The organism is Agrobacterium sp. 719_389 (genome assembly GCF_900188475.1).
Taxonomy (GTDB): Bacteria; Pseudomonadota; Alphaproteobacteria; order Rhizobiales; family Rhizobiaceae; genus Agrobacterium; species Agrobacterium radiobacter.
In genome coordinates, this window is the sequence record NZ_FYEM01000005.1 from 1 (window position 1) to 55,773 (window position 55,773).

A 55,773-nucleotide genomic window follows, 5' to 3' on the forward strand; every position below is an offset into this window, starting at 1 on the left:
CATGGACTGGGCCTCGTTCCTCAGGCACCACAATCTGGTTCACTCGATGAGCCGACGCGGCAACTGCCATGACAATGCGGTGGCCGAGAGCTTCTTCAATCTTCTGAAGCGAGAGCGGATACGGCGCAAAGTCTACCGTTCACGCGATGAAGCACGCCAGGACGTGTTCGACTACATCGAAATGTTCTACAACCCGAAACGCAAACACGTCAGGAACGGGATGCTGTCGCCCGTCGAGTTCGAGAAGCAGCAGAAAATCTAACCCGAGGGTGTCTACGAAACTCGGGGCTATTCAGAAGTCGCCAGGATGCGGGGTGGCGGTGGCGTAGGCATAGGCAAGCCCATTTCGTGCCAAAGCGCTTGCGCGACCTTTTGCCCATGGATGTCTAGCGCGAGCCGCAGGAGATCAATCTTGAAGGTGTCAGCGCCGAATTGTGTAGGGAATGACCAACCCATCTGGTCACCTGTCTCTTGAGGCGAATCGCCTTCTGATACAGAAGGTTGATTTGTATTCCCCCGGACCCCACGCGCAGCGTCAGAAACGCCAGCTTCAGTGAACATGTCCAGCGTGTCCACCGAAGGTTTGGAAGGAAAAAGGCTCACTTTATCGTTTTCGGGAAGCTCCTGAAGGTTTGACAAATCCTCGCTAAGTGCTTGACTTTCGATGCCGGGTTTGACAGTTTTTTTCCGGTAAGCCTTTGTTTTCGGCTTTTCACGCGGGGATTGAAAATCCGCGTGTCGGTGGTTCAAATCCGCCTCCGGGCACCATTTCTCTCAAATCAATTATCTAGTGAATTGGTTATGTGGTGGCTTGCCCCATTCACAAGGCGGGGCCTTCCGGCCCATCGGCTCTTCCTATCATATGCTTTTTGACAGTTCCGATGTAGCCATCTGCCGAGCTTGTTTATTTCAAGTCGTTGGAGGGCGCACGCAAATGAACCATGTCGGTGCATCCCCTTTGCCGCCCGGCGTCGTGTATTTCGACGCCTTCGTCTCCCCGACGAGATGGCTGGACCCATGAAATTCCGGCTCGCAAATCGGATATCGTGAATGGAGTTAGGACAGACCGAAGCAGAAGAATTTCCCTCACTTTTCGCAAGGTCATCGCTCCGAAACGGTCTTGATCTGGGCGAATTACAAATGCTCCCGATTGTCCGTATTCTGCTCCGCCCGATCCCGATAAAGTGCCGCCCGGCCGAGCAGCATCAGGGAAACCGGGGTCGTCACCGTCATGAAAATGCCGATGAAGATTTCGTGGAAGGCGAAGCGGTCGCCGGACACGGAGAAATAGATGATCGATGCCATGACGATGCCGCCGGTGCCCCAGCTGGTGCCGAGGGTTGGCGCGTGCAGGCGCTCATAGAAGCTGTTGAGCCTGGCAAAGCCGATGGTGCCGATCAGCGTCAGCGAGGCGCCGAGCAGCACGAAAAAGGCTACGGCAATGGCGGCCCAGAGCGGAAATTCGTGTACCTCGTTCATTCGATCACCTCGCCGCGCATCAGGAATTTGGAAAGGGCGACGGTGGAGACGAAGCCCAGAATGGCGATCAGCAGCGATGCCTCGAAATAGATGTCGTTGCCGGTGCGCAGGCCGAAGGTCAGGAGAAGCAGCATGGCGTTGACATAAAGCGTATCCACGCCCAGCACGCGGTCCTGCGCACGCGGGCCGATGGCGATGCGATAGACTGATATCGTCATTGCTATGGCGAGCATGAACTGTGCCAGCGAAAAGGACCAGAAAAGGATAATCGAACTCATTCGAATATCTCCATCAGCAGTTTTTCATAACGGTTCTTGATGAGGCTTATCCAGGCAGCCTCATCCACATCATCGAGAACGTGAATCAGAAGCGTGCCCTGACTGGAATTATATTCGAGCCATGCGCTTCCCGGCGTCGAGGTCAGGATCGTCGCGAGAACGGCCAGCGCCATGGGGTCGCGAATATCGAGCGGCACCGCGAGGAAGCCGGATTTGCGGTTCTTTTCGCGCTCGAACAGGATGATCCTCACGACCGAGAGATTGGACCTGACGATATCATAAAGCACGATGAAGATCAGCTGCACCAGCCTGTGCCAGTTGCGGATGCGCGGCTTGGCTGGCCTCAGCGACGCCATCGCCCAGGAGGCGATAAGCGCGACACAGGTGCCAAGCAGCAGGTGCCCCGGCGAAAAGCTGTTGATCGTCATCCAGAAGAAGATCAGCGAGATCGTCAGCAGCGGATAAGGCAGGATACGGCTCATCATGGTTCCGCCTCCGGGTTCGTTCCCGCTCTCGGGGCGGAAATGACGCCCTGAATATAGCTTGCCGGCAGATCGAGAATACGCGCGGTCTCCTGCATGTAACGCATCACCGGTCCTGCCTGCACGGTCATGGCAAGCGTCAGGCCGAGCAGCAGCATGATCGGCGCGATTTCGATGACGAGCACGCGCGGCACGGTTCCTTCGATGGAGGCCCAGAAGGTGCGGATGCCGGCGCGCGTCATCGAGATCAGCGAGGCGAAACCGGCAAAGACGATCAGGAAGACAAGCCACCAGGAAAGCGTGGAAACGCTGTCATTGGCGCCAAGCCCGGAAGGGTTGAGAATGGCGGTCAGCATCGAGAATTTGGCGATGAAGCCAGAAAGCGGCGGCAGGCCGGCGAGAAGAATGCCGCAGGCGGCAAAACAGGCGCCGAGCACTGCCATGGTGGCGGGCATGGTCACGCCGACTTCTTCCTCCTCATCCTCGTCTTCGCCCTCGCCATAGGCCTCCATGGTCACGGCAAGAACGTTCGCGCCCGCATCCTGCCCGCGTTCCACCAGCTCGATCAGCATGAAGAAGGCGCTGATGGTGAGCGTGGAACTGACCATGTAATAGAGCGCCCCGGCCGCAACTGTCGGATTACCGGTGCCCATGGCGGCAAGAAGCGTTCCGGACGATACCAGAACCGAAAAGCCGGCGAGCCGCCCGAGCGCCTGTGACGCCAGAACGCCGATGGCCCCGAAGATGATGGTGGCGATGCCGCCGACAAGCAGGGCATCATGGCCGAAACCGGCGGATTCGCCGGCCGTCTGCCCGAAAAGAAGGAAGGACAGGCGGGCGATGACATAAATGCCCACCTTGCTCATGATCGCAAACAGCCCGCCGACCGGGGCCGACGCCGCGCCATAGGCGGAAGGCAGCCAGAAATTCAGCGGCCACATGCCGGCCTTGACCAGGAACGCGACGCCCAGAACCGCCGCTCCGGTTTCCAGCAGCATACGCTGGTCGGGGTTGAGGCCTTCGATACGATGGGCGAGGTCACCCATGTTCAGCGTGCCGGTCACACCATAGATGAGGCTGACGCCGATCAGGAAGAACAGTGCCGCAACGAGGTTGATGGCGATGTAATGCAGCCCCGCCTTGACGCGCTGCTGGCCGGAACCGTGCAGCAACAACCCATAGGAGGCCGCCAGCATCACTTCGAAGAAAACGAAGAGATTGAAGAGGTCGCCGGTCAGGAACGCGCCGTTGACGCCCATCAGCATCATCTGGAACAGCGAATGGAAATGCGCGCCGGACTTGTGCCACTTGGCCATGGAATAGATCAAAGACGGAATGGCAAGCAGCGCCGTCAACAGCACCATCAGGCCTGAAAGACGGTCGGCGACGAGCACGATGCCGAAGGGGGCCGGCCAGTTGCCGAGCAGGTAGACGCCGCTCGAAACCACCGCGGCGATCTCGGTATTGACGGTCGAGTTCACCTCGCGGAACAGCAGGATGGCGACCACCAGCAACAGCACGGTGGAGGTGAGGCTGATGGCGGCTTTCGCCACGCGCTGGCGCTCGTCGAAGAACAGCAGCAGGGCTGCGGTGATCAGCGGCACCAGAATGGGGGCGATGACGATGTGGAAGGGGAACGACATCATTTCGACTCCCTCCCGTCCACATGGTCGGTGCCGGTGAGGCCGCGGGCGGCAAGCAGCACGACGAGGAACAATGCGGTGGTGGCAAAGCCGATGACGATTGCCGTCAGCACCAGCGCCTGCGGCACGGGGTCGGCCAGCGTTGAGCTGTCAACGCCGTTCACCAGCACCGGCGGCGCATTGGTCTTGATGCCGCCGACGCCGAAGATGAAGAGATTGACGGCATAGGACAGCAGCGAGAGCCCGACGATGACCTGGTAGGTTCGTGGGCGCAGCACTAGCCAGACGCCGGAGCCGGTCATGATGCCGATGCCGATTGCAAGAATGAGTTCCATTACACGTCCTCCGCTTTTGCGGCTTCAGGCGTGCGAACGCGGTAGTTACGCAACGATTGGTGTGCCAGTGCTATCAGGATAAGAACGGTGGAGCCGACGACCAGCGAGAAGACGCCGAGGTCGAACAGCAAGGCCGAAGCTGTCGGCATTTTGCCGATATAGGGGATCTCCGTATATTGGAAATAGGAGGTCAGGAACGGGTAGCCGAAATACCACGAGCCGATACCCGTCGCCGCCGCCATCAGAAGGCCGAAGCCCATCCAGCGCAACGGCAGGATGCGGATGCGGTCTTCCGCCCAGCGCGCGCCGCCAGCGAGATATTGCAGCAGGAAGCCAATCGCCATGGTGATGCCGGCCGCAAAGCCGCCGCCCGGCATATCGTGGCCGCGCATGAACAGGAAGATCGAGAAGGTGATGATGACAGGGAACATCCACTGCATCACGATTGATGGCACGTAGAGATAGTCGCGAACCGTGTCCCCATTGCTGCGGTCGGGTCTTTCCGCATCGAAGGCGTTCTGCATCTGCTGCTGTTCCGGCACCCCGATGCTTTCATGCGCCGGGCGGAAACGGCGAAGCAGCGCAAAGACGGTAAGCGCCACGATCGCCAGAACAGCGATTTCGCCGAATGTATCGAAGCCGCGGAAGTCGACAAGGATGACGTTGACGACATTGGTGCCGCCGCCTTCGGTATAGGCGCGCTCCAGGAAATAGGTCGCAATCGCGTTCGGTACTGGCAGGGTCATCACGGCATAGGCGATGACGGACATGCCGATACCGCTTGCGGCCGCCAGCAGGAAGTCACGGGCGCGGCGGAGCTGCGCCGGGAATTCATTGCTGCTGTCGACCTTCTCGAAGCGTTTCGGCAGCCATCTGAGGCCAAGCAGGATGAGAACCGTGGTGACGATTTCCACCAGTAGCTGGGTGATGGCGAGATCCGGTGCGGAAAGCCAGACGAAGGTAAGGCAGGTGACGAGCCCCGAGACGCCAAGCATCACGAGGGCGGCGAGGCGGTGATATTTCGCCTGCCAGGCAGCCCCCATCGCGGCGATCATGCCGATCAGCCAGAGGATGGCGAAGATCGGATCGAAGGTCGTCACGCGCGGTAGCGATAGGGAGAATTCCGAGAGGAAGAGCGGCGAGAAACCGGCAAGAAGCGCGACAAGGATCAGAAGCCTCAGCTGCGGCTGCAGACGCCGCGTGCCGAGCGTGCTTTCCAGCCACCGCGCCCATTTCCAGGACACGGTGACGAGAATGCGCTCGAAGATGCGCTGTCCCCGCAAATGCCGGAAGACCGGCGGGCCGTCGTCGCAGCGCGAGAAATAACCGCCAAGCAGGACATAGATGGTAACGCCACCGATCAGCGCCGCAATACTCATGATGAGCGGCAGGTTGAAACCGTGCCAGATCGACAGGCTGTAGACGGGTGTCTGCGGACCGAGAACGGAAAGCACGGCCGAATGCAGGAACGGGCCGATGGACAGGCTCGGAACGATGCCGACGATCAGGCAGGCGAAAACCAGGAACTCGATCGGGAAACGCATCCAGCGCGGCGGTTCGTGTGGATTGGGGTTCGGCAGATCGACGGGTTTGGGGCCGAAGAAGACCGTGTGGATGAAGCGCAGCGAATAGGCGACGGCGAATGCGCCGGAAAGCGTCGCGACATAGGGCAGCGCGCGGTCGAGCAGCGAGTCGGCATGGGTTTCGACGGCCTCGGCAAAGAACATTTCCTTGGAGAGGAAGCCGTTGAACAGCGGCACGCCGGCCATGGCCGCGCTCGCCGCCATGGCGAGCGTCGCGGTCGCGGGCATATAGGTATAAAGCCCGCTCAGCCGCCGCATGTCGCGGGTGCCGGTTTCATGGTCGATAATGCCGGCGGCCATGAAAAGCGAAGCCTTGAAGGTGGCGTGGTTGACCATGTGGAAGATGGCCGCAACCGCCGCAAGCGGGCTGCCGAGGCTGAGCAGCGTGGTGATGAGGCCGAGGTGGCTGATGGTGGAATAGGCCAGCAGCCCCTTCAGATCCTGCTGGAACATGGCGAAATAAGCGCCAAGCAGCAGCGTGATGATGCCGGCCGCACCCACCAGCCAGAACCATTCCGGCGTGCCTGCCAGTACCGGCCAGAACCGTGCGAGCAGAAATACCCCTGCTTTCACCATGGTGGCGGAGTGCAGATAGGCGGAAACGGGTGTGGGCGCCGCCATGGCGTTGGGCAGCCAGAAATGGAACGGAAACTGCGCGCTCTTGGTCAGCGCGCCGCCGAGAATGAGGATAAGCGCCGGCAAATAGAGGGAATGGGCGCGAATGGCGGCACCAGCCTCGATGATCTTGTCGAGATCGTAGCTTCCCGCCATATGGCCGAGGATCAGCAGCCCAGCCAGAAGGCTGAAGCCGCCGATGCCGGTCACGGTCAGCGCCATGCGCGCACCGTCGCGAGCGCCGGCATTCTGGTGCCAGTAGCCGATCAGCAGGAACGAGAAGATACTCGTCATTTCCCAGAAGATCGACAGCAGGATGACGTTGCCAGAGAGGACCACGCCGAGCATTGAGCCCATGAAGGCGAGGAAGAAGGCGAAAAAACGCGGGATCGGATCTTCAGCCGACATGTAGTAACGGGCGTACAGCACCACCAGCAGGCCGATGCCGGTAATCAGCATTGAGAAAATCCAGGCGAACCCGTCCAGCCGCAGGGTAAAGTTCAGGCCGAGCTGGGGCAGCCATTCCACATCATATTTAAGAACCGCGCCGCCACTGACGCTCGTATAAAGAAAGATGCTGCTGACCAGCCCGAAAAGGGCGACTGCGCCCGCGACGGAGGCGGGGGCTGCGGCTACACCCTCGCGCGGCATGAAAGCCGTCAGGAGCGCGCCAACGAAGGGCAATGCGACAATAAATGGGAGAATGATTGCAAGTGTCATATGCGGCGGCGGTTTTCTCTCTGGAATGGGAGCCTACGGCGGGTTTCCGACGCCTCCGATCCCTCAAGGTTCGCAATGAACCCGATGATGATGACCGCCGGAATGACTAATACATAATATGCGGAGGCGCGCGTGGAACCACGCTGGCAAAGTCTCGGGAAGTTTGTGGCACGATGGCAACAGCAGCGAGCGAGGCTTCGGCGTGATCCCTGATGTTCAGGGTGAATGAAGCGAACTCGCTATAACGAAGGCCCGAACCGGCGTCGCCGGTCCTGCAGCCGACATCGTTGCCGCTATCGCAAGCTTTTTCGCGAAGAGAAACCGAACGGCCCGGATCGACGCTCTGCAATCGCTCAAGGCGGCTGGTTTTGGAAAGGGGCTTGATGCCGGAGGGCGCCTGAAAGCCGATCATGACGAGCAGGCTCGCGACCACGAGACCGATCAGCACTTGCGGATGGCGCCTTGAACTGCGGCCTTTCTCCATCCATGGCAAGTTGGCATCTCCTTGATCGTAAAGGTCTCTTTAAAGCATCACCGTTGAGCGAATATCCTGTTGATTTGTTTTAGGGGAAGCCGGACATGCTTGTCCAGCGCGCAGGCGGGAAAAACCGCCCGCAGCGTCCGATTCCTTTTCGTTTTTGCCCGTTTGCGGCAAAGTGAGGGCGGCCTTGGCTAAAAGCTTTTACAAATTTTACCGTTTGACGCCGCCGCCTGTGTTTCTTAACTTTCAAGCAAGGAATTAACCATAAAGATTGATGGTATTTCCACGGCGGAATGGGGTCTCTCCCCTTCCAGGCATGACGCCGCACTGCCGTACCGGTGCCGATCCGGTATTTTCGTTTCTTGGTTCAAGAAGGTCAGGCAAGCGTCGATGCCGCATCGTCCGCGATGGGTATGTTCGTTCAAAAATCCCCTTAAGGGTGCTGGCGTTCTGAACCTTGGCCAATTTGGCCGGGTTTTACCGGCCGTCATGTTATTGGGGACGTCGGTTGGGGCAGGATTTGCCATCAGATCAAGCGCGCAGGTCGGCAGGCGGAAGCCTGGCGGGACGGTTGCGTTTTGCCGGCCTCGATGAGACGCAATCCGATTTCCTGCGCAGCTATCGCAGCATGCTGGAGCCTTACGTCAAGGCCGGCCTGCGGGACGTGATGACCCGTTTCCAGTCCATGCCGGACTGTTCCCCGTCCTTCGAAAGTGAAAACCAGCTCGACCGCCTCCATGATCTGCAATCCTCGCATTGGAGCGTTTTGACGGATGCGCGTTTCGATGCGCTTTATGCCGAGCGGGTGAAGGTCCTCTCCGACAATTCCAGCCGCATGGGGCTTGATCCGCGCTGGCAGATCGCCAGCCACGCGGTGGTTCTGGAACATCTTGTCGGCGGGCTTGTGGCCGAACACGCGCCGCGCTCCTTCCTGCCCGGCAACCGCAAGAAAACCCGTGAACTGGCGGAAGCCGTGAAGAACGTCGTCCGTCTGGTGATGGTCGACACCGAAATCGCGGTCTCGCTGCGTTTTAATGAATTGCGCCTGCGCCATGGCCGGGAGCTGGCCGAGCAGCGTGACAGTGACCGTTCGGAAGCGGCGACGTTGCTGGGCACCGCATTGACGGCCTTTGCTGCGGGCGATTTGCAGGCCCGCATCGGCGGCGATGTACCTGAAGCCTATCGCGACGTTGCGGTTTCCTTCAATACGGCTCTGGAAACGATCGGCTCATCGTTGATCGCGGCGCAAAACAACATCGGCGAGGCTGAGGCGCTCGGCGCGCGGTTTGCCGATATGGGCCGCTCCATCGCGGAGCGTTCCCGCCAGCAGGCCGAAGCCCTTGCGGAGACCTCCCGTGCGATCCAGGCGATGATCGGGAACATTGCCGAAAACGGCGTCCGCATAGCGGCGACGGAAAAGGCGGTTTCCAGTGCCCGCGAGGCGGCGGTCGAAAGCGGCCGGGCGATCGGCGAGGCGATCGACGCCATGTCGGACATCGAACAATCCGCCGAGCAGATCGGCAGGATCATCGGTACGATTGACGAGATTGCTTTTCAGACCAACCTTCTCGCCCTCAATGCCGGCATCGAGGCGGCGCGTGCGGGTGATAGCGGACGTGGTTTCGCGGTCGTCGCGCAGGAAGTCCGGGCGCTCGCCCAGCGGTCTGCAGATGCCGCAAGAGAGATCAAGAGCCTCGTCGGGACCACGAAAACGCAGGTTGAGGGCGGCGTGCGCATGGTAAACCGCACGCAGGACGCAATCGGCGGCGTCGTCCGGCAGGTTTCAGGCATCAACGACATGATCGCGGAAGTCTCCCGGCATACGGCCGAGCAGGCCGGCGAACTGCAATCGGTTGCCGCCGATATTGGCGGGCAGCAAAAGCAGGCGGACCGGAACGCCGTCGATATCAGTGCGAGCGCCTCCGAAGCCGACGCGCTTCAAACCGTCATTCTGGAACTCGGCCGCACTATTCGCGAATTCCGCATTGCCCGTCAGGGGCAGGCGAAGGCGGCGTCGGATGCGGACCGGCAGGGCACTTCATTTATGGCCCGTGCGGATAACCGCACGGATTACGGCCAGGATTACCAACAATTCAGACGCCAAGGAGTCATGTAATGGCAGCCAGAAAAGCAGCTGAGGCGACGCTGAAACTGTCACCGGTGCTGGATCTCAACGAAGCATCGGCCCTGCACGGCAAGCTGATGACGCTGAGAGGAGCACCGTTGTCGGTCGACGCGTCCGAGGTGGAGCGTATCGGTGCACTTTGTGCCCAGGTCCTCATGGCCGGCGCGAAGTCCTGGGAGGAGGATGGCAAGCCCTTCGGTTTTGCCAGGGTGTCCGATGCGTTCGACAAGACCATGAAACTGATAGGCGTCGATATTGACCATTTGCTCCCCAAGGAGATGCAAAAGTGAAGAAAAAAGTTCTTACCGTGGATGATTCCCGGACGATCAGGAACATGCTCCTGGTCACGCTCAACAATGCCGGTTTCGAAACCATTCAGGCCGAAGACGGCATCGAGGGCCTCGAAGTGCTCGAGCAGAGCAACCCCGATGTCATCGTGACTGACATCAACATGCCCCGCCTCGACGGTTTCGGCTTCATCGAGGGTGTGCGTCGCAACGAAAAATACCGGGCGATCCCGATCCTCGTTCTGACGACCGAAAGCGATGCAGAAAAGAAGAACCGCGCCCGTCAGGCCGGTGCGACCGGCTGGATCGTCAAGCCGTTCGACCCTGCAAAACTCATCGATGCCATTGAACGCGTAACCGCCTGATACGGGACATTTCACGATGGATATGAACGAAATCAAGGAAATCTTTTTCCAGGAATGCGAGGAGCAGCTCGCCGAACTGGAATCGGGGCTTCTTAAATTGAATGACGGCGACCGTGATCCGGAAACCGTCAACGCCGTTTTCCGTGCCGTTCATTCCATCAAGGGCGGGGCTGGTGCCTTCGGTCTCGATGATCTCGTGGCTTTCGCCCACGTTTTTGAAACGACCCTCGACTGCGTGCGCTCCAACAAGCTGGAGCCGACACAGGACGTCCTGAAAGTCATGCTGCGTTCCGCCGACGTGCTGGCGGACTTGACCAATGCGGCCAGAGACGGCGGCAGCGTCGATGAAAGCCGCACCCGTGGCCTCGTCAAGGAACTGGAAGCGCTGGCAAACGGCGAAGCCGTTCCGGCATCCGCGCCGGCTCCCGTCACTGTAAAGGCGCCGGAACCCGTGAAGGCCAAGCCGACGGATGAGAGCGGCTTCGAGCCGATCCCGTTCTCCTTTACGGACTTTGCCGACGAAACCACGCCGCTGATGGAAGCGCCGTCCTTCCAGATCACCTTCAAGCCGCATGCATCGCTTTATTCGAAGGGCAACGAGGCGGCACTTCTGCTGCGCGATCTCTCGCGCATCGGCGAGATGAGCATCAATTGCGACATGTCGGAGCTGCCTTCGCTCGACAAGCTCGATCCTGAAGCATCCTATCTCTCCTGGACGGTTTCGATCGCGACCGACAAGGGCGAAGAGGGTATCCGCAGCGTCTTCGAATTCGCCGAATGGGATTGCGATCTGGAAATCGCGCCGGTTGTTTCGGATGCCGCAGACGATGCGGAAGAGCTTCCGATGATCCCGGTGCCGTTCGATCTTTCGGCCCTCGATAGCGGACCGGAAGAGCAGCCCGCTGTTGAAATCGCCACGGTGGAAGCGTCTTATGTTGCGGCAGCCGTCGAAACGGCCGTTGCAACGACGCAGATCGCCCAGAGCGTCAATGCCGCCATCGAAAAGCGTGAAGCGGCGGCAGCGCCTGCCGCAGCGCAGGCGAACGCCAACGCAGCGGCCAACGCCAGCGCCGGCCAGACCATCCGCGTCGACCTCGACCGTGTCGACCGCCTGATCAACCTTGTCGGCGAGCTCGTCATCAATCAGGCGATGCTGTCGCAGAGTGTCATCGAAAACGACGCAAGTGGCACGTCGGCCGTCAATATGGGCCTCGACGAGCTGCAGCAGCTGACGCGCGAAATCCAGGACAGCGTCATGGCGATCCGCGCGCAGCCGGTAAAGCCGGTGTTCCAGCGCATGTCGCGTATCGTCCGCGAAGTCGCCGATATGATCGGCAAGCAGATCCGCCTCATCACCGAAGGTGAAAACACCGAAGTCGACAAGACGGTCATCGACAAGCTGGCCGAACCTCTGACGCACATGATCCGCAATGCCGTTGACCACGGCATCGAAACGCCGGAAAAGCGCGAGGCTGCGGGCAAGAACCCGGAAGGCACCATCAAGCTTTCGGCCAAGCACCGTTCGGGTCGCATCCTGATCGAACTGCAGGACGACGGCGCCGGCATCAACCGCGAGCGCGTTCGCCAGAAGGCGATCGACAACGATCTGATCGCCGCCGATGCGAATCTGACCGACGAGGAGATCGACAATCTGATCTTCGCGCCGGGCTTCTCCACGGCCGACAAGATTTCCGACATTTCCGGCCGCGGCGTCGGCATGGATGTGGTCAAGCGCTCCATTCAGGCGCTTGGCGGCCGCATCAGCATCTCCTCGCGCCCGGGCCATGGCTCCACTTTCACCATGAGCCTGCCGCTGACGCTTGCCGTTCTTGACGGCATGGTGGTGACCGTTGCCGGCCAGACGCTGGTGGTGCCGTTGACGGCGATCGTCGAAACCCTGCAGCCGGAAGCGAAAAACATTCACTCCTTCGGCGCGAACCAGCGGCTGATCTCCATCCGCAACTCCTTCTGCCCGCTGGTGGATGTCGGTCGCGTGCTGAATTTCCGTCCCACCCAGGCCGATCCGGTCGAAGGTGTCGCCCTTCTGGTGGAATCGGAAGGCGGCGGCCAGCGCGCCCTGATGGTCGATGCGATCCAGGGTCAGCGCCAGGTCGTCATCAAATCGTTGGAGGCGAACTATACCCATGTTCAGGGCATTGCCGCCGCCACTATCCTCGGTGACGGGCGCGTCGCGCTCATTCTGGATGTCGATGCCATCGTCAGCGCTTCGCGCGGACAGCCACTGAAGCAGGAAATGTCGCTTGCGGCGACAGGTTGAAAGCGGATCATCCATGGCAGCACTTAATTTCAGCGACCAGCGCCAGTCTCCCGACGACGTTCTTGCCAGCGGTGAATATCCGCTGACGAGGCGCGACCTGTCGGAAATCGCGGCGATGATCTATGCCGATGCGGGTATCTATCTCAACGACACCAAGGCGTCGCTGGTCTATTCCCGCCTGTCGAAGCATATTCGCAATCTCGGCCTGTCAGGTTTCCGCGAATATTGCGCCCTGGTATCTTCGCCGGAGGGTGCGCCGGCGCGGCGCGAAATGCTGTCGCACCTGACGACGAATTTCACCCGCTTCTTCCGCGAAAACCATCATTTCGAACATCTGCGTGATGACGTCCTGCCGGGTCTCATCGCCCGGGCGAAATCCGGTGGGCGCGTCCGCATTTGGTCGGCGGCCTGTTCCGACGGGCAGGAGCCCTATTCGATTGCGCTCACCGTGCTCGCCATGTTTCCGAATGCGGCGGATTACGATTTCAAGATCCTCGCGACGGATATCGACCCGAAGATTTTGGCGCAGGCCCGCGCCGGGGTCTATGACGACAACGCGCTCGAAACCGTGTCTCCCGCCATGCGCAAGCAATGGTTCACGGAAGTCGATGCCGGCGGTCGCCGCAAGTTCCGCATTGACGACAAGGTCAAGCGCCTCATCACGTTCAACGAATTGAACCTGATGACGCAATGGCCCTTCAAGGGCAATTTCGACGTCATTTTCTGCCGCAACGTCGTCATTTATTTCGACGAGCCGACGCAGACGCGTATCTGGTCGCGTTTCGCGGGGCTGCTGCCGGAAGGCGGTCATCTTTATATCGGCCATTCCGAACGTGTGTCTGGTGACGCCAAGAACCTGTTCGACAATACAGGCATCACCACATACCGCTTCATTGGTCACGCTTCGGGGAGGAAGGCATGAGCGCGCTCGCAAGGGTTCTTGTCGTTGATGATTCTCCGACGATGCGCGGCCTGATTTCGGCCGTCCTCAAGGCCGATCCCGAGGTTGAGGTGGTCGGTCAGGCCGGTAACGCCATGGAGGCGCGCGCCGCCATCAAGCAGCTCAATCCCGATGTCGTGACGCTCGACATCGAGATGCCGGAAATGAACGGGCTGGAATTTCTCGAAAAGATCATGCGTCTGCGGCCCATGCCGGTCATCATGGTCTCGTCGCTCACCCATCGCGGTGCGGACGCTTCGCTGGCCGCGCTTGAAATCGGCGCCTTCGACTGTGTCGGCAAACCGGCGCCGGGCGATGCACGCCCCTTCGGCGATCTCGCCGACAAGGTGAAGGCCGCTGCCCGCTCACAGCATACCGCTTACCGCGCTGCGCGCCCGGAAGCCGCAGCCGCGTCGCAGCCGGTCCCGGTCAGCGAATATCGGGCCGGTCGCAAGGTCGTCGCCATCGGTTCCTCCACGGGCGGTGTCGAAGCGTTGATCGCCGTGCTGCAGAAATTCCCGGCCAATTGCCCGCCGACCGTCATCACCCAACACATGCCGCCGACCTTCACCAAGAGTTTCGCCGAACGGCTGAACCGTATCTGTGCGCCCGTGGTGGAAGAGGCAACGGACGGTGCGCGTCTGCAGACCGGCAAGATCTATCTTGCGCCGGGCGGCGAGCGCCACTTGCAGATCGCCAACCGGTCCGCACCCTGCTGCCGGCTTGTCGAACGCGATCCCGTCAACGGCCACCGACCCTCCGTCGATGTGCTGTTCGATTCCGTGGCCGAGCTTGCCGGACGCAACGCCGTCGGCGTCATCTTGACCGGCATGGGCCGCGATGGCGCGGCCGGGCTTCTGAAAATGCGTCATGCCGGTGCGCGCACCGTCGGCCAGAACGAAAAAACATGTGTCGTCTATGGCATGCCCCGCGTGGCCTATGAGTTGGGCGCGGTGGAACAGCAATTGCCGTTGGCCTCCATCGGCGAAGAAATCCTGAAACTAACCACTGCCCGCAAAGAAGGTGCTGACTAATGTCTCTCGCAGAAAAGATCAAAGTTCTGATCGTCGACGATCAGGTGACCAGCCGGCTGCTCCTCAGCGATGCGCTGACACAGCTCGGCTTCAAGCAGATCACCGCCGCCGGCGACGGCGAGCAGGGAATGAAGATCATGGAGCAGCAGCCCCATCATCTCGTCATCTCCGATTTCAACATGCCGAAGATGGATGGTCTTGGTTTCCTGCACGCCGTCAGGGCCAACCCCACCACCAAGAAGGCCGCCTTCATCATCCTCACCGCGCAGGGTGACCGCGCGCTGGTGCAGAAGGCAGCACAGCTCGGCGCCAACAACGTGCTGGCCAAGCCCTTCACGATTGACAAGATGCGCGCTGCCATCGAGGCGGTTTTCGGATCGCTGAAATGATTGAAGCTGCGGCCAAGCGCGTACATATCATTCAGGGCGAGTACAAGGTCGTCAGCGATCCCGACGTGGTCATGACGACGATACTCGGTTCGTGCGTGGCCGCCTGTCTGAGAGATCCCGTTGCCGGCCTCGGAGGCATGAACCACTTCCTGCTGCCGGGAACGGGCAATGTGACCGGCGGAGATGCGACGCGTTACGGCGTGCATCTCATGGAGCTCCTGATCAACGGCCTCCTGAAGCAGGGCGCGCGGCGTGACCGGCTGGAAGCCAAGGTTTTCGGCGGTGCAAAGACGATCGCCAGCTTTTCCAATGTCGGCGAACAGAACGCCATCTTCGCCATGCAGTTTCTGAAGGATGAAGGTATTCCGGTCATAAGCTCCTCCACGGGCGGGGAACACGGCCGCAAGATCGAATTCTGGCCGGTCTCTGGTCGTGCACGTCAGCATCCGCTCAGCGGCGCGGAAACCCAGAAGACGGTTGCCTTGGAAACGCGTCCGGTGCCGGCCCCCAAGCCCGTCGCCAACGACATCGAATTTTTCTAGTCACGGAGTTTCCAATGCAGCTTGCAGAGCACACCGCCGCCACTCCGTTCGAAGAAGCCCTGCCGGATGTTCTGATGCGCGTGGTATCGGAACTGCACGATGTCGCCTACCTTATAGAGCGCATCGAACCGCAATTGCTTGAAGTGACCAGCGGTCAACTGTCGAACGACGGCGTCAAGCTGTTGCAGGGCATCGACCTTGCCGTCCAGAAAACCCGGGGCCTTGCCGAATTCATCGATACCATCACCGGTTCCATCCCCGGAGACTGGATCGTGGATGTCTCCACCGCGCTCAGCCTCGTCAAGCTTGCCGAAATGCAGAAGGCGCTCGGCGCGGCCTTCCGCCACGGCCATTCCCAGCCGCTCGACAAGGCCTCAGGCGACTTCGACCTCTTCTAGCGCCATTTCCGCCGTTGCCTGCCTCTTCGCGGAATGCGTAGAAAGGCAACGCTCGCGCAAGCTTCGCACCCTATTGTCATTACGGGGCCAAAAGGTCTCGGACTCTATGAATGACGGTGCGGAACAGAATGAATCTGTTAAATCAAATCCCTCAGGTCTTGAAGAATGTCGCTGCGCTGGGGCAGACACGGCTTTTGATGCTGGGCGGCGTGGGCGTTTTGTCCATGGCCATTATCCTTGCAGCAGCGCTTTACGTGAACCGTCCTGCTTATGAGACCCTCTATGTGGGGCTTGAAAAAAGCGACCTCAACAAGATCAGCATTGCGCTCGCCGAATCGGGTCTGGACTTTCAGGTAGGGACCGATGGTTCCAGCCTTCAGGTTCCCGTCGGGCTCACTTCCAAGGCGCGGCTGCTTCTGGCTGAACGCGGCCTGCCTGACAGCGCCAATGCCGGTTATGAGCTTTTCGACAATGTCGGTTCTCTCGGCCTGACCTCCTTCATGCAGGAAGTGACGCGCGTTCGCGCCCTTGAGGGCGAGATCAGCCGCTCCATCCAGCAGATTGACGGCATTGCCGCCGCACGCGTCCATATCGTCATGCCTGACGTCGGCAATTTCCGCCGTGGCGAACAGAAGCCCACCGCATCGGTCATGATCCGCGCCAGCGCCACCGCAGGGCGCAAGGCATCGGCTTCCATCCGTCACCTCGTCGCCTCGGCCGTTCCCGGCCTTGAGGTCGATGACGTGACACTCCTCGATTCGACCGGCCAGCTTCTGGCCTCCGGCGACGACGTCACCAACGCCGCCATGAACCGCTCGCTGACGCTGGCGCAGAATGTTCAGCAGGAAATCACGACCAATATCGACAAGGCGCTGGCGCCTTTCCTCGGCATGGACAATTTCCGCTCCAGCGTGACGGCACAGCTCAATACAGACAGCCGTCAGATCCAGGAAACCGTCTACGATCCGGAATCACGCGTCGAGCGCTCCATCCGCACGGTAAAGGAAGACCAGAAATCCCAGGAAACGCAGCCGGATACGGCCGCGACCGTGGAGCAGAACGTACCGCAGGCGGCGCCTCAGGGCGGCGGCGGCGGCCCGCAGTCTTCCGACCAGTCGGCCAAGAAGGAAGAGCAGACGAACTACGAGATCAATTCCAAGACGGTCGCTACGGTCAAGAACGGCTACACCGTCGAGAAGATTTCGGTTGCCGTGGTCGTCAACAAGGGTCGCATCGCCAAGATGGTCGGCGAACCCGCCGATCAGGCCAAGATCGACGCCTATCTCGCTGAAATGCAGAAGATCGTCACCTCGGCGGCCGGCATTTCTGCCGATCGCGGCGATATGGTTACGCTGACGGCCATGGACTTCCTCGAAACGCAGCTGCTTGACGAAGCCGTAAGCGGGCCGGGCATCATGGAAGTGCTGAGCCGCAATTCGGCCGGCATCATCAATTCGCTCGCATTCGTCGCCGTCGCCTTCCTCGTCATCTGGCTCGGTGTGCGTCCTCTGGTCCGCACGGTTACCGCCAACGGTGCGGCAGCGGGTCAGCTCAGCCAGGAGACAGCCGGTCTGGAACTACCGGACTTCTCTCCCGGCATGGATGCCGGCGCAGGCGGCCTCATGGAAGGTTTCGGGGCGGATTTCGGCTTCGACAGCACCGACGATCTTCTGGCAGGCGGCGATGGCGAGGGCACATTCAACCGCCGGGTTCGCGAAGGGCCCGAACGCAGGCTCTCCCGCATGGTGGAAATCAGCGAGGAACGAGCCGCCAAGATCCTGCGCAAATGGGCGGTTGAAAAAGCAGCATAATATCAAAAAGGCCGGTTTTACCCGGCCTTTTTTCTGTTTTCGGGCTTTTTGCTATCCTTGGCGGGCGCATCGTGGCAATCTCGTTTTAGGACAGTGTTTACAAAAAATTCAGCAACGATACAGTTTGCTGGGAATTGGCTGAGAATGCCGTTTATGGATTGAACAGCTTTTCAGTATGTTTTTTTAGCAATAGACGAACGGTGAAATACGTGGAAAGGCTGGTGTCAGGTAATGGCAAATCCCAGTCCGTTCCATAAAATGAAGTGATTCGGTCTCCGGGGGGCTTGCCGTCCCATTTTGGTAAGCGTCTCGAATGGAATGATTCCATCCCGAGGTATAATCTCCCACTGGGAGCAAGAGGGCGTAGGCGATTGAAAGTCGATGTTGATATCCGCAGGCTGTCTGCCAAGCCTATGGAGGGCATGGGTAAGCCCTTGCCACGCGATCAGCTTGCTAAAAACGTCGCAGCCACGGCTGCTGCCGGTAACGTTGCAGGCGCACTGGATCTGCTCGTAACCTATGCTGGCGCCTCGCATTATCTGCTGGCGCGGGATGATCTTCTCGAAGAAACCGGACTGAAATTCATCGTCACCTCCGACTGGCCTTTTGATCTGGTCCGCAGGCTTGGCCTTGAACTGGCCAACAGCCAGAACAGATCGAGCGAAATGGAGAAATGCCTTTCGCTTCTGCAGCCGCGGCTGCTTTTCCTTCCCGATGATGTTTCGGTTCCCTACGGCATAGACCGGCAATATTCGGCACTGTCCTTCTGCGTGGGCCGCATCCGGCTTTCGCTGCTGCTGCTGTTTCCCGAAGAAGCGGTGCCTTCGCCGGAAAGACTGCGCGAAATCGCCCTGCTGACGGGTTATTGCGTCAGTTTCGGCATTGCCAGCGAAGCAAAGACCGTTCGCGATATCGATCTCACGGAGCGTGAGCTTGAGTGCCTGTTCTGGATCGCGGAAGGCAAGACAAGCGATGAAATTGCGATGATCCTTGGCATTTCGCGCAATACGATCAATAATTACATCACAAGCGTGATGCGGAAAACCGCGACAAAAACCCGCTCGGAGGCAATTGCCTACGCCGTGCGCAACAACCTCGTATAATGGTCGGACGGATGGTACAGACGAAAGACAATGAGGGTACAGGTCAAATGGGCATGTTTTACCGCAGCCCTGTCGTGACGAGCCGGTCGGATCTGTTTCCGAAGCTTGTCGCCATGCAGAAGCTGGTCGGCGCGCGCAATTTCGTGGTGACGAAAGCTGCCGCTTCCGGTTTCCCGAACAAGAAGAAGCTGACCTGCGAACTGGAAAACTGGGGCATGAATGCCGCAGAACAGAGCGCGCAGTTCATCCGCGCCGTCGGCGATATTCTTCTCGATCATATCGAGACATCGCTTTTGCCGGTCATCTGGCGCAACAAGAATGCCGGCGGCTTTGCCGATCTTCCCGATGTGCCCGCACTTCTGCGCCGCATCGAGAACGACACATTGCCCTATGCGGGGCTCGCCCTGCCGGTGCGGCTTGGCACCATTGGCAACGGCTATATCGTCTTCTGCGGCACCAACCTCGTTCTCGACAATGAGGTCGTGATCGAGCAGCACATCAAATGCTGCGAGATCATGGTGGACATGCTGGCGCTGGACGAGCGCAAGGCGGCACCCTCCGAAGCCTTGAGCGAGAGGGAAATCGCCTGCCTGCAACTGGCGGGGGATGGCCGTATCAGCGAAGAAATCGCGGTCAAGCTCGGGCTTTCCGTGCACACCGTCAACGCCTATCTCGGTTCGGCGACGATCAAGCTCGATTCCGTCAACCGTATCCAGGCGATCGCCAAGGCTATCAGGCTCGGTTACATCCATTGATGGCGGGCGGGTTTTCCCGCCCCTCCCAGGCAGGCGGCCCCGAACCGGCATTTGCGCCTCCCTAAAAGGCGCTATCGGCACTTCGCGTTTTTTTAACAGTTGCCTACTAGAACTTTTATAAGTTTGGCTTTGGGGAACTGTTTCATGCACAACCGGCTCTTTAAGTCCGTTGCTGGCAAGGTCGTCGCGCTGACGATCGGCCTGATCACGCTCAGCGTGGCGGCAGTTGGTTTTTCGACCTATATCCGCTTGAAGGACAATATCATCACCACCGCGCTGCGTGATACGCACAGCGCAATGCGCAGCATGGCGATCCTTTACGAACTGAAGGTCGGCGGCGTCGCCCTCGAGATGGTGGATGGGGACCTCAAAAGTGTGGGTCGCGCCAGCATCGGAACGATGCGCGACAATGATCTCGTCGACCGCACCGCAGCCGGTAACGGCGGTATTTCTACCGTGTTTGAAGCCAAGGGCGGCGAGTTCATTCGCATGACCACCAATCTGAAGAACGAAAAGGGCGAGAGAGCAGCCGGCACCAAGCTTGCTACCGATCATCCCGCTTTTGCGAAAGTCTCCAAGGGTGAGGCCTATTTTGGCACTGCCACGCTGTTCGGCACCAGCTACATGACCGGTTACATGCCTGTCACGAACAAGACCGGCGCAACCGTCGGCATCCTGTTCGTGGGTGTTCCCATGGACGTCTACGATGCGCAGATATACAGCCTGCGCGACATGATGCTCATCTGCGGCGCGCTCGCCATGCTTGGCGTCGGACTGCTCGCCTACTTTGTCATCAAGCGCACGCTTCAACCCCTTGGCAAGTTGACCGATGCGGTGAAGTCCCTTTCGGACGGCAATCTCGATACGCCGATCCCCTACGCCACCAACACCAATGAATTCGGCAACATCGCCCGCGCGCTGGTGATTTTCCGCGAAAATGCGGTCGAGAAACTGGCGATTGAGGGCAAAAGCGCCGAAGAACGCTCTGCGGCGGAGTCCGAGCGTTACCGCAACGACGCCGAGAAACAGGAACTCGACAGCCAGATCGAATTTGCGGTCGGCGAGATCGCCTCCGGTCTTGGCAGACTTTCGCGCGGCGATCTGAGCCGCACGATCGAGACGCCTTTCGCTGGCCGTCTTGACCGTCTGCGCACGGATTTCAACGAATCCCTTCTCAACCTGCGCGATGCGCTGGGGCAGATTCGCGAGCGCACGCTCATCATTCAGCATAGCGGTTTTGAAATCGAACAGTCGTCGGTCGATCTGTCGAAGCGCACCGAAAATCAGGCCGCCTCGCTGGAAGAGACCGCCGCCGCCGTAGACGAAATCACCGTCACCGTCAGATCCTCGGCCGAGCGTGCGCGGGAGGCCAATGAGGCCGTGCGCATCACCAAGCAGAGCGCCGACAGCTCCGGTTCGGTCGTCAGCAACGCCGTCGACGCCATGGGCCGGATCGAAGGTGCCTCGCGCAAGATCGAGCAGATCATCGAGGTCATTGATGACATTGCCTTCCAGACCAATCTTCTTGCGCTGAATGCCGGTATCGAGGCGGCGCGTGCGGGCGAAGCGGGCAAGGGTTTTGCCGTCGTGGCGCAGGAAGTGCGCGAGCTTGCCCAGCGCTCCGCCGACGCGGCCCGCGAGATCAAGCAGCTCATCAACCAGTCGACGCATGAGGTCAGCTCCGGTTCGAAGCTGGTGCAGGAGGCGGGCACGGTTCTTTCCGCCATCAGCCAGCAGATCGTCACCGTCAGCCAGCATGTCGAAACCATCGCAACGGCGACGCAGGACCAGTCCTCCGCGCTTCACAACGTCAACAGCTCCGTCAACCAGATGGACCAGATGACCCAGCAGAATGCGGCGCTTGCCGAACAGTCGAGCGCGGCCAGCAGGGTACTGTCCGGCGAGGTGGAAGCGCTGCTCGATCTCGTCCAGCGGTTCCAGATGGAGCAGGGTTCGGCGACCGGCAGGGATCGGTACAATCAGGCGGCCTGATACGTCTGTTTTTTTGAAGGTCAATACCGCTCCCGGATCGCAAGGTCCGGGAGTTTTTATTCGGCCGCTGCCCTTACCGTACTGGATATCTGGTTGATATAGGCCCGCAGCGCCGCCGGTTTGACCGGTTTGTGCTGAACCGAAATTCCATATTTTTCGGCATCGCTGCGCACTTCCGGGCTGCGATCCGCCGTCACAAGCAGCGCAGGGATCGTCTTGCCGTAAAATGTCCTGATGAGGCGGATGGCGCTGATGCCGTCGCCATCGTCCAGATGATAATCGGCGACGATGACGTCGGGCGCTGCGGTCAAGGTAAGGAAGGGTTCCTCCAGCGTCGCCACGGAACCTGCGGGCAACACCTCGCAGCCCCATCCCGTCAGCAGTAGTGTCATGCCCTCGAGGATTTTCGGCTCGTTGTCGATGCAGAGCACCCGGACGCCCTGAAGGCGGTCGCTGGCTGCGGGACTGGTTATCCCGCCAACGGCTTTGGCCGGCACGAGGCGATCAGCCTCGCGCGGCAGATGGATGCGGAAGGTCGTGCCTTTTCCGGGGGTGGAGATCAGCTGCACCGGATGGTGCAGCATGCGCGACAGCCGGTCGACGATGGAAAGGCCGAGCCCGAGGCCGGATGCCGTTCTTGCACCTTCGTCCAGCCGGGCGAATTCCTTGAAAACGGTGCGAAATTTCGATGAGGGGATGCCGATACCGGAATCAGTCACCTGAATGACGACTTCACCGCCCCGGCGGCGCGCACCGACGACCACCTTGCCCTTCAGCGTATATTTAATGGCGTTGGAAACGAGATTCTGTATCAGGCGCCGCAGGAGGTTGGGGTCGGAGCGGACGGTCAGCGAGGTTGGCATGACCACGAGGTCCAGGTTCTTTTCCTGCGCCATCGGTGCGAAATCGGTCTCGATGCGTTTCAGCAACTCATTCAGCGGCACGGATGTCATGCGCGCCTTCATCGAACCGGTGTCGAGACGGGAAATATCGAGGACCGCACCGAGAATGGTCTCCACCGATTCCAGCGCCGAATCGATATTGTGGACGAGATCGCTTTCGCCAGAAGCGCCAAGCCGTTCGACCAGCGAGGAGGAATAGAGGCGGGCGGCGTTCAGGGGTTGGAGAATGTCATGACCGGCGGCGGCGAAAAAGCGTGTCTTGCCGATATTCGCCTCGTCGGCGGAGGCTCTTGCCTCCGCCAGTTCGCGGTTGACGCGGGTAAGCTCAACGGTTCGCTCCGCCACGCGCTGCTCCAGCGTTTCGTTTGCCTGTTTCAGCGCCTGATCGCTCGCCACCCGCTGGGTGATATCGGTGAAGGTGGCGACGATGCCTTTGTCCGGCATGGTGTTGGAGCGCACTTCGATGATGCGCTCGCCGCCCGCCAGCACCAGCGAGAAGGGCAGATCCATGGTCAGGAAGCTGGTAATCAGTTCATTCGTGTCACCGGCAGGCATATCGCCGCGTTCCTGCAGCATCGAGACGATATCCGTGAGCGGTACGCCCACCTGCCCGAACTGCTCGGGTAGATCGAGAAGGGTGCGGAAACGCCGGTTCCAGATGGTCAGCTGCTGCGAACTGTCGAAAACGGCAATGCCCTGGTCCATCTGGGCGAGCGCGGTCTGCAGCATGTCCTGGTTATATTGCAGGGCTTCGCTCGCCTGATCGAGCAGCCATGCCGTATCCGCACTGGTGTCTTCCGCCTTCTGTAGAATGATCGAAAGCACCAGGCGGGCGGAGGAGGAGCCGATGGCGCTGCCCAGCAGCTGTTCGGAGAAATGGATCAGCGCCATGTCCGCCGGCTGGTCGTCATTGAGCTTCCTGCCTGCCGTCTTTTCATAGGTCGCGAGTGACCGCAGCATGCGCTCCTCGCCGAGATAACGGGCGACCGCGCTTTTGAGGTCGCCGACGCTGACACGGGTTTTCCAGCCGCGCGTGGCGAATTGTGATTTCGAGTGGCGCTTGACGAAGATGCCGGACTGGATGCGCTCCACCGGCCTCGGATTGCGCGAAAGCGAGCCGAGCACGAAGGCAAGGCTGTTGACGAGCAGGCTGAGAATGACCGCATTTACGAACGGATCGGCTTCAGGCCCGTTGAACACCGTGCTGCCGGAAAACAGGAAGCCGAGAATATTCGCCGCGACCTCGGAATTATCCGGCCCACCGAAGCTCGGCAGGAACAGCAGATAGGCCCACACGAAAAAGCCGGAACTCAGCCCGGCGATCGCGCCGCGCGCATTGGCGCGCCGCCAGAACAGCCCGCCGAACAAGGCAGGGGCCATCTGGGCGATGGCGGCGAATGCGAGAAGGCCGATGGAGGCGAGGCCCGTGGCGCTGTCGGCGGCGCGATAATAGCCATAGCCCAGGAGCAGCACGGCAAAGATCGCCGTTCGGCGGATGTTGAGCAGCGTCTTGGCGAAGTCGTCCCGGTGCGGCGAGCGGTTCAACAGCTTTTGCCGCAGGAAGATCGGCATGACGATATCATTGGAAATCATGATCGACAGCGCCACCGAAGCGACGATTACCATAGCGGTCGCCGCCGAAAAGCCGCCGATGAAGGTGATCAGCGACACGACCGGCATCTGATGATTGAGCGGCAATTGCAGCACATAGAGATCGGCATCGCCATTGGCGCCGAGCGTCAGAATGCCGGCAAGCGCGATCGGCAGCACGAAGATGTTGATCGCGATCAGGTAGAGCGGCAGCAGGAACCCCGCCATGCGCAGCTCTTCCGGCGTGCGGTTCTCCACCACGGTGACGTGGAACTGGCGCGGCAGCAGGATGATGGCGAAACCGGAGAGCAGCGTCATTACGATCCAGCGGCTGATGGGCGTGTGATAGGAGATGGCCCGCATGGCCTGCTCATTGTCCGTGGCAAGCCGCCACAGATGCGCGGGCCCGTCGAAAAGGACGAAGAGCACGTAAAAGCCGACGGTGCACATGGCGACGAGCTTGACCAGCGATTCCATCGAAATCGCCAGAATAAGCCCGTCCTGATGTTCGGTGGCATCGGTGTGGCGGGTGCCGAACATGACGGCAAACCCGGCCATGACGATGGTGACGACCAGCGGCAGATCAAGGAAATAAAGATTGCCGCTGCCAATCCCGTAATCGCCGGGATCGACCATCGTCGCCACCGAGCTGGAAACGGCTTTCAGCTGCAGCGCGATATAGGGAATGGCGCCGACGAGCGCGATGATGGCGACGATCATCGCCACGGTGGAATTCTTGCCATATCGGGCGGCGATGAAATCCGCAACGGAAGTCAGTTTTTCCGTTTTCGCCAGTTCAACGATGCGGCGGATGATCGGCATGCCGATCGTGAAGGCAAGGATCGGCCCCGTATAGATGCCGAGAAATTCCAGCCCCCTGTCTGCCGCGAGCCCCACACCGCCGAAATAGGTCCAGGAGGTGCAATAGATTGCCAGGCTGAGCGCATAGACGAACGGACGCCCCTTTTTCGGGGCGTTTCTTCCACGGCTTTTCCGGTCCCCGTAGCTCGCGACAGCAAACAGCAGCAGGACATAAGCGAAGGCCGAACCGAATATGATCCACCCAGGAAGCACGCATCCTCCCATGCAAGAGTTCCCTCATATCAGCATAGGCGAATTCCGGGCCGTTGAGAATGAGCGCGGTCTGATCATAAAGTTCAAGGCGCGCGTGCAAAAAAGCTAATAAATGCAATCCCGCGGATTCCAAATGATGCCCGGACCCTATATGGTTGAGCGCGTAGGGACAGTCACATAGCTTCAGCTCGCGAAGCAGGAGAGAGGGACAATCTGAATGCTTAACGAATTTAAAACCTTCATTGCCCGCGGCAATGTCATGGATCTGGCCGTGGGTGTTATTATCGGTGCAGCTTTCAGCAAGATCGTCGACTCCGTCGTCAACGATCTCATCATGCCGATCGTCGGCGCAATCTTCGGCGGGTTCGATTTTTCGAACTACTTCCTGCCGCTGAGTTCCGGCGTCACCGCCACTTCGCTCGCCGCCGCCCGCGATCAGGGCGCCGTCTTCGCTTATGGCAGCTTTCTGACGGTTCTCATCAACTTCCTTATCCTGGCCTGGATCATTTTCCTGATGGTCAAGGGCGTCAACAAGCTGCGCGATTCGGTTGAGCGCAAGAAGGTTGAGGAAAAAGCGGAAGCAGCTCCGCCGCCGGAAGATGTCAAGCTCCTCACCGAAATCCGCGATCTGCTGAAGACGCGTTGATTGCCGGCATTGTCCCCGGCCTGATTTGCCGGCCCGCGCGGCCGGCGGTCTCCTGCCGGGGATGATCCATAAAGAAAATCCATGATCGCCTCACGGAATATCATGCACATGGCTGGTTCGATGCGATAAGAAGGCACCAAACGGAGTGTCTTTAATGTCCATTTTGAACAGTCTGAGTGCGCGCTCTCTGGCGGCTCCCGAGAGCGGCATTGTCGAAGTCGTGAATTATGCCCGGGGGCGGGACAATCTCCTGCCGCTCTGGGTCGGCGAAGGTGATCTGCCGAGCCCGGACTTCATCAATCAGGCCGCCATCGATGGGCTGAACAACGGCGAGACCTTCTATACCTGGCAGCGTGGCATTCCCGAATTGCGCCAGGCGCTGAGCCGTTATTACGAACGCCATTTCGCGGCGTCGCTGCCGCCGGAGCATTTTTACGCTACCGGTTCCGGCATGCAGGCGATCGTGCTCGCCGTGCAGGCGCTGACCTCGCCTGGTGACGAAATGGTCTATCTGTCGCCGACATGGCCGAATATCGTCGCCGCCATCGGCGTGGCAGGCGCGAAGGCGGTTCCGGTCGGTATCGATTTCCGCGACGGCCGCTGGGATCTCGATATCAACAGGCTGGAAAGCGCGATCACCGGCAAGACGAAGGCGCTTTTCATCAATACGCCCTCCAACCCGACCGGATGGACGGCGACGCTCGATAATCTTCGTGATGTTCTGGCGCTCGCCCGCAAACACGATCTGTGGATCGTCGCCGACGAGATTTATGCGCTTTATCATTATTCCGGCAGCCGTGCGCCATCCTTCCTCGACGTCATGGAGCCGGATGACAAGATCGTCTTTGCCAATTCCTTTTCGAAGAACTGGTCCATGACCGGCTGGCGCGTCGGCTGGCTTGTCGCCCCGCCGGCCATCGGTCAGGTCATCGAAAACCTCATTCAATATTCCACCTCGGGTGTGGCGCAGTTCATGCAGCGCGGCGCAGTCGCCGCCCTTGATCACGGTGATGGATTCGTCCGCGAGAATTACGAGCGCGCTCTGACATCCCGTGACATTCTCTGCGATGCGCTCATCGCGACGAACCGTGTGGAAACCCTGAAACCCGACGGCGCTCTCTATGCCTTTCTCAAGATAGACGGCGTGACGGACAGCCGGGCCACGGCGCTCGATATCGTCGACAAGACCGGGGTCGGCCTTGCGCCCGGCACGGCCTTCGGGGCGGGAGGGGAGCTGTTTCTCCGTGCCTGTTTCCTTCGCAACCCAAGGCAGATAGAAGATGCGGCCGAGCGGCTGGCATCCTATATCCTCAGCAGGTAAGCGGCACCTTTGCGTATAATGGTTTCCCCTGCCGCGCCGGGATCGCGCTGCGGTAGGGAAATCGGCAACAAAATCACAGCGAAGACCTAAAACTGCAACCCCACGGCGCAACCATCGACGTGGCGGATTTTCTGTGCTATGCGCTCCTTGTTCCATTTATGAGAACATTTTCATCTAATAAATAAAAAGCACCTCATTGCGCTAACCAATCGTAAGCCACCTTTTTAATGGGGCGGGGGTTCGGTCGCGTATTCGCTGTGCAAGTAATCAATGATGAAGAATTATTGGCTTTGATGGGCTCAAGAAAAGCAAACAGGGAAGTAGTGTCATGGCTGTTCTGGTCACGGGTGGGGCCGGCTATATAGGAAGCCACATGGTGTGGGCTTTGCTCGATGCCGGGGAAGAGGTCGTTGTTGTCGACCGGCTTTCGACGGGGTCTCGCTGGGCGGTCGCGCCGGCGGCGCGTTTTTATCTCGGCGATGCGGCGGATCGCGCCTTGCTCGACCAGATTTTCGAAGAAAACCAGATCGAGACCATCTTCCATTTCGCGGGCTCCGTCAGCGTTCCTGAATCGATCAGCCAGCCGCTCGAATATTACGAAAACAACACGGGTACGACCCGCGCCCTCGTTGCGGCGGCAGTCGGCCACGGTATTCGCAATTTCATCTTCTCGTCGACAGCCGCCGTCTATGGAAACCAGCCCTTTGATGGCCCGGTTCCCGAAACCGCGATCCTCAGCCCTGAAAACCCCTACGGCCTGTCGAAGCTCGCCTCCGAAATCATGCTGCGCGATGTCGTGCAGGCGCATGACTTCAATTACGTGGCGTTGCGGTATTTCAACGTCGCCGGAGCCGACCCGCAGGGGCGCGCCGGGCCATCTCCCACGGGTGTGGCAAACCTCATCAAAGTCGCCTGTGAAGCTGCTACCGGTCGCCGCGACCGGGTGGAAGTCTACGGAACGGATTACCCGACCGCGGATGGCACCGGCGTTCGCGATTATATTCATGTCAGCGACCTGATCGACGCGCATATGCTGGCCATGGCGCATCTGCGCGCCGGCGGCGGCACACGCACGCTCAATTGCGGTTATGGCGTTGGTTATTCGGTTCTTAATGTCCTGCAGGCTGTGCAGCAGGAATCGGGGTGCGATTTCCCGATCATCCATTGTCCGCGTCGCCCGGGCGATATTGCGGCCATGGTGGCGGATTCGGCGCGCATCCAGTCGGAGCTGGGCTGGCGTCCTCGCTTCAACGATCTGGTGACCATCGTTCGCACTGCGCTCCAGTGGGAGGCCAAACGCCAGGCCCAGCAAAGCGACAGGATTCCGCCGGTGCGGCGCAAGCTGGCGGCAATAGGCTGAGCGGACTTTGCTTTACCGAAAACGGTCTTTCCTGACGGAAGGATAAAGGATCGGCCGATCCAGCGGGGCGGCTGGTCGGAGCCAGCGATCCCGGTCAAAGAAGCTGCGTGTCAGTTTCAACCCCGGCGATTGTTCGCTTGCGAGCAAAATCACGTTCAGGCGATGCGGCGCCGTTGGCTCCGGTTTTATGGAAACCGAAATACCGAAATGTTGTGCCTGATAGGGCTGCATCCGGCGGGCCGGCTCAAGCATGTTCGCCAGATCAGCCCAGCGGGTTTGTTCGACGATCATGGTGAGTGTTTCATCGAGTTTTGTCAGAATGGCAGCACCATCCGGCGTCTTCGGCGCAACGGCCTTCATCCGGATGGAGCGAATTTCTCCCGAGGCTTCGCCCCTGATTTCAAGAAAGAGCGATGCCCGCTCGGCCGGGTCTGATGCGTTTCCTGCCGCAAGATCGGCCATACATTCGAAACTGCGGATGTTGACCGGGCTCGCGTGCCAGCCACGCGGGTTGGAGAAACCAGCGGCGGTAAAGCGGTCGCAAAGCTCCTTGCCGGAAACAACGAAATCGCGAGCGAGAGATGCTCTGTCGCGCACTTGCTCGAACTTCAGCAGATGTGGCGGCAGAGAGACTTTTTGGACAGCGAGTTTCTGCCGTTTGACGGGCTTCATCTTCGGTGGCGTGGCGGACTGCATGGCGGGCGCCAGATTTAGATAGGCCAGCAGGCTTTTGAGGTGCTTCTTGTCATTGGCCAGCAGCACCGTCGCGCCTATGGCAAGGCAAACGGCCAGCACCGCAAACAGCAGCGCGCCATGGCTCACTCTCTTTTGCAAGCCTGCGTCCATCGCAAGACCTTAAGGGGCTGGCGGAAAAAGGCGTCAGCCGGTTCTGATATGGTTTTTCGGGCTGTCGGCAGCCCGGTGAATATATGGTGGGAGCGGAGGCTCTGAAAATCTTATGCAATTCACCGCCGAAGTTTCCGGCGGTGCAGGTCTTATTCGCCGTTGTTCTTGGCCGTGTCCTGTCCACCGGCGCTGCTTTCATCGTCTGCGACCGGAATGGCGTAGGAGCCGTTCAGCCAGCGGGCGAGATCAAGGGAGCGGCAGCGGTCCGAACAGAAAGGATAGTCTTCGCGCGTCGAGGGCCGGCCACATTCAGGGCAGGGCTGGGATTTGCGAAGCGGCGTGACATTTCCAGCGCCTTCAGGAGATTTTGCCATGGGCCTATCCTTCGAGCCAGCCCGAAGTCACCTCAAATCCTTCTCCGGAAAGAAGCGACATGGTCTCATAAAGCGGCAGGCCGACGACATTGGTATAAGAACCGGTCAGCTTCTGCACGAATGCGCCGGCGATGCCCTGGATGCCATAGGCTCCCGCCTTGCCGCGCCATTGCCCGGAGGCAATGTAAGCCTCGATTTCGCGCGTGGAGAGGCGCTTGAAACGCACCTTTGTCTCCGCCACCTTCTGACGGATTTTGCCGCCGGGGGTGACGAGGCAGATGCCGGTATAGACCCAATGGCTGCGTCCCGAAAGAAGATGCAGCGCCGCCGAGGCCTCTTCCGTATATTCGGCCTTGCCGACGATGCGGCGACCAACGGCGACCACGGTATCGGACCCAAGAACATAGGCGTCTTTCCACGCCTGTTCGTTCTTCAGCGCCGCCTGCGCGGCTTCCGCCTTCTGCAATGACAGACGACGGCAGAGCGTGCGCGGATGCTCAAGCTTGGCCGGGGTCTCGTCAATATCCATCGGCATCAGACGTGCCGGTTCGATACCGATCTGATGCAGCAGTTCCAGACGCCGCGGCGAGCCGGATGCCAGAACGAGCTTTTGTTTTGAATTGGTCATTGCGCTGCCCGGGCGTCCGTTGCGGAACGTGGATTACTTGAAGCGATAGGTGATGCGGCCCTTGGTGAGGTCGTAAGGCGTCATTTCAACCAGCACCTTGTCGCCGGCGAGAACGCGGATACGGTTCTTGCGCATGCGGCCCGCCGTGTGGGCGATGATTTCGTGGTCGTTCTCAAGCTTCACGCGGAATGTTGCGTTCGGCAGCAATTCGGTTACGATGCCCGGGAATTCAAGGACTTCTTCTTTTGTCATGTAAGGGTTTTCTTCCTGTTGATAGTGCCGGACATATCGAGTCCGGGAAAATTGCGCGGAAACTACACAATCCCGGCACATTTGTGAACCTCTAAAGCATCGGCTTGAAAATCGCGATTGATTTTAACAGGCCGAGGCATTTTTCAGTCTTTTGAAAGCGTATCCGCCACCGGCTGCTGCCGCCTCGGCAGTCGTTCCGAGATCAGCTTTGCCAGATGGTCCCGCACTTCGCGATAGGCGTCGAGGATTTGTTCGCGCGTGCCTGTGATCACCGTCGGGTCCATGGTCGGCCAATAGACCACATCGAGCGAATTCGAGCGCGTCAGTTCCAGTGCGGCGTGATGGGCTTCGGGTGTCAATGTAATGATCAGATCGAAAAAATCATCCTCGATCTCGTCCAGAGTGCGCGGTTTGTGCTTGCCGAGCGAAAATCCCTGCTCTTCCAGTACGGCATCCACGAAAGGGTCGCGCTCGCCGGCCCGCACGCCTGCCGACTGTATATAGATGCCGGGCGCCACCAGCCGTTTGGCGATGACCTCCGCCATGGGGGAGCGGATGGAGTTCATGCCGCACATGAAGAGGACCGATTTGGGCGCTCGTCCCTCGTTTGGTGCTGCGGCAGGATCGCTCATCTCTAACCCCGCCAATAAAGCACGCAGACAAGGGTGAAGAGGCGGCGCGCCGTGTCGAAATCCACCTTTATCTTGCCGGAAAGCCGATCCATCAACGTCTGCGAGCCGTCATTGTGAATGCCGCGCCTGCCCATGTCGATCGCCTCGATCTGGCTCGGCGTGGAGGAGCGGATAGCCTCGTAATAGCTTTCGCAGATCAGGAAATAGTCCTTGATGATGCGGCGGAATGGCGTCAGCGACAGGATATGGATCGCGACATCCTTCTCGTCTTCCGTTCTGATCGAGAAAACCAGCTTGGCGTCGACCAGCGAAATATGCAGCCGGTATGGCCCGCCGGCATGGCCAAGCGGCTCAAAGGTGTTTTCTTCGATCAGATCGAAAATGGCGACGGCGCGTTCATGCTCCACGTCGGGCGTGGAGCGGCCGATGCTGTCGTCCAGTACCACGTCGCAGAGCCGGAAATCGCCTGAAGCCATCGCTTAACTTTCCGGATTGAGGCGAATGGAGACCGAACGCGCATGTGCGTCCAGCCCCTCGGAGCGGGCAAGGGTAATCGCTGCCGGCGCAAGCTGGCGCAGCTGCTCGGGGCCAAGCCGCAGGATCGAGGTGCGCTTGACGAAATCCAGCACCGAAAGGCCGGAGGAGAAGCGCGCCGAGCGGGCCGTCGGAAGAACATGGTTGGAGCCGCCGACATAATCGCCGATCACCTCCGGCGTATGGCGTCCGACGAAGATCGCACCCGCATTGCGGATGTGGGCCATCAGCGCATCCGGATCATCGACGGCAAGTTCCAGATGCTCGGCGGCGATGCGGTTGGCCAGCGGAATGGCGTCGGTGAGTTTTTCGACCAGAATGACCGCGCCGAAATCAGCCCAGCTTGCCGCCGCCGTCTCGGAACGTGACAGACGCTTCAGCTGCCGCTCGACAGCGGCCTCAACCGCCTTGCCGAGTTCGGCATTGTCGGTGATCAGGATGGATTGCGCGCCGCGATCGTGCTCCGCCTGGGCGAGAAGGTCGGCGGCCAGCCAGTCCGGATCATTGTCCTTGTCGGCAATGACAAGCACTTCGGAAGGGCCGGCGATCATGTCGATGCCGACAGTGCCGAAGACCTGGCGCTTTGCGGCGGCCACATAGGCATTGCCGGGGCCGACGATCTTGGCGACCGGCGCGATGGTTTCCGTACCATAGGCAAGCGCTGCCACGGCCTGCGCGCCGCCGATACGATAGATCTCCTCGACGCCGGCAATACGCGCCGCAGCCAGCACCGCCGGGTTGACCGCGCCGCCATTGGCCGGCACGACCATGACGATACGTTCCACACCGGCAACCTTGGCCGGCACGGCGTTCATCAGCACCGAGCTTGGGTAGCTGGCCGTGCCGCCGGGCACATAAAGGCCCACGGCTTCGATGGCGGTCCAGCGCGAGCCGAGGCCGACGCCGATATCGTCCTCGTAGATATCGTCCTTCGGCATCTGCCGCGCATGGTGTTTTTCGATACGCCGGGCAGCAAGTTCAAGCGCCTCGATCACGCTTCTGTCGACGGCGGCAAAGGCCGCATCGATCTCATCCGCCGTCACCCGCATCGGGACTTTCGAGAAATCGATGCCGTCGAATTTCTGTGAATAATGGGCAAGGGCCGCATCGCCGCGATGGCGGACATCGTTGATGATGTCGCGAACGGTCGCGTTGACGTCTTCGGAAACTTCTCTCTTGGTTGTCAGGAAGGCAGCGAATTTCTGTTCGAAATCAGCCGATGCCCGCTCCAGCCAGATTGCCACGCCATTACCCTTTCATTGTCCCCGCGGGAAATCCCGCGAGGTGCACGAACTTGCCGCAGAAGAATTGCGGCTCTGGTATGTGGCATAAATCGAAACGGCAAGGAAAGGCAACCGTTGCGAAGGCTCGCGACGTTTATTCGCTGTCGGGATGATGTGGTTTGGTAGCGGTTTCCCAGGCGCCGCTCACATCGGTCAGCTGCGCCTCGATGCATTCGACATCAAGCGCGATGGCGCCGCCGCCGGACAGCGTCAGTTCCACCGCGCCGTCAGGCCCTTCGCCATTCTGCACGAAGCGGATGGCGAGGAGCGACAGCACCTGTTCCTTGTCGGCGCGGTTGATGCCGTGCGAGCGGACGGCGGAGACCCGCTTCAGGAAAACGATGCTGCGGCAGCGTTCCGGCGGCAGGCTCTTTTTCTCAGCGCTTTCCCAGACGAAACGATTGGCGGAAAGCGTGAACTGGCCATGCTTCGGTTCGAAGGCGACGTCCTTCAGTTTGAAGACGCTGTCCTGCATATGCGTCGAAATGACGGAGAGATCTTCAGTATCCAGCGCCAGCAATTTCAGGCCGCTCATCGTTTTCTTCCTTCTTCTGCGGTGCGGACCGCTATTTCCATGACTTACAATGGAAATAGGCAGTCCGGGGCCACTCTGCAACGGGTAGAAAACGGATGAGCGGCGATGAAAGGATCAATCGCTGACGCGTTCGACCAGCGCACCGCAGCGGGTGAGCTTTTCTTCGAGGCGTTCGAAGCCGCGATCGAGGTGATAGACGCGCGAAACCATGGTCTCACCTTCCGCCACCAGGCCGGCAATGACCAGCGAGACGGAAGCGCGCAGATCGGTCGCCATGACAGGTGCACCCTTCAGGCGGGAGACGCCCTCGATGCGGGCCATCTGGCCGGAGAGCGAAATCTTCGCGCCGAGGCGGGCCAGTTCCTGCACATGCATGAAGCGGTTTTCGAAAATGGTTTCGGTAATATGCGAGACGCCCTGCGAACGGGTCATCAGCGCCATGAACTGCGCCTGCAGGTCGGTGGGGAAGCCGGGGAAGGGCTCGGTGACGATATCGACCGGCTGGATGCCATTGCCGTTGCGCACGACGCGCAGGCCTGTCTCCGTATCGCTGATGGTAGCGCCTGCGAGCCGTAGCGTATCGAGCGCGTTGTCGAGCAGCGATGCGCGTGTGCCTTCCAGCACCACGTCACCGCCGGCCATGGCGACCGCCATGGCATAGGTGCCGGTTTCGATGCGATCCGGCAGAACCCGGTGGCGTGCGCCGGAAAGCGAAGTGACGCCTTCAATGGTGATGGTGGAGGTGCCGGCGCCTTCGATCTTCGCGCCCATGGCGGTCAGGCACTGGGCCAGATCGACCACTTCCGGTTCGCGCGCGGCGTTGTGGATAACGGTGGTGCCGCGCGCAAGGCTTGCCGCCATCAGCATCACATGTGTCGCGCCGACGGAAACTTTCGGGAAGGTGTAGACAGCGCCGATCAGGCCGCCCTTGGGAGCGGTGGCGTTGATGTAACCGCCATCGATCTCCATCGTCGCGCCGAGTGCTTCAAGGCCCTCGATGAACAGGTCGACCGGGCGCGTGCCGATGGCGCAGCCGCCGGGCAGCGAAACGCGGGCGCGGCCCTCGCGCGCCAGAAGCGGGCCGATGACCCAGAAGCTCGCGCGCATCTTGGACACCAGTTCGTAAGGCGCTGTTGTGTCTACAATGGTGCGGCAGGTGAAATGCACGGTGCGGGAATAGGCTTCGCCCTGGCTTTCGCGGCGGCCGTTCACGGAAATATCGACGCCGTGATTGCCGAGAATGCGGATGAGCTGCTCCACGTCAGCCAGATGCGGCACGTTTTCGAGCGTCAGCGTGTCGCTGGTCAGAAGCGATGCGATCATCAACGGCAGGGCGGCGTTTTTAGCGCCGGAGATAGGAATGATGCCGTTTAGCTTGTTGCCACCCGTAATTCTGATGCGATCCATGCGTCCCTACGGGCCTGTGCCCGCCTTTCTTATAGTGCCTTGCGGAAAGGCGCGTCCTTAGACGAATTTCCGCGGCGTTTCAATTTTATGCTGATGAATTCTCTATGAGGATGATTCGTCCGTTTTTGCGGCAGGCAGGCCAATAGTATCGTCCTCTTCGCCGGCACGGCGCGCACGAACCTGCTGTTTGCGCTTCAAAAGATTTTCACGAAGCTTCTTGGCCGCTCGCGCCTTGCGCTCCGCTTCGCGCTGCCGCGCCTTTTCGCCGGGCCCTGCCTGCGGCTTACCCTCGGCCACCGGGGCAGATGCTTCTGCGGAAGCGCCGGCGGAAACCGCTGCCTTTGCCTGTTTGTCATGATGTTCGTTCATAGATTCAGCAATATCTGAAAAATGCATTTTTCAACAGGGGGCACGCTTTTTTGCCCCGCTTGATGAAGAATATCGTTTTGCGACTTGCGCTCGTCAAAAACCTATGGCAATAGGCCGCCACGCTTGATGCTGAAGCAAACGCTTCGGCGCCGGATGCTGCTATAGCTCAGGGGTAGAGCACTCCCTTGGTAAGGGAGAGGCCGAGAGTTCAAATCTCTCTAGCAGCACCATTTTCCCCGCGATTTCAAATGTTTACGCAACGGTTTGCACCGCTCGCATGCGGCATGTGACGCATGCCCGCGCCGCGCAGCCGGCCGCAAATGGAAAACCGCGCCCCTTGCGAAGCGCGGTTTCCATATCCGAATATTCTGTTGCTGCCAGAGCGGGACGAAACCGCCCGTAGCCATCGGGCGCCGCTTACTGACGGAATAGCGACAGGATATTTTCGGAACTGGTATTGGCGATGGAGAGCGACTGGATGCCCAGCTGCTGCTGTGTCTGCAGCGCCTTGAGGCGGGTCGATTCTTCGTTCATGTCGGCATCCACCAGGCGGCCGATGCCGCTGTCGATGGAGTCGGTGAGCTTCGACACGAAGTCTTCCTGAAGGCCGATGCGCATCTTGATCGAGCCGAGAGCGGCGGAAGCGCTGCTCAGGGATTGAAATGCGGTTTCGACATCGGTGAGAAGATTACCGATGGTGTAGGCCGGCGGCGTTGCAGAAGCGAACAGTTTGAGATCGATGTCCCATACGGAAATGCCGGAGGCTGTTCCGGGTTGTCCGATGATGCCCCTCGTGGTGTCGAGCGTCGCGGGTGAGCCGGTCAGGCCGAAAAGCACATTGGCGGTTGTCGTGCCGGCAGTGGTATCGACAAGCGTATAGTCCGTTTTCGTCACGCTGACAGTGCCGCCGCCGTCGCGAACAAAGCCGGAAACGACAGTCTTGGCGCCGGTGCCGAGCAGCCAGTTCTCGCCGCTGAAGGATGCGCCCTGCGCGATCGATTCAAGCTGCTTTTTCAGCTGGTCGATCTCTTCCTGGATCTTGGTCTTGTCCACACCTTCTTCGGTGGCGGCAACGATCTTCGATTTGATTTCCTTGACGACTTCGACCGAGCTTTCCATTGCGGAATAGGCGACATCAATCTTTGCCGCGCCGAGGCCCAGTGCATCCTGAACCGCGGAAAGGGCCATGTTGTCGGAGCGCATCGTCGTCGCGATCGACCAGTAAGCAGCATTGTCGGATGCAGTCTTGACCCGCAGACCCGAAGATACTCTTGATTGTGTTTCTTCGAGCTGGCCGCTGATTGCGCGCAAGGTCTGAAGCGCCGACATGGCGGCTGTGTTCGTCAGAATACTTGTCATAATTGCCCCTCTGAGCTGGCTAAATGGGAAGGGACATTCCGGGATCGCCGGAAACGACTGAGCGGCGTGATGCCTGTTAACCTCTTTTTCGTCTTGGTTAACGAGTCGTTTCGATGCGCTGATTTAGCCGTGATTTGGTTAACGAACTCTTAATCAAAAAATCTCTTAATTTCGCAGGTGAATAAACAAACAAAAACCGCGCCTTTCGGCGCGGTTGATTTTTTAGGCTGAGGCTTCCGATTAACGGAAGAGCGACAGGATGCTTTCGGAGTTGCTGTTGGCGATCGAGAGAGCCTGAACGCCGAGCTGCTGCTGGGTCTGCAGGGCCTTGAGGCGGGTGGACTCTTCGTTCATGTCGGCATCCACGAGGCGGCCGATGCCCTTGTCGATGGAGTCGGACAGCTTGGAAGCGAAATCTTCCTGCAGGCCGATACGCATGGAGAGCGAACCGAGCTTTGCTGCAGCGCTCGTCATTGCCTTCAGGGAGTTTTCAACCAGCGTCAGGGCTTCGGCCATGTTCGTGGCGCGGTCAGCGGCTGCATACTGGGTGATATCAAGCGTGTAGACGGACTGGGCAGCGACAGTCGTGAACGTGCCAGTCGTGCCGAGAATGCCGCTCGTGTCCGGAACGCCTGCGGAGTCGACCGAGCCGAACAGAGTGTTGCCGGTTGCGGTGTTGTCGAGAGCGTATTTCGTGGTCGTGACGTTAACGGCGCCGCCGGTGGAGCGAACGAAGCCGGCAACGACCGACTTGTCCGGGTCCGTGCCGGGGGTCGTCGCACCGAGCGTCGAAACGCCGACGAGCCAGTTTTCACCGTAGAAGGAAGCGCCCTGTGCGATCGATGCGAGCTGCTTCTGAAGCTGGCCGATTTCTTCCTGAACCTTGGTGCGGTCGACGCCTTCTTCAGTTGCCGTGACCAGCTTTGCCTTGATTTCCTTGACGACTTCGATTGCCGATTCCATGCCGGCAGAAGCGGTGTCTACCTTGGCGGCGCCAAGGCCGAGAGCGTCGGAAACGGAGGAGAGGGCCATGTTGTCGGAGCGCATCGTGGTTGCGATCGACCAGTAAGCAGCGTTGTCAGCAGCTTCGCCAACGCGAAGGCCGGAGGAAACGCGTGCCTGAGTGGATTCCATGTTCTGGCCGATAGAGCGCAGGGTCTGGAGCGCAGACATTGCTGCGACATTCGTGATAATGCTCGTCATAGTAGTGTGCCCCTTGAATGGCTGATTAAAGAAGGGACATTCCGGTTTCACCGGGAACGGCGCACAGCATCATGCCTGCTAACTGGCTGATTTTTAACGTTAGCTCGCCGTTTCGATGAGCATTAGGTAACGCGGGTTTGGTTAATGAATTGATAAGCGGAGAAAGAAATTCAACGTCGTCAAAATTAAAAAATGCAACTCTCGCGCGCACGCGCGCGTATCCCTAAAAGTTTAAAAAAAAGATAAGGCCGCACCCGTTTCCGGATGCGGCCTCATTGATGCATTCAGTCCGATTCAGCCTTTCGGACCTTTATGCCTTCTATCCCAGTCTGCGCTCGGTCAGCCCCCGATTGCCTGTGGGAAGAAATTTGTCCCCCAGCCCCGAAGGGCTATGAGAAGCTCAGCTCTTAACGGAAGAGCGACAGGATGTTCTGCGAGTCGCTGTTGGCGATCGACAGAGCCTGGATTGCCAGCTGCTGCTGCGTCTGGAGAGCCTTCAGCTTGGTGGACTCTTCGTTCATGTCGGCGTCAACGAGACGGCCAACGCCCTTTTCGATGGTGTCGGACAGCTTGTCGGCGAAGTCGGTCTGCAGGTCGATGCGTGCAGACAGCGAACCGAGCTTGGCGCCGGCGCTGGTCATCTTCGTCAGAGCGGTTTCAACGGAGTAGAGGGCGTTGTCGAGATCGTCGGTGGTGACGTTCATGTCGAGAACGGAGATCTGGGTGTAGGTCTTGGCGCCGACAGTCGTCGTCGCACCGGTGGCGTTCAGGATACCGGAGTTTGCGTCGATCGTGCCGGGCGTAGCTTCCGTGTAAAGCATGGAGGTGGCGTCGAGAGCGTAGTCCGTCGTCTTGACGCTGACGTTGCCGCTGGCGTCACGAACGAAGCCGGAAACAACCGTCTTGGTGGCGTTGGCGCTGGAAACGAGCCAGTTTTCACCGTTGAAAGACGCGCTCGTGCCGATCGACTTCAGCTGGTCGAGCAGCTGCGTGACTTCTTCCTGAACCTTGGCCTTGTCAACGCCCTGTTCCTTGGCGGCAACGACCTTTGCCTTGATGTCGGTGACAACCTTGATGGCGGCGTCCATACCGGCAGACGCGGTGTCAACCTTGGCGGCGCCCATGCCCAGCGCGTCGGAGACGGCGCCGAGAGCCTTGTTGTCGGAACGCATGGTGGTCGCGATCGACCAGTAGGCAGCGTTGTCGGAAGCCGAGCCAACCTTCAGGCCGGAAGAAATGCGGTCCTGCGTGGTGGACAGATCGGAAGCGATGGAGCGCAGGGTCGACAGAGCGGCCATTGCGTTGTTGTTGGTCAGAATGCTTGCCATAATAAATGTGTCCCTTGTTTTTACGAGATACTGGAGTGGGGACATACCGGGTTTGTGTATTACCGGTCGCAACGTTTCGGCTTCATGCCACTCGGTCCAGAAATTCTTAGTTTCGGAAACCAAACCTGCTGCGTGTAGTCAGAACTTCGCAGGGAAAAATTGCGCAATTATTAATTTGAGCGCTAAGAAATATTGGAGGATACTTATGGTTACTTTTTGATTTATTTGAATAGTAACTTTTATATTTATAAATATAGTTAGCCAATGGCTAGTAAAAATGGTAAACAAAGCATCAATAAGCAAAAACCCCGCGGCCTTGGGCGCGCGGGGTTAAAAAACAGGGTTAACGGGTGTCAATCCGGCACGAAGGCCCGTCAGTTGAACGATCTGACGAGACTGCCGACGAGCAGGTTCCAGCCGTCGATCAGCACAAAGAACAGAATCTTGAACGGCAGGGAAATGGAGGTGGGCGGCAGCATCATCATGCCCATGGCCATGGTGATGGTGGCGACGATGAGATCGATAACCAGAAACGGCAGGATGATGAGGAAACCGATCTCGAAACCGCGCCGGATTTCCGACAGCATGAATGCCGGAACGAGCACTCGATAGTCAACGACGTTGTTGGTCATGACTTCCTGTCCGCGCTCGCGGGCAATGTCGACGAACAGTTTCAGATCCTTGTCACGCGTATTGGCGTTCATGAAGGTGCGGAAGGGTTCGGCGATGCGCTCCACGGCCTGCTGCTCGTTGATCTGGTTCTGCAGCAGCGGCTGCACGCCGTCGGTCCAGGCTTTGTCGAAGGTGGGCGACATGACGTAGAAGGTCATGAACATCGCCATCGACAGCAGGATCATGTTGGAAGGTGTCGAGGCAAGCCCCATGCCGGACCGCAGGATCGAGAAGGCGATCACGAAGCGCGGAAAGCTCGTGACCATGATCAGGATGCCCGGTGCGACGGAGAGAACCGTCAGAAGACCGAAGGTGCGGATGATCCATGCCGCGACGGACCCGTCTATCTGCGTGTTGAACAGATCGGACGGAAATTGCTGGGCATTGGCAAGGCCCGGCAAAGCAAGGAGGACGGCGATGGTTACAAGAAATCGAATCATTCGATGACAAAGGTCCGGAACATGACCTTGGATACGCGCCCTTGAGAGCGCAGGTCAACTCGTTCCTGAATGTCATCCTTAAGATATTGAAAGCCGCGCGGCCCTTCCAGCTGCTGAAGGGAAACGGTGCGGACGTAGGCCATGATGTCCTGGTGGATATCCTCCGCCAGACCCACCTCGACCGGTCCCTTGAACATCAGCGCCACTTCCAGCCGCACCCAGTTCGTTGAGGGATAAGCGAGGTTGGTGGTGATGGGATCAAGCTGGACGATGCCGTTCGCCTCGGCCGAGATTTTCTCGACACCCTCTTCCTTTTTCTCACCGTGCCCGCCGGCAGCAGCCGGTGCATGCGCCTCCGCGCCGGCGATCTTCGGCGCGATCATGCCGCCCACGAGCCAGCCGCCACCCGCACCGAGCAGGGTGAGGATCGCAACGCCTGCGATGGTCATGACCAGAGGGGAGGATTTTTTCTTGCCCTCTACCTGTTCGTTTTCCATGGGTCAGTCCGTTCCCGTGTACCGGCGTCAGAGCGGCGAGAACAGGTCGACGACCTGCTGCCCGACCGGGGGCTGCTGCACTTCCGTCAGACGTCCGCGGCCGCCATAGGAGATGCGTGCTTCGGCGATGCGCTCGTAGGAGATGATGTTCTGGGCATCGACATCCTGCGGCCGGACGATACCGCCGACGTTGAGGATGCGGATTTCGTGGTTCACGCGCACTTCCTGCGAGCCGCTGATGATGAGGTTGCCGTTTTCCAGAATGCCGGTCACCACGGCGGCCACCAGCAGCGTCAGCTTTTCGGAACGCTTGGTCTTGCCCTTCGCCTGGGTGTCGGTGTCGGAGCCGTATTTGATGCTTGAGTCCGCTTCCGGGGTCCAGCCGAAGATTTCGGCCTTGGCCTTCCAGTTCAGGCCGCTGGCATTGGTGCGGTTGCGCTCGGTCTCGTTGTCGAAATCGGCCTTGTCGTTGATCTGGATGTTGACGGTCAGGATGTCGCCGATGTTGAGTGCGCGCAGATCCTTGAACAGCGCGCCCTGACTGTCGCTCCACAGCGAATAGCCGCTGGCCATGTGCTTCGGCTGCTTGGGATACATGCCCATCTGCGGCGTCTGGCTGAATTGCAGGCCGCTGCCGATCGGGCTCATCGCAGGTGCGTTGCCGATTTCCTTCAGGGTCTGGTTGTTCTGGCAGCCGGCAAGCAGAGCGAGCGGCAGGAGGAGGGCCGGAAGACGACGCGTGCTCATGAAGGATCCTTCGAAGTGTTTTTATCTGTTGCCTGCGACATGATGCCGGCGACAGTGGCGGCTTTCTGCGCATCCATCTCACTGAGAATGAGACCGGATTGGCGCGGCGGCAGCTGCATGATGATGGCGGCCGCGATTTCCACATGCATCTTCTCAAGCTGTGGTGCTGCGGCATCCGGCTTCATGGTCTTGTAGACATCGACGAGATTGCTTTTCGCCTGATTGAGGAAATGCTCGCGGCGCGCCAGCCAGTCCTCATATTCCGCCTTGCGGTCTTCCAGCACGGCAATGCGCTCGTTGACGTCGGACTGCAGCTTTTCCAGCTCCTGCTTCTGCATGAGATAGCGCTGGTCGCGGGCGGCATCGGCGATGTTGGTGCAGAATTTCTGGATTTCATCCTGCGTGCTGAGTTCGGACACCACATTCTGCTGGCTTTCCGCGCCGGCGGCCGGCAGCAGGAAAAGCAGCGAGGCGACGGCCGCGAAGCGGGCAAGGCCATTAGGGAGAGCGTTTTTCTTCTGATGTTCCATCATTGCAGCACAAGCTCCGCCTGAAGGGCGCCGGCGGATTTGATGCCTTGCAGAATGGCGATGATACCATCCGCCTTGAGCCCTATGCTGTTGAGACCGGCAACCAGTGTGCGAAGGTCAGGACCTTCGACGATGGCGACCTTGCTGCCTTCCTGCATTGCCATGATATCCGTCTGCGGCTGCACCGCCGTTTGACCGCGCGAGAAGGGTGCGGGCTGAATGACCTGCGGCGATTCCGTCACCTGCACGGTCAGCGTTCCGTAGCTGACCGCGACACGGGAAATGCGTACATCGGCGCCGATGACGATCGTGCCGGTGCGTTCGTTGATCACGACCTTGGCCGGGGTATCCGTCTCCACCGTCAGGTTTTCGATTTCCGCCATCAGCCGGGTGAGATCAGCCACGCGGGGCTTCTGCACCGCGATTTCCTGCGAATCGCGCGGCTCGGCGATCGGGTCGCCGTAACGGGCGCGGGCAAAGGCGTTGACGACATCGGCGACACGCACGGCGGTCGAAAAATCGGGATTGCGTAGCTGAAGGACGAGATTGACCGAATCCTTGAACTTGGACGGCAGCTCCCGTTCGATGATCGCGCCGTTCGGCACGCGGGCGGAGGTGGTCACGCCTTGGGTCAGCGTCGCCGCATCGCCCTGAGCCGAAAAGCCGTTGACGATCAGTGCGCCCTGCGCGACCGCGTAGATCTGTCCGTCCGCGCCGGAAAGCGAAGTCATGATGAGGGTGCCGCCACGAAGTGAGGTGGCATCGCCCAGCGAGCTGACCGTCACGTCGACACGGCTGCCGGGGCTGGCGAAGGGCGGCAGGTTGGCCGTCACCATGACAGCCGCGATATTCTTGGCGTTCGACTGACCGCCCTGCGTGGTGATGCCGAGGTTCTGCAGCATCGCCCGCATGGATTGTTCGGTAAACGGCGAGGAGCGCAGGCTGTCGCCCGTGCCCTGCAGGCCGACCACGAGACCATATCCAATCAGCTGGTTGTCACGCCCCGCCTGCAGCGATGCGATATCCTTGATACGGGATGTATCCGCATGGGCTGCGGGGAGGGAGAGGAAAGGCTGTGCCGAAAACAGGATGGCCGCGGCCAGGATACGAAGCACTCTCATTTCGCCATCACCTGAATGGTTCCGTCCTTCATGACCGTGCCGCTGACCATCACGCCGGAATCGATGTTGCGTACCCTCACGACTTCGCCGAGCGAGCCGTCGGTCATCGGCGTTCCCGAAGCCATCAGCGTCATGTTGCCGATTGTGAAGACGAGTTTGACGCTGGTGCCGCGCGTGACGAGCGACGGTTCGCGCAAGGCGGCAACGGGGATCGTGCGGCCGGGAAGCAGGGTCTGCTTGGAGATCATGCCTTCCACTTCGCTGATATCGCTCGCATAGCCCGAGGAAATATTGGGATTGGTCACTTCCACCGGCTTCACCTGCTCAGGCGTGATCGTCTCGCCCGGATAGATGGTGCGCGTCGGGACCAGCGCCATCGGCGCTTGGGCAAGCGCGGGGACAAGAGCCCCCAGTGAAAAGGCAGACGCCAGGCACATACGGACGAGCGCCGTTCTGCAGCTGCTATTGTTCCGGACAAACCTCATGTTCGCCTGCCTTTCCGTTCTTACTTCAGGTTCTTGCTGACAATCGAAGCCATTTCGTCAGCGGTGGTGATGACCTTGGAATTCATCTCGTAGGCGCGCTGCGCCGTGATCAGGTCGGTGATTTCCTTGACGGCATCGACGTTCGAGCCTTCGAGGTAGGATTGCTTGATGTAGCCGTAGCTCGGATCGTCAGGCACGCCGATGACAGCGTCGCCGGATGCCGGCGTCTGGGCAAAGAGGTTGTCGCCGAGCGGCTTCAGGCCGGCTTCGTTGGCGAAGTTGGCGATGGTCAGCTGGCCAAGCTCGGTAAAGTCGGCGGCGTTGCCGATGCGGGCCGTCACCTGACCCGTGCGGGTAACGGTGATGTCCTGCGCGTCGGTCGGGATATTGATGTTGGGAATGACGTTATAGCCATCGACCGTCACCAGATTGCCATCGGCGTTCTTGTTGAAGGCGCCGGCGCGGCTGTAGAGCGTCGAACCGTCGGCCGCCTCGATCTGGAACCAGCCTTGACCGATGATCGCGACGTCGAGCTTGTTGCCGGTCTCGATCAGGTTGCCCTGGGTGTGGATGTTACGCACCGCCGAGGTCTGTACACCGAGGCCGATATTGGCGCCTTCGGGCACGATCGCCTGATTGGCGCGGTTCGGCACGCCCTGCATGCGCTCGGTCTGGTAGAGAAGATCGGTGAACTCCGCACGCGCGCGCTTGTAGCCGGTGGTGTTGATGTTGGCGATGTTGTTGGCAATGACTTCCAGATTGGTCTGCTGGGCGTCCATACCGGTGGCAGCGATGGCAAGAGCTCTCATGTCAATATTCCTGTGGGCTAGATCTGCATCTTGGTAATGTCGAGATAGGCCGACACGATCTTGTCTCGGAGCGCGATGGCGGTTTGCAGTGACTGTTCGGCCGAAAGCATGGCATCGACCACTTCACGCGTATTCGCCTTGCCCTGAATGCCTTCGAAGGAAGCGACTTCCGCCTTCTTCAGATTGTTCATCGCATCAATCGATACGTTGCCGAGAACGCTGGCGAAGCTTGCGCCTGTCTGCTGCGCGGGTGTCGTCTGCTGCTGGTCGCCGAAAAGGCTTTCCGTCAGCGAGGAGACGCCGCTTGCGCCGCGGGTAAGCGAGAGGGAACTGACTTGCTTGATACCGTCGATCATTGCGATGCCTTCAGAAGGTCGATTGTGGAGGCGACGAGGTCGCGTGTCTGGCGGATGACCTGAAGATTGGCGTCGTAGCTGCGGTTGGCTTCGCGCATGTCAGCCATTTCGATCAGGATATTGACGTTCGGCATCTTCACCATGCCGTTGCTATCGGCGGCCGGATTGCCGGGATCGTATTCGTTGACGAAATCACCACGGTCGACGCCGAGCTTTTTCACCGTCACACGCTCCACACCGCTGACACGGTCGAGCTCGGAGCCGAAGGTGACGGTCTTGCGGCGATAGGGGTCGGCGCCGGGGGTGTCGCCGGTGGATCTGGCGTTGGCAATGTTTTCCGAAACAATGCGCAGGCGCGTGGACTGCACTTCGAGACCGCTGCCGGCGATCTTGCTCGCCGCACTCAAGGGATCCATGGATTACCTCTTTACCGTCATCAGCATCATGCGATGGAAGGATTTGACGAGATTGGCGTTCAGGTCGTACTGCCGCTTGATCTCGCCGGTCTTGGTCATTTCTTCAGCAAGCGCGACCGAATTGCCGGACTCCTGCATGCCGATCTCGTTATTGATCGGGTTGTCGCGCACCGCGATGTTTTCGCTGAGATCGCTCGCCCCGAAATGGGCGGGATGGGTCTTCGCCATGCCGACCTGCTGGCTGGTGGCCTGCATGACCGCTTCGAAAGGGCTGACATCCTTGGCGTGGAACTTGGGTGTGTTGGCGTTGGCGATGTTGGTCGCCACGACTTCCTGCCGCACGCTCAGCCATTCCGCTTGGCGGGATGCCAGTTCGAACAGTTGAATCGGTTGCATAGACTTCTCCATCTCGTATGCCCCGAACCTACGGGGCTAATCTTGCGTCAGACTTGCGGGGAGGGATGATGCTGCGCAACGATGGAGAAACGGGCCTGCACACGCGGCCCGCACAAAACAAAAAAGGCGCGCCGGCAGATGCGGCGCGCCCTTCCGTTGAGAGAAAAACCGTTATTTTTCGGGGTGATAGGTCTTGCCGAAGGAGGTCTCTATCAGCCACTGGCCGTTGCGTTGCTCGATCTTTGTCAGCAATGCATTGTCCGGCAGGGTCGAACCGACTCGCACCATATACATGCCCGAACCGTCCTCGATCAGGGCGCGGCCGTTGGAAACATGCAGCAGACGGAAGGATGTCTGGCCAGGGAAGGGCTGGTCCTCGATCCCGGCTGCCAGATTGTTCTGCTTTTCCTTGCCGCCCGCGTTGACGGTCGCCGTCGTCAGCATGTCGGGCAGCTCCGCCGGCGGCGGGGTGTCTTCCTTGTTGCGGTTGGTCATGGCCATTGGCGAAACGCTGAAGACTTCCCGCGGGCCGGTATGGGGCAGATCGCGGGTGCGGTCGCCGCCCGCCACCTTCATGCCGAATTTGTCTTCGTTGAAGAACACGTACCATGGAAAAAAGGCTGCTGCAGCGGCAAGTCCGATGCCCGTCCATGCGAGAATACGGTCGGGCGTAAAGAAAACAGGCTTGGGCAGCACGTCTTCATCATGGCTATTGTCGGTCGGCTTGTTCACGGGTCAGCCTCTCACTCTCGGGTTTACCTGGGGCTGGCCATTCTGTGCTCCCCCGCGCAGCGCGGTCGCCAGGTCGGCATAGGCGTCTTGCGCTGCCGGTTCGCTCGGCAGCTGTTTCAGCGTTTCATAGATGATCGGCACCTGCTTCACCGCCATGTCGAGATCGGGGTCGGTGCCGGGCCGATAACCGCCGATAAGGCGAAGATCCCGTGTTTCCTCGAAGCGGTGCACCAGCGCCTTGAGGCGCGAGACCAGCTTTTCCTGATCCGGCGTCCAGGCCTTCTTGGCCAGACGGGAGATCGAGGCGAGGGGATTGATCGGCGGATAACGGCCTTCTTCGGCAAGGCTGCGGTCAAGCACGATATGGCCGTCGAGAATACCGCGGGTCGAATCGGCAATCGGATCGTTGTGATTGTCGCCATCCACCAGAATGGAGACGATGGCGGTGATGGTGCCGGTGCCTTCTGCGCCCGGTCCCGCCCGCTCCAGAAGGCGCGGCAGTTCGGTAAAGACAGAGGCCGGATAGCCGCGCGCCACCGGCGGCTCGCCCGAAGCGACCGCCACTTCGCGGATCGCATGGGCAAATCGCGTCACGCTGTCGATGATGAGAAGGACGTTGTCGCCCTGATCGCGGAAATGCTCGGCGATGGTAACGGCGGAAAGCGGCGCCATCTTGCGCAGCATCGGGCTCTCATCGCTCGTCGCGACGACGGCGATGGACTTGCTCATATTCTCGCCCATCGTGTCTTCGATGAATTCGCGCACTTCGCGGCCACGTTCGCCGACAAGCGCAATGACGACCTTATCGAAGGCGTCTGCCTTGGCGAGCATCGACAGCAGCGTTGATTTGCCGACGCCGGAACCCGCAAAAATGCCGAGGCGCTGGCCGAGGCAAAGCGGCGAAAAGATATCGATTGCCCGCACACCCGTCTTGAAGGGCGTCTCCACTCTTTTGCGCGTCATCGAGGGCGGCGCATTGCTGGAAATCGAACGGCGCTCAATACCGGCGGAAAGCGGCCCTTGATCGTCAATCGGCTCGCCGAGCGCATTGATGGTGCGTCCGCACCAGCTGTCGTCGGGCGAGACGCGGAAGGCGCCCTTGCGGATGACGGTGTCGTGAATGCCGATCGGCTCGCCGGGTTCAATCGGGCAGACATAGCAGATGTCCGGCTCCACGCGCACGACTTCGCCGAGATGAATGCCGGTCGCACTGCGATGGGCGACGAATTCACCGAGCCGCACATGCCGCGACAGGCCGGAAACCGTATAGTGCCCGGCGGCGATGGTGCGGACATGACCGCCATGCGCAACTGAGAACTCCGGATCGGCATAATGCCCGGCAAGGCTCGCCAGCTGCGCGAGCTTCGGTGAAATGGCATCAGCCGAGAGCATGGATTCCGGCATTGTCATCACTCAGTTCCTCAACGCGCGCCGCCAAGCGTCTTGATGCCCTCGCCGAAGGTCGATTCGGTGTCGCGCATCAGCGAGGAGATGCTTTCAAAGGCGCGGTTGACCTGGATGAGCTGCGTCATCTGGGAAATGCCGTTGACGTTCGACTGCTCGAGGTAACCCTGCACGACGCCGACTTCATGATTGTTGACCACCGGAACCGGCTGGGCCACCGGCTTCACGCCGCTATTGGGATGACGCAGGAAGCCTTGCGAAAAATCCGCCTGGTAGATGCCGAGCGTGGCGACGATATTCTCGTTCTGGCGGATGGCTCCGTCGAGACCGACGGTGATCGGACCGCCATTCGGATTGAGCTGGATCGGGCCGCCGCCGGCATCAAGAACGGGATAACCGCTGGACGAGATGAGCGCGCCGTCCGGACGCATGGTGAAACGGCCGTCGCGGGTCAGGATCTGACCATCAGGCGTATCCAGCGAGAACCAGGCATCGCCCTTGATGGCGAAATCGAAGGAATTGCCGGTCTGCTCGAATGCACCCTGGCGGGTGGAGAGATAGTCGTTGCCCTGGGAAACGAAGGCTACCCTGGCGTTCATGTCATTGTGGTTCTTGGCGACCATCTCATCGAATTTCACTTCGGAGCCGCGGAAGCCGACCGTGTTCACATTCGCCATATTGTCGGAAATGGTGGTGAGACGGCGCTCCAGCGCGATCTGCGAGGACAGGGCGACGTATAGTCCGGATTGCATATCATTTGCCTCCGAGTTTCAGGGAGTTGATGGAGATCAGCAGGTCGGGGGAAATGCCGTAGCCGCTGGAGGAGCCGAAAACGGCCAAGGGGTCGTAGGTCGTTGAGGGATTTTGCATTTCCCACATGATGGTGAAACGCTCGAGCAGCTTGCCGACCTTTTCAGGATCCTGCAGATCCTTGATATCGATGCTTTTTTCGATGAGCGCGGCCTGCTTGTCGACATCGGCCGCCGCAAATGCGTCGGGCAGGTTGAACGTGGTGCGGAACACCTGCGCAAGCGCGTCGTCGGCGAGGAAATCGAGGCCGGATTTGATTGTCGGCGCCTTGCGCTCGAAATAAAGGGCAAGCCGGACGCCGTTATTGTCGTCGCCCGCTTCCTGTTCCAGCGTCTGGCGCGTGTATTTACTGACGACACCTGATTTCGCTGCCTCGGTGGAGGTCGCTGCCGCACCCAGGCCCGCGAAATCCAGGGACTTTGCAAGTTCGGCATATCGGTTGTCGGAAAGCTTGTTGGCGAAGGCGTTCTTGTCCGAGGTGCCTTCCGTCAGCACCTTGCGGATGAAGGCCTTCGCATAGGCCATATCCTCAAGCCCGTGGGCTTTCAGGGCGTAATTATAAAGGCGCGTATCGGCCATGAAGTCGTCGATGGATTTCACATCGCCGATCTTTGCACGGTAATATTCGGTTTCGCGCGCCACATCAGGCTGCTTCGACACCCGCTCAAGCGATTTGCCGATGTCCTGACTGATCAGTCTGTAGCTGGTATAGGTGGAAGTCACTGAACCGCCGCTCTCGTTTGATCCCGATCTCAAGGCGCACGTCCGCCTTTGCCGGCATAGTGCCGTGGCTTGCTTGTGCGAAACTGGCTGAAGGCGGGAACGCGAGGGAAGCTTTGCGGACAGGTTCACGCAAGCCACATTTTCTAGACATGACGGCATGGAACACTGTTCGGGCGTGGTCGATCAATGAATATTGTAATTGGACTTATAATCACCTTCGGCTGCATCATCGGCGGCTATATGGCGATGGGCGGTCATCTGGACGTGCTGGTTCAGCCGTTCGAATTGATGATCATCGGCGGCGCCGGTCTCGGCGGCTTCATCATGGCAAACCCCATGAAGGTCGTGAAGGATTCGGGCAAGGCGCTTGGCGAGGCCTTCAAGCATTCGGTCCCGAAGGAGCGAAACTATCTCGACGTGCTCGGCGTGCTTTATTCGCTGATGCGCGATCTGCGCACGAAATCGCGCAACGAGATCGAGGCCCATATCGACAATCCCGAGGAATCCTCGATCTTCCAGAGCGCGCCTTCGGTGCTGAAGAACAAGGAACTGACCTCGTTCATCTGTGACTATGTCCGCCTGATCATCATCGGCAACGCCCGCAGCCACGAAATCGAAGCGTTGATGGATGAGGAAATCGAAACCATCCTCAACGACAAGCTGAAGCCGTATCACGCGATCACCACCATGGGCGATTCCTTCCCCGCCATCGGTATCGTCGCGGCGGTTCTCGGCGTCATCAAGGCCATGGGCAAGATCAACGAATCGCCTGAAGTTCTGGGCGGCCTCATCGGCGCGGCCCTGGTCGGCACCATGCTCGGTATCATCCTGTCCTATTCGATCTGCAACCCGCTTGCTTCGCAGGTCAAGATCGTCCGCACCAAGCAGCACCGCCTCTACATCATCGTCAAGCAGACGCTGATCGCCTACATGAACGGCTCGGTGCCGCAGGTCGCGCTCGAATACGGCCGCAAGACCATCTCCAACTACGAGCGGCCGTCCATTGACGCCGTCGAACAGGAGATGATGAACCCCGGCGGCGAAAACAAGGCGGCATGACGATGGCAAAAGCTGCAGCGCAACAAGCACCCGCCATCGACACCGCCCTTCTCGCAAAATTGACGGGAGGGCTGTCTGACCGCAAGACGATCGCCAAGATCGGTTCCGATATCGGCCATCTCTACAGCGAATTCCTGCCTGACATCTTCCACAGCGAGACCGGCATCGCGATCGATGTGGAATATGTCAGCTCCGAATCGGGCCTGATGACCGATCTCATCGCCAATGTTGGGAGCAATGTCGCGGTTGCCGATTGTTCCCTGCGCAACTGGTGCCCCAATTTCATGATGACTGTCGGCAACGGCTTCGTCATCGCGCTCATGGAGCGCATGCTGGGCGCGTCGCCGGACATGATCGGCGAACCGGATGAGCGCAGCCTGTCCCATATCGAGCTCGACCTCGCGGCCATGGTTCTTGGCCGCATCGCCGGTGTCCTGCGCTCCGGCGTCAACGCGCCCGGCGGTTTTGAGGCGGCGATCGAGCCGCCGTTCAACTCCAACGGCAAAAGCGCCTTCGAGGAAATGATCGCCGGTCTTCACGGCGTGACCATCCGCATGAAGATCGATATCGGCAAGGTCTCGTCGGAATTTAGCCTCATCGTGCCGCAGCGTCCCCTGCTCAGAACCTCCATCGTCGCTCCCAAGGCTTCCGCCCAGGCGCTGAAGAAGCAGGAGGAATGGATGGAGATGATTTCGGAGCAGGTGAAGCGATCGCAGGTAACGCTCGAGGCGCGCATCAAGCTCGAAACGCTGACGCTCAGGACAATTTCCAAGCTGGTGGCCGGTGACGTCATTCCGTTCCAGGCTCTGAAGCAGGACGATATCGGCGTCGAGGTCAGCGCCAACGGTTCCAAGCTCTATAATTGCGAATTCGGCAAGTCCGGCGACCGCTACATGGTTCGGGTGAAGAACAATGTCAGCACGGACGACGAGATCTTACGACATTTGATGGGTTAAATCCTGCCCGGCCTTTTGGGTTCTGGGCAGGCTGACGCAAGTTTCAAAGGGAATAATCAGCGCATGGCTACGAAGAAAACACCTGTGACCGATGATGCGGCGTTGCCGTCGTTTGAAGACGGCGGCGACCTCGACCAGGCTATCGGCGATCTGCGTGGCGTCCTCAAGACGGATGCGGAAGGCTCGCTCTCCGATTTTGGCGACTTCGGCGATTTCGGAAGCACGGACGAGGTTTCGACCGAAACCGACCTTTCCGCCTTTGGTGGCGGAGCGGCCGACTTTGCGATGGACGATTTTGCCGCCGCCCCGCAGGTTGCGGGCGTGAAGGCGCCGCTCGGCAGCGGCTTGTCCGAAAACATGGAAATGATCATGGACATCCCGATCGATGTCCAGATCGTTCTCGGCACCAGCAGAATGCTCGTTTCGGGGCTGATGAGCCTCGAAGAGGGCGCAACCATCGCGCTTGATCGCAAGATCGGCGAGCCGGTCGAGATCATGGTGAATGGCCGCCGTATTGCGCGCGGTGAAATAACGGTTCTGGAAGACGACGATACGCGCTTCGGCGTAAAATTGATTGAAGTACTGAGTACGCGAAAAGCCTGATCCCTGTGGGGACGGAGAGGAAAGACCATGATGGACTTCGAGGATTTCGGTAACCCCCTTGCGGGCAAGCCGTTGTCTCAGGCCGACAAGGCGGCCGCGGTGCTTCTTGCCATGGGCAAGGGCGTCGCCGGCAAGCTGCTGAAGTTTTTCACCCAGCACGAACTGCAGATGATCATTTCCTCGGCCCAGACCCTGCGCGTCATTCCTCCCGATGAGCTTGCACAGATCGTAGCCGAGTTCGAGGACCTGTTCACCGAAGGAACGGGTCTGATGGACAATGCCAAGGCGATCGAGAGCATTCTCGAAGAGGGCCTGACCCCTGAAGAGGTGGACAGCCTTCTCGGCCGCCGCGCGGCTTTCCAGGCCTATGAAGCATCGATCTGGGACCGCCTGCAGGAAGCCGAGCCGGAATTCGTCGGCAAGTTCCTGCTGCGCGAACATCCGCAGACCATCGCTTATATTCTCTCCATGCTGCCTTCCTCCTTCGGCGCCAAGGTTCTCCTTACCATTCCGGAAGAGCAGCGCGCCGATATCATGAACCGTACCGTCAACATGAAGGAAGTCAGCCCGACGGCTGCCCAGATCATCGAGAAGCGTGTGGTCAACCTCATCAACGAAATAGAGGCCGAGCGCAATGCGGGCGGTTCCACGAAGGTTGCGGATCTGATGAACGAACTGGACAAGCCGCAGGTCGATACGCTGCTCAGCTCTCTCGAGACGCTCAGCAAGGAAGCCGCAAACAAGGTCAAGCCGAAGATCTTCCTCTTCGACGACCTCATGTTCATGCCGCAGCGCAGCCGCGTCCTGCTGCTCAACGATGTTTCGGCCGATGTCATGACGATGGCGCTGCGCGGCGCCACCATGGAAATCAAGGAATGTGTGCTCTCCAGCATCAGCCCGCGCCAGCGCCGCATGATCGAATCGGACCTTGCGGTGCCGCAGGCCTCGATCAACACCCGCGAAGTGGCGATTGCCCGCCGCGCGGTGGCGCAGGAGGCGATCCGGCTGGCCAATTCCGGCCAGATCCAGCTGAAGGAAGCCGCTGCGGAGGAACAACCGGCCGCCGCTTAAGCGGAAGCCGGTTGATAACCCGCCCTTACCGCGGAACCGGCCATTGCGATGGCCGGTCACGGACGCTAGTTTCGGGATGACGGCCTGCCGGGATCGGCGGGCCCTTTTTTTGATCCCGGGAACGTGCCTTGGCAGACGATCAGGACAAGGACAGTAAAACAGAAGCCCCGACGGAGAAAAAACTCCGCGATGCGGCGGAAAAGGGCAATCTTCCCTTTTCCCGCGAAGTGCCGATCTTTGCCTCGTCGCTCGCTTTTTACTGTTACCTGGTCTTCTTCCTGCCCGATGGCGCCGGTCGCCTTGGCGTCACATTGAAGGACCTGTTCGGTCAGCCCGAACAGTGGGACCTCAGCACCCGGCCGGACGCCCTGTCGCTGTTGTATTTTCTCGGCACCTCGATTGCCTATCTGCTCATGCCGGCGATGATCATGTTCATGGTTTTCGGGCTTGCTTCGTCGTTTTTCCAGAACCTGCCGTCGCCGGTGCTTGAGCGGGTGCGTCCGCAATGGTCACGCGTGTCGCCGGTAAAGGGCTTTACGCGCATCTACAGCAAGCAGGGTTTCGTGGAATTCGGCAAATCCGTATTCAAGATCATGATCGTCGCGATCATCATGTTCTTTGCTTTGCGTGGCGATTTCTACAGCCTCATCGATCTGATGTTCTCCGATCCGCAGGTCATTTTCGTCCGGGTGGTCGAGATCGTCAAAAAAATGATGGTCGTTATTCTGCTTTCCACCGCGCTGCTTGCCGCCGTCGACGTTTTGTGGACGCGCCATCACTGGTTCAGCCAGTTGAAAATGACGAAGCATGAGGTGAAGGAAGAATACAAGCAGTCGCAGGGCGACCCCGTGGTCAAATCCCGCCAGCGTTCCATCGCCCGCGACCGCGCCCGCCGCCGCATGATCAACAATGTGCCGCGCGCAACGCTTGTCATCGCCAACCCCACACACTTTGCGGTGGCGCTGCGTTATGTTCGCGAAGAAGGTGACGCACCTGTTGTCGTGGCCAAGGGCCAGGACCTTATCGCATTGAAAATCCGCGAGATTGCGGAAGAAAACAATATCCCCGTTTTTGAGGACCCTCCGCTTGCACGCTCCATGTTTGCGCAAGTCTCGGTAGATAGTGTGATTCCACCAGTCTTTTACAAGGCTGTGGCTGAGCTCGTTCATCGGGTTTACGCCATGAAGTCATCGAAAATACGGGTTCAATAAAACCAATGAAAAAATCCGCCTATTCCGAACAGCGGGAAATGATCGTCGCAGAGGCGATCAACCCGATCGCCACCGAACTTCGATTGTTAGACCCGGCCGACCTGATTTCGCTGCTTAGATTTGAGTGCTATAGCAGTATCGCCGACCTCGTTTCGTCGGCGGCTGAGCTTTATTATCACCCTGGTACGATCAATTTCGGCGCCGGCGGCGAATACAAGCTCGAATGGGAAGGCGCGCCGGAGATCGTCCTCGATCTCGAGCTCAAGCCGAAGGGCGCCACGGTCTATGCGCGATTGACGCTCGCCAACGAACATGCAGCGGTTGAGATCAATCACGTCTCGTTTCAGAACCCTTCCGAAAATCCGGACGAAAACACCGAGTTTCTTCGGAAAAGCCTGACAGCTGCCCGATTCGTACCCACCCGTCAGGGCGAAGCGGCTTAACCGGATCATCTGCGGAATATTGCCGTCATGTCCGTTGCGCCCGCCGAAATCGCGGGCGCAACGGCCTCGTTCCGGTGCGTTTTGACCAGAGCTTGCCTGAAGCCTGCCGGTTTATGCGAAACCCGGCTGCGAAAGGCAGGAACGCCTTGCAAATCAGTCCCGTTGTTTGTTACCTATCGCATTAACGATTTGTTAACGAACAGCAGGTCGCGGTGGCCGGTTCAGGCCATTGCCGATGCGCATGATGCTTCTGCTCGTTGTCGGCACAGCGCCGGATTTTTTCTTAAATTTTGAGTTGGGTGGACCCCATGACCAGCATTTTGACCAATGCGGCGGCGATGGCCGCGCTGCAAACCCTGCGCATGATCGACAAGAGCCTCGAGACAACACAGGCGCGCGTGTCTTCCGGCTACCGTGTCGAGACTGCGGCGGATAACGCGGCCTACTGGTCCATTGCAACGACGATGCGCTCTGACAATAACGCGCTTTCGGCCGTGCAGGACGCTTTGGGTCTGGGAGCCGCCAAGGTCGACACCGCCTACGACGCGCTTGAAAGCACGATCGAGGTCGTCAAGCAGATCAAGGCCAAGCTCGTCGCCGCCTACGGCGTTGGCGCTGACCGCGGCAAGATCCAGGATGAAATCAAGCAGCTTCAGGAACAGCTGAAGAGCATCTCCGAATCGGCCTCCTTCTCGGGCGAAAACTGGCTGCAGGCCAGCATCAGCAACGGTGGCACGCCGCCGGTTGAAGAATCGATCACGAAAAAGGTCGTTGCATCCTTCACCCGTACGGGCGCAGGCAATGTCGGCGTCACCACCGTTGATTATGTGCTCGACGGCAGTACGGTGCTTTTCGACCTCAGCGGTGGAAAGCTCGGGATTCTCGACAAGAACGCCGTTTTTGTCAGCAAGACGGAATATGAAGTCACTCAGACCTCGACGACTGCGGGTAAGGCGACGAACGCCGGTCACGTCGTCGAGAAGCTCAGTGACGCGCAGATCGGCGCGCTGAATG

The 55,773-nt window shown here is 59.5% G+C and carries 59 protein-coding genes, 1 tRNA gene and 1 pseudogene (1 of these 61 only partly in view); 25 read left to right on the plus strand and 36 right to left on the minus strand.

Going from position 1 to position 55,773, the window contains the following annotated elements:
• Positions 1–262: IS3 family transposase (locus CFB10_RS10630; protein ID WP_035213811.1), on the plus strand; the 262-nt coding region annotated here is incomplete at its 5' end.
• Between the two features lie 26 nt (positions 263–288).
• Here CFB10_RS10630 and CFB10_RS10635 read toward each other — a convergent pair.
• The 8 genes from CFB10_RS10635 to CFB10_RS10675 all read right to left on the minus strand — a co-directional run bounded on the left by CFB10_RS10635 (position 289) and on the right by CFB10_RS10675 (position 7,619).
• The gene (locus CFB10_RS10635; protein ID WP_020010388.1) at positions 289–750 is read right to left on the minus strand and encodes a hypothetical protein; all 462 of its coding nucleotides are present in this window, start codon (positions 748–750) and stop codon (positions 289–291) included.
• A gap of 384 nt (positions 751–1,134) precedes the next feature.
• The gene (gene mnhG / locus CFB10_RS10645; protein ID WP_020010389.1) at positions 1,135–1,479 is read right to left on the minus strand and encodes a monovalent cation/H(+) antiporter subunit G; all 345 of its coding nucleotides are present in this window, start codon (positions 1,477–1,479) and stop codon (positions 1,135–1,137) included.
• A complete protein-coding gene (locus CFB10_RS10650) occupies positions 1,476–1,757 on the minus strand; it encodes a K+/H+ antiporter subunit F (protein WP_003503490.1) in 282 nt (93 codons plus the stop codon). Before CFB10_RS10650 ends, mnhG begins: the two co-directional genes overlap by 4 nt.
• On the minus strand, positions 1,754–2,242 hold the full coding sequence (locus CFB10_RS10655) for a Na+/H+ antiporter subunit E (protein WP_003503489.1): 489 nt from the start codon (positions 2,240–2,242) through the stop codon (positions 1,754–1,756). The genes CFB10_RS10650 and CFB10_RS10655 overlap by 4 nt, the downstream gene beginning before the upstream one ends.
• Entirely contained in the window at positions 2,239–3,885 is a 1,647-nt protein-coding gene (locus CFB10_RS10660; protein ID WP_003503488.1) for a monovalent cation/H+ antiporter subunit D, read from the minus strand. The genes CFB10_RS10655 and CFB10_RS10660 overlap by 4 nt, the downstream gene beginning before the upstream one ends.
• A complete protein-coding gene (locus CFB10_RS10665; protein ID WP_003503487.1) occupies positions 3,882–4,217 on the minus strand; it encodes a Na+/H+ antiporter subunit C in 336 nt (111 codons plus the stop codon). The genes CFB10_RS10660 and CFB10_RS10665 overlap by 4 nt, the downstream gene beginning before the upstream one ends.
• Positions 4,217–7,135, minus strand: coding sequence for a monovalent cation/H+ antiporter subunit A (locus CFB10_RS10670; RefSeq protein WP_003503486.1), 2,919 nt, complete (start codon positions 7,133–7,135; stop codon positions 4,217–4,219). Before CFB10_RS10670 ends, CFB10_RS10665 begins: the two co-directional genes overlap by 1 nt.
• Before the next feature lie 106 nt (positions 7,136–7,241).
• Complete coding sequence (locus CFB10_RS10675) at positions 7,242–7,619, minus strand: hypothetical protein (protein ID WP_020010392.1); 378 nt, start codon at positions 7,617–7,619, stop codon at positions 7,242–7,244.
• A gap of 517 nt (positions 7,620–8,136) precedes the next feature.
• Here CFB10_RS10675 and CFB10_RS10680 point away from each other — a divergent pair.
• The 13 genes from CFB10_RS10680 (at position 8,137) to CFB10_RS10740 (ending at position 21,635) form a co-directional block, all read left to right on the plus strand.
• Complete coding sequence (locus tag CFB10_RS10680) at positions 8,137–9,732, plus strand: globin-coupled sensor protein (RefSeq protein ID WP_256387383.1); 1,596 nt, start codon at positions 8,137–8,139, stop codon at positions 9,730–9,732.
• Positions 9,732–10,031 carry an STAS domain-containing protein gene (locus tag CFB10_RS10685; RefSeq protein ID WP_003503483.1) on the plus strand — a complete coding sequence of 100 codons (300 nt, stop codon included), beginning with the start codon at positions 9,732–9,734 and terminating at the stop codon, positions 10,029–10,031. The genes CFB10_RS10680 and CFB10_RS10685 overlap by 1 nt, the downstream gene beginning before the upstream one ends.
• Positions 10,028–10,393, plus strand: coding sequence for a chemotaxis response regulator CheY1 (gene cheY1 / locus CFB10_RS10690; protein ID WP_003493773.1), 366 nt, complete (start codon positions 10,028–10,030; stop codon positions 10,391–10,393). Before CFB10_RS10685 ends, cheY1 begins: the two co-directional genes overlap by 4 nt.
• Positions 10,394–10,409: 16 nt before the next feature.
• The gene (locus CFB10_RS10695) at positions 10,410–12,671 is read left to right on the plus strand and encodes a chemotaxis protein CheA (RefSeq protein ID WP_020010394.1); all 2,262 of its coding nucleotides are present in this window, start codon (positions 10,410–10,412) and stop codon (positions 12,669–12,671) included.
• Positions 12,672–12,684: 13 nt separating this feature from the next.
• The gene (cheR, locus tag CFB10_RS10700; RefSeq protein WP_020010395.1) at positions 12,685–13,593 is read left to right on the plus strand and encodes a protein-glutamate O-methyltransferase CheR; all 909 of its coding nucleotides are present in this window, start codon (positions 12,685–12,687) and stop codon (positions 13,591–13,593) included.
• The gene (cheB, locus tag CFB10_RS10705) at positions 13,590–14,645 is read left to right on the plus strand and encodes a protein-glutamate O-methylesterase CheB (RefSeq protein WP_020010396.1); all 1,056 of its coding nucleotides are present in this window, start codon (positions 13,590–13,592) and stop codon (positions 14,643–14,645) included. The genes cheR and cheB overlap by 4 nt, the downstream gene beginning before the upstream one ends.
• Positions 14,645–15,034, plus strand: coding sequence for a chemotaxis response regulator CheY2 (gene cheY2, locus CFB10_RS10710; RefSeq protein ID WP_003503467.1), 390 nt, complete (start codon positions 14,645–14,647; stop codon positions 15,032–15,034). The genes cheB and cheY2 overlap by 1 nt, the downstream gene beginning before the upstream one ends.
• The gene (gene cheD, locus CFB10_RS10715; protein ID WP_020010397.1) at positions 15,031–15,576 is read left to right on the plus strand and encodes a chemoreceptor glutamine deamidase CheD; all 546 of its coding nucleotides are present in this window, start codon (positions 15,031–15,033) and stop codon (positions 15,574–15,576) included. Before cheY2 ends, cheD begins: the two co-directional genes overlap by 4 nt.
• A 14-nt stretch (positions 15,577–15,590) precedes the next feature.
• Positions 15,591–15,974 carry a hypothetical protein gene (locus CFB10_RS10720; RefSeq protein ID WP_020010398.1) on the plus strand — a complete coding sequence of 128 codons (384 nt, stop codon included), beginning with the start codon at positions 15,591–15,593 and terminating at the stop codon, positions 15,972–15,974.
• Between the two features lie 128 nt (positions 15,975–16,102).
• Positions 16,103–17,785 carry a flagellar basal-body MS-ring/collar protein FliF gene (gene fliF, locus CFB10_RS10725; RefSeq protein WP_026363652.1) on the plus strand — a complete coding sequence of 561 codons (1,683 nt, stop codon included), beginning with the start codon at positions 16,103–16,105 and terminating at the stop codon, positions 17,783–17,785.
• 371 nt (positions 17,786–18,156) lie between these two features.
• Complete coding sequence (gene visN, locus CFB10_RS10730; protein ID WP_003522759.1) at positions 18,157–18,888, plus strand: transcriptional regulator VisN; 732 nt, start codon at positions 18,157–18,159, stop codon at positions 18,886–18,888.
• A 53-nt stretch (positions 18,889–18,941) separates the two neighbouring features.
• Positions 18,942–19,643, plus strand: a complete 702-nt coding sequence (gene visR, locus CFB10_RS10735; protein ID WP_003522758.1) for a transcriptional regulator VisR — start codon at positions 18,942–18,944, stop codon at positions 19,641–19,643.
• Positions 19,644–19,787: 144 nt separating this feature from the next.
• Positions 19,788–21,635: a methyl-accepting chemotaxis protein gene (locus CFB10_RS10740; RefSeq protein WP_020010402.1), complete on the plus strand. Its 1,848-nt coding sequence runs from the start codon at positions 19,788–19,790 to the stop codon at positions 21,633–21,635.
• Between the two features lie 56 nt (positions 21,636–21,691).
• On the opposite strand, the gene CFB10_RS10745 is transcribed toward CFB10_RS10740, so the two are convergent.
• Positions 21,692–25,201, minus strand: a complete 3,510-nt coding sequence (locus CFB10_RS10745) for a hybrid sensor histidine kinase/response regulator (protein WP_026363653.1) — start codon at positions 25,199–25,201, stop codon at positions 21,692–21,694.
• Positions 25,202–25,418: 217 nt separating this feature from the next.
• On the opposite strand from CFB10_RS10745, the gene mscL reads away from it, so the two are divergent.
• The 3 genes from mscL to galE all read left to right on the plus strand — a co-directional run bounded on the left by mscL (position 25,419) and on the right by galE (position 28,528).
• Positions 25,419–25,847: a large conductance mechanosensitive channel protein MscL gene (gene mscL / locus CFB10_RS10750; RefSeq protein ID WP_020010405.1), complete on the plus strand. Its 429-nt coding sequence runs from the start codon at positions 25,419–25,421 to the stop codon at positions 25,845–25,847.
• Between the two features lie 154 nt (positions 25,848–26,001).
• Positions 26,002–27,168: a pyridoxal phosphate-dependent aminotransferase gene (locus tag CFB10_RS10755; RefSeq protein ID WP_020010406.1), complete on the plus strand. Its 1,167-nt coding sequence runs from the start codon at positions 26,002–26,004 to the stop codon at positions 27,166–27,168.
• 328 nt (positions 27,169–27,496) lie between these two features.
• Positions 27,497–28,528, plus strand: a complete 1,032-nt coding sequence (gene galE, locus CFB10_RS10760; protein WP_020010407.1) for a UDP-glucose 4-epimerase GalE — start codon at positions 27,497–27,499, stop codon at positions 28,526–28,528.
• A gap of 12 nt (positions 28,529–28,540) precedes the next feature.
• Here the strand turns inward: galE and CFB10_RS10765 are convergent, their stop codons facing one another.
• The 10 genes from CFB10_RS10765 to CFB10_RS10810 all read right to left on the minus strand — a co-directional run bounded on the left by CFB10_RS10765 (position 28,541) and on the right by CFB10_RS10810 (position 35,388).
• The gene (locus tag CFB10_RS10765) at positions 28,541–29,374 is read right to left on the minus strand and encodes a DUF6030 family protein (protein WP_020010408.1); all 834 of its coding nucleotides are present in this window, start codon (positions 29,372–29,374) and stop codon (positions 28,541–28,543) included.
• A 149-nt stretch (positions 29,375–29,523) separates the two neighbouring features.
• Positions 29,524–29,748 carry a DNA gyrase inhibitor YacG gene (gene yacG / locus CFB10_RS10770; RefSeq protein WP_020010409.1) on the minus strand — a complete coding sequence of 75 codons (225 nt, stop codon included), beginning with the start codon at positions 29,746–29,748 and terminating at the stop codon, positions 29,524–29,526.
• 4 nt (positions 29,749–29,752) lie between these two features.
• A complete protein-coding gene (locus CFB10_RS10775; protein ID WP_020010410.1) occupies positions 29,753–30,376 on the minus strand; it encodes a Maf-like protein in 624 nt (207 codons plus the stop codon).
• A 33-nt stretch (positions 30,377–30,409) separates the two neighbouring features.
• On the minus strand, positions 30,410–30,628 hold the full coding sequence (gene infA / locus CFB10_RS10780; protein ID WP_003503453.1) for a translation initiation factor IF-1: 219 nt from the start codon (positions 30,626–30,628) through the stop codon (positions 30,410–30,412).
• A gap of 143 nt (positions 30,629–30,771) precedes the next feature.
• Positions 30,772–31,260 carry a low molecular weight phosphatase family protein gene (locus CFB10_RS10785; protein ID WP_003493816.1) on the minus strand — a complete coding sequence of 163 codons (489 nt, stop codon included), beginning with the start codon at positions 31,258–31,260 and terminating at the stop codon, positions 30,772–30,774.
• Between the two features lie 2 nt (positions 31,261–31,262).
• Positions 31,263–31,736, minus strand: a complete 474-nt coding sequence (locus tag CFB10_RS10790) for a UPF0262 family protein (RefSeq protein WP_003503448.1) — start codon at positions 31,734–31,736, stop codon at positions 31,263–31,265.
• A 3-nt stretch (positions 31,737–31,739) separates the two neighbouring features.
• Positions 31,740–33,038, minus strand: a complete 1,299-nt coding sequence (gene hisD, locus CFB10_RS10795; protein ID WP_020010412.1) for a histidinol dehydrogenase — start codon at positions 33,036–33,038, stop codon at positions 31,740–31,742.
• Between the two features lie 133 nt (positions 33,039–33,171).
• Complete coding sequence (locus CFB10_RS10800; protein WP_020010413.1) at positions 33,172–33,612, minus strand: DUF2948 family protein; 441 nt, start codon at positions 33,610–33,612, stop codon at positions 33,172–33,174.
• Positions 33,613–33,726: 114 nt separating this feature from the next.
• Entirely contained in the window at positions 33,727–35,019 is a 1,293-nt protein-coding gene (gene murA, locus CFB10_RS10805) for a UDP-N-acetylglucosamine 1-carboxyvinyltransferase (protein WP_003503445.1), read from the minus strand.
• A gap of 102 nt (positions 35,020–35,121) precedes the next feature.
• Positions 35,122–35,388 (minus strand): hypothetical protein, encoded by a 267-nt coding sequence (locus CFB10_RS10810; protein ID WP_020010415.1) that lies wholly within the window; start codon positions 35,386–35,388, stop codon positions 35,122–35,124.
• 155 nt (positions 35,389–35,543) lie between these two features.
• On the opposite strand from CFB10_RS10810, the gene CFB10_RS10815 reads away from it, so the two are divergent.
• A tRNA-Thr gene (locus CFB10_RS10815) sits at positions 35,544–35,618 on the plus strand.
• A gap of 187 nt (positions 35,619–35,805) precedes the next feature.
• Here the strand turns inward: CFB10_RS10815 and CFB10_RS10820 are convergent.
• The 17 genes and pseudogenes from CFB10_RS10820 to CFB10_RS10905 all read right to left on the minus strand — a co-directional run bounded on the left by CFB10_RS10820 (position 35,806) and on the right by CFB10_RS10905 (position 49,416).
• The gene (locus tag CFB10_RS10820) at positions 35,806–36,747 is read right to left on the minus strand and encodes a flagellin (protein WP_020010416.1); all 942 of its coding nucleotides are present in this window, start codon (positions 36,745–36,747) and stop codon (positions 35,806–35,808) included.
• 240 nt (positions 36,748–36,987) lie between these two features.
• Entirely contained in the window at positions 36,988–37,950 is a 963-nt protein-coding gene (locus CFB10_RS10825; protein WP_020010417.1) for a flagellin, read from the minus strand.
• Positions 37,951–38,357: 407 nt separating this feature from the next.
• A complete protein-coding gene (locus tag CFB10_RS10835) occupies positions 38,358–39,278 on the minus strand; it encodes a flagellin (RefSeq protein ID WP_020010418.1) in 921 nt (306 codons plus the stop codon).
• A gap of 374 nt (positions 39,279–39,652) precedes the next feature.
• Positions 39,653–40,390 carry a flagellar type III secretion system pore protein FliP gene (gene fliP, locus CFB10_RS10840; protein ID WP_003493833.1) on the minus strand — a complete coding sequence of 246 codons (738 nt, stop codon included), beginning with the start codon at positions 40,388–40,390 and terminating at the stop codon, positions 39,653–39,655.
• Complete coding sequence (locus tag CFB10_RS10845; protein ID WP_026363654.1) at positions 40,387–40,887, minus strand: flagellar basal body-associated FliL family protein; 501 nt, start codon at positions 40,885–40,887, stop codon at positions 40,387–40,389. Before CFB10_RS10845 ends, fliP begins: the two co-directional genes overlap by 4 nt.
• Before the next feature lie 27 nt (positions 40,888–40,914).
• A complete protein-coding gene (gene flgH / locus CFB10_RS10850; RefSeq protein ID WP_003503434.1) occupies positions 40,915–41,634 on the minus strand; it encodes a flagellar basal body L-ring protein FlgH in 720 nt (239 codons plus the stop codon).
• Positions 41,631–42,167 (minus strand): MotE family protein, encoded by a 537-nt coding sequence (locus CFB10_RS10855; protein ID WP_020010420.1) that lies wholly within the window; start codon positions 42,165–42,167, stop codon positions 41,631–41,633. Before CFB10_RS10855 ends, flgH begins: the two co-directional genes overlap by 4 nt.
• Positions 42,164–43,216, minus strand: a pseudogene (locus CFB10_RS10860) (flagellar basal body P-ring protein FlgI); the annotation flags it as partial. The gene CFB10_RS10855 and the pseudogene CFB10_RS10860, both read right to left, overlap by 4 nt.
• Before the next feature lie 65 nt (positions 43,217–43,281).
• The gene (gene flgA, locus CFB10_RS10865) at positions 43,282–43,770 is read right to left on the minus strand and encodes a flagellar basal body P-ring formation chaperone FlgA (RefSeq protein ID WP_081629524.1); all 489 of its coding nucleotides are present in this window, start codon (positions 43,768–43,770) and stop codon (positions 43,282–43,284) included.
• Between the two features lie 20 nt (positions 43,771–43,790).
• Positions 43,791–44,579 (minus strand): flagellar basal-body rod protein FlgG, encoded by a 789-nt coding sequence (gene flgG / locus CFB10_RS10870; RefSeq protein ID WP_003503427.1) that lies wholly within the window; start codon positions 44,577–44,579, stop codon positions 43,791–43,793.
• A gap of 17 nt (positions 44,580–44,596) precedes the next feature.
• Complete coding sequence (locus CFB10_RS10875; protein WP_003503424.1) at positions 44,597–44,935, minus strand: flagellar hook-basal body complex protein FliE; 339 nt, start codon at positions 44,933–44,935, stop codon at positions 44,597–44,599.
• Positions 44,932–45,351: a flagellar basal body rod protein FlgC gene (gene flgC / locus CFB10_RS10880; RefSeq protein ID WP_003503422.1), complete on the minus strand. Its 420-nt coding sequence runs from the start codon at positions 45,349–45,351 to the stop codon at positions 44,932–44,934. Before flgC ends, CFB10_RS10875 begins: the two co-directional genes overlap by 4 nt.
• Before the next feature lie 3 nt (positions 45,352–45,354).
• The gene (gene flgB, locus CFB10_RS10885; RefSeq protein ID WP_020010423.1) at positions 45,355–45,747 is read right to left on the minus strand and encodes a flagellar basal body rod protein FlgB; all 393 of its coding nucleotides are present in this window, start codon (positions 45,745–45,747) and stop codon (positions 45,355–45,357) included.
• A gap of 171 nt (positions 45,748–45,918) precedes the next feature.
• Entirely contained in the window at positions 45,919–46,479 is a 561-nt protein-coding gene (locus tag CFB10_RS10890) for a hypothetical protein (RefSeq protein WP_020010424.1), read from the minus strand.
• Positions 46,480–46,482: 3 nt separating this feature from the next.
• Positions 46,483–47,889, minus strand: coding sequence for a flagellar protein export ATPase FliI (fliI, locus tag CFB10_RS10895; RefSeq protein WP_026363656.1), 1,407 nt, complete (start codon positions 47,887–47,889; stop codon positions 46,483–46,485).
• 11 nt (positions 47,890–47,900) lie between these two features.
• On the minus strand, positions 47,901–48,635 hold the full coding sequence (gene flgF, locus CFB10_RS10900) for a flagellar basal-body rod protein FlgF (RefSeq protein WP_003503411.1): 735 nt from the start codon (positions 48,633–48,635) through the stop codon (positions 47,901–47,903).
• A 1-nt stretch (position 48,636) separates the two neighbouring features.
• A complete protein-coding gene (locus CFB10_RS10905) occupies positions 48,637–49,416 on the minus strand; it encodes a DUF1217 domain-containing protein (protein WP_003503409.1) in 780 nt (259 codons plus the stop codon).
• Positions 49,417–49,602: 186 nt separating this feature from the next.
• Here CFB10_RS10905 and motA point away from each other — a divergent pair, with 186 nt between their 5' ends.
• The 7 genes from motA to CFB10_RS10945 form a co-directional block, all read left to right on the plus strand.
• Positions 49,603–50,475, plus strand: coding sequence for a flagellar motor stator protein MotA (motA, locus tag CFB10_RS10910; protein WP_020010426.1), 873 nt, complete (start codon positions 49,603–49,605; stop codon positions 50,473–50,475).
• On the plus strand, positions 50,472–51,431 hold the full coding sequence (locus CFB10_RS10915) for a FliM/FliN family flagellar motor switch protein (protein WP_020010427.1): 960 nt from the start codon (positions 50,472–50,474) through the stop codon (positions 51,429–51,431). Before motA ends, CFB10_RS10915 begins: the two co-directional genes overlap by 4 nt.
• A gap of 63 nt (positions 51,432–51,494) precedes the next feature.
• Positions 51,495–52,034 (plus strand): flagellar motor switch protein FliN, encoded by a 540-nt coding sequence (gene fliN / locus CFB10_RS10920; RefSeq protein WP_003503403.1) that lies wholly within the window; start codon positions 51,495–51,497, stop codon positions 52,032–52,034.
• A gap of 27 nt (positions 52,035–52,061) precedes the next feature.
• Entirely contained in the window at positions 52,062–53,105 is a 1,044-nt protein-coding gene (gene fliG, locus CFB10_RS10925; protein WP_020010428.1) for a flagellar motor switch protein FliG, read from the plus strand.
• 128 nt (positions 53,106–53,233) lie between these two features.
• Entirely contained in the window at positions 53,234–54,316 is a 1,083-nt protein-coding gene (flhB, locus tag CFB10_RS10930; RefSeq protein ID WP_020010429.1) for a flagellar biosynthesis protein FlhB, read from the plus strand.
• 5 nt (positions 54,317–54,321) lie between these two features.
• Positions 54,322–54,759: a hypothetical protein gene (locus CFB10_RS10935; RefSeq protein ID WP_003503394.1), complete on the plus strand. Its 438-nt coding sequence runs from the start codon at positions 54,322–54,324 to the stop codon at positions 54,757–54,759.
• 308 nt (positions 54,760–55,067) lie between these two features.
• Positions 55,068–55,773, plus strand: partial view of a flagellin gene (locus tag CFB10_RS10945; protein WP_020010430.1) — the 5' portion only. The gene runs 587 nt beyond the window's last position; 706 of the gene's 1,293 nt are visible here — the first part of the coding sequence; its start codon is at positions 55,068–55,070; its stop codon lies beyond the right edge, outside the window.

Excerpts from the sequence above, each read along its gene's own strand:
- mnhG (WP_020010389.1), bottom strand. The coding sequence starts at position 1,479 with ATGAACGAGGTACACGAATTTCCGCTCTGGGCCGCCATTGCCGTAGCC.
- CFB10_RS10650 (WP_003503490.1), bottom strand. The coding sequence starts at position 1,757 with ATGAGTTCGATTATCCTTTTCTGGTCCTTTTCGCTGGCACAGTTCATG.
- CFB10_RS10655 (WP_003503489.1), bottom strand. The coding sequence starts at position 2,242 with ATGATGAGCCGTATCCTGCCTTATCCGCTGCTGACGATCTCGCTGATC.
- CFB10_RS10660 (WP_003503488.1), bottom strand. The coding sequence starts at position 3,885 with ATGATGTCGTTCCCCTTCCACATCGTCATCGCCCCCATTCTGGTGCCG.
- CFB10_RS10665 (WP_003503487.1), bottom strand. The coding sequence starts at position 4,217 with ATGGAACTCATTCTTGCAATCGGCATCGGCATCATGACCGGCTCCGGC.
- CFB10_RS10670 (WP_003503486.1), bottom strand. The coding sequence starts at position 7,135 with ATGACACTTGCAATCATTCTCCCATTTATTGTCGCATTGCCCTTCGTT.
- CFB10_RS10675 (WP_020010392.1), bottom strand. The coding sequence starts at position 7,619 with ATGGAGAAAGGCCGCAGTTCAAGGCGCCATCCGCAAGTGCTGATCGGT.
- CFB10_RS10685 (WP_003503483.1), top strand. The coding sequence starts at position 9,732 with ATGGCAGCCAGAAAAGCAGCTGAGGCGACGCTGAAACTGTCACCGGTG.
- CFB10_RS10695 (WP_020010394.1), top strand. The coding sequence starts at position 10,410 with ATGGATATGAACGAAATCAAGGAAATCTTTTTCCAGGAATGCGAGGAG.
- cheR (WP_020010395.1), top strand. The coding sequence starts at position 12,685 with ATGGCAGCACTTAATTTCAGCGACCAGCGCCAGTCTCCCGACGACGTT.
- cheB (WP_020010396.1), top strand. The coding sequence starts at position 13,590 with ATGAGCGCGCTCGCAAGGGTTCTTGTCGTTGATGATTCTCCGACGATG.
- cheY2 (WP_003503467.1), top strand. The coding sequence starts at position 14,645 with ATGTCTCTCGCAGAAAAGATCAAAGTTCTGATCGTCGACGATCAGGTG.
- cheD (WP_020010397.1), top strand. The coding sequence starts at position 15,031 with ATGATTGAAGCTGCGGCCAAGCGCGTACATATCATTCAGGGCGAGTAC.
- CFB10_RS10720 (WP_020010398.1), top strand. The coding sequence starts at position 15,591 with ATGCAGCTTGCAGAGCACACCGCCGCCACTCCGTTCGAAGAAGCCCTG.
- fliF (WP_026363652.1), top strand. The coding sequence starts at position 16,103 with ATGAATCTGTTAAATCAAATCCCTCAGGTCTTGAAGAATGTCGCTGCG.
- visR (WP_003522758.1), top strand. The coding sequence starts at position 18,942 with ATGTTTTACCGCAGCCCTGTCGTGACGAGCCGGTCGGATCTGTTTCCG.
- CFB10_RS10740 (WP_020010402.1), top strand. The coding sequence starts at position 19,788 with ATGCACAACCGGCTCTTTAAGTCCGTTGCTGGCAAGGTCGTCGCGCTG.
- mscL (WP_020010405.1), top strand. The coding sequence starts at position 25,419 with ATGCTTAACGAATTTAAAACCTTCATTGCCCGCGGCAATGTCATGGAT.
- CFB10_RS10755 (WP_020010406.1), top strand. The coding sequence starts at position 26,002 with ATGTCCATTTTGAACAGTCTGAGTGCGCGCTCTCTGGCGGCTCCCGAG.
- galE (WP_020010407.1), top strand. The coding sequence starts at position 27,497 with ATGGCTGTTCTGGTCACGGGTGGGGCCGGCTATATAGGAAGCCACATG.
- CFB10_RS10765 (WP_020010408.1), bottom strand. The coding sequence starts at position 29,374 with ATGGACGCAGGCTTGCAAAAGAGAGTGAGCCATGGCGCGCTGCTGTTT.
- yacG (WP_020010409.1), bottom strand. The coding sequence starts at position 29,748 with ATGGCAAAATCTCCTGAAGGCGCTGGAAATGTCACGCCGCTTCGCAAA.
- CFB10_RS10775 (WP_020010410.1), bottom strand. The coding sequence starts at position 30,376 with ATGACCAATTCAAAACAAAAGCTCGTTCTGGCATCCGGCTCGCCGCGG.
- infA (WP_003503453.1), bottom strand. The coding sequence starts at position 30,628 with ATGACAAAAGAAGAAGTCCTTGAATTCCCGGGCATCGTAACCGAATTG.
- CFB10_RS10785 (WP_003493816.1), bottom strand. The coding sequence starts at position 31,260 with ATGAGCGATCCTGCCGCAGCACCAAACGAGGGACGAGCGCCCAAATCG.
- CFB10_RS10790 (WP_003503448.1), bottom strand. The coding sequence starts at position 31,736 with ATGGCTTCAGGCGATTTCCGGCTCTGCGACGTGGTACTGGACGACAGC.
- CFB10_RS10800 (WP_020010413.1), bottom strand. The coding sequence starts at position 33,612 with ATGAGCGGCCTGAAATTGCTGGCGCTGGATACTGAAGATCTCTCCGTC.
- murA (WP_003503445.1), bottom strand. The coding sequence starts at position 35,019 with ATGGATCGCATCAGAATTACGGGTGGCAACAAGCTAAACGGCATCATT.
- CFB10_RS10810 (WP_020010415.1), bottom strand. The coding sequence starts at position 35,388 with ATGAACGAACATCATGACAAACAGGCAAAGGCAGCGGTTTCCGCCGGC.
- CFB10_RS10820 (WP_020010416.1), bottom strand. The coding sequence starts at position 36,747 with ATGACAAGTATTCTGACGAACACAGCCGCCATGTCGGCGCTTCAGACC.
- CFB10_RS10825 (WP_020010417.1), bottom strand. The coding sequence starts at position 37,950 with ATGACGAGCATTATCACGAATGTCGCAGCAATGTCTGCGCTCCAGACC.
- CFB10_RS10835 (WP_020010418.1), bottom strand. The coding sequence starts at position 39,278 with ATGGCAAGCATTCTGACCAACAACAACGCAATGGCCGCTCTGTCGACC.
- fliP (WP_003493833.1), bottom strand. The coding sequence starts at position 40,390 with ATGATTCGATTTCTTGTAACCATCGCCGTCCTCCTTGCTTTGCCGGGC.
- CFB10_RS10845 (WP_026363654.1), bottom strand. The coding sequence starts at position 40,887 with ATGGAAAACGAACAGGTAGAGGGCAAGAAAAAATCCTCCCCTCTGGTC.
- flgH (WP_003503434.1), bottom strand. The coding sequence starts at position 41,634 with ATGAGCACGCGTCGTCTTCCGGCCCTCCTCCTGCCGCTCGCTCTGCTT.
- CFB10_RS10855 (WP_020010420.1), bottom strand. The coding sequence starts at position 42,167 with ATGATGGAACATCAGAAGAAAAACGCTCTCCCTAATGGCCTTGCCCGC.
- flgA (WP_081629524.1), bottom strand. The coding sequence starts at position 43,770 with ATGAGGTTTGTCCGGAACAATAGCAGCTGCAGAACGGCGCTCGTCCGT.
- flgG (WP_003503427.1), bottom strand. The coding sequence starts at position 44,579 with ATGAGAGCTCTTGCCATCGCTGCCACCGGTATGGACGCCCAGCAGACC.
- CFB10_RS10875 (WP_003503424.1), bottom strand. The coding sequence starts at position 44,935 with ATGATCGACGGTATCAAGCAAGTCAGTTCCCTCTCGCTTACCCGCGGC.
- flgC (WP_003503422.1), bottom strand. The coding sequence starts at position 45,351 with ATGGATCCCTTGAGTGCGGCGAGCAAGATCGCCGGCAGCGGTCTCGAA.
- flgB (WP_020010423.1), bottom strand. The coding sequence starts at position 45,747 with ATGCAACCGATTCAACTGTTCGAACTGGCATCCCGCCAAGCGGAATGG.
- fliI (WP_026363656.1), bottom strand. The coding sequence starts at position 47,889 with ATGACAATGCCGGAATCCATGCTCTCGGCTGATGCCATTTCACCGAAG.
- flgF (WP_003503411.1), bottom strand. The coding sequence starts at position 48,635 with ATGCAATCCGGACTATACGTCGCCCTGTCCTCGCAGATCGCGCTGGAG.
- motA (WP_020010426.1), top strand. The coding sequence starts at position 49,603 with ATGAATATTGTAATTGGACTTATAATCACCTTCGGCTGCATCATCGGC.
- CFB10_RS10915 (WP_020010427.1), top strand. The coding sequence starts at position 50,472 with ATGACGATGGCAAAAGCTGCAGCGCAACAAGCACCCGCCATCGACACC.
- fliN (WP_003503403.1), top strand. The coding sequence starts at position 51,495 with ATGGCTACGAAGAAAACACCTGTGACCGATGATGCGGCGTTGCCGTCG.
- fliG (WP_020010428.1), top strand. The coding sequence starts at position 52,062 with ATGATGGACTTCGAGGATTTCGGTAACCCCCTTGCGGGCAAGCCGTTG.
- CFB10_RS10935 (WP_003503394.1), top strand. The coding sequence starts at position 54,322 with ATGAAAAAATCCGCCTATTCCGAACAGCGGGAAATGATCGTCGCAGAG.